This window comes from Streptomyces sp. CB02959 (genome assembly GCF_002803155.1).
Lineage (GTDB): Bacteria > Actinomycetota > Actinomycetes > Streptomycetales > Streptomycetaceae > Streptomyces.
Genome location: NZ_NNBP01000003.1, coordinates 400,789 through 458,459, shown reverse-complemented (window position 1 = coordinate 458,459; position 57,671 = coordinate 400,789). Strand labels below are relative to the sequence as shown.

The following is a 57,671-nucleotide window of genomic DNA, read 5'->3' as shown; positions in this document are numbered from 1 at the left end:
CCAGGGTGCGGCCTGGGTGGTGGCCGGCGGGCGCTCCCAGCGGACCTTGCCCGCACCGGTCGGCGACGGCGGCAGCACGAGGTAGCCGCCCTCACCGTGGAACCGCAGCGAACTGGGCACCCAGTCCTGGGAACTCAGCAGCTCCCCCAACTCCGGCAGGTCGTACGGCGATACCAGCAGCGACCAGCGGGTCGGGGTGGCCACCACGGGGCCGGTGCGGACGCCGAAGTGGTCCAGCGCGGCCAGCGCGCGGGCCCCCGCGACGGCCGGCAGGCTCACCGCGCAGGGCGCCCGGCCGCCGGTCGCCAGGACGACCGGCGCGTCCGGGCGGTTGGCCCACCACCAGCGCACCATCCGGGCATCGGTGGTGGCCGCCAGCAGTCCGGGGTCGAAGGGGTGCGCACCCGGCACCACGCAGTCGGGGTCGGGGCAGTTGCAGCGGCGGGGGGCCCGCTCGCCGAGGCCGAGCCGCCCGCCCGCCTGCTGCCGGCCGGCGGGCCGCAGTCCGACGCCCGGGAGGACGGGCCACTGCCATGCGGTGGCGCAGTGGAGCGCCGCGCCGAGCAGCGCCGACCTCCCGCTGCGCCGGAACAGGGGCTTGCGTCGCCTTCCGAGGATCTCGCGCATGAGCGCTCGTTCCTTTCCGTTACGCCGAGGGTTTGGTCCTTCGCACTGCATGCCGATGAGCTTGGACACCGTTGGTGCATGCCGTTCGCAACTGCGGTTGTGCTGCTCCGGGCCGGTACGGAGTGGTGCTTCGGCCCTGTCGTGCGGTTCGGCCGGCCGGCCTCGTTCTGCGACCCGGAGGTCGTTCGCGCTCTCTCTCACCACACGTGGCGATCCGGTCACCGCGTGTACGAGGCAGCGCATCACGCCGTACACCGGGCGTGGAACGTGGCGGAGGGTGGCGCGCGCATGGCGCTTGCGCTTCCGGTGGTGCCATCCCGCCACTTGGGAGTGCGTCGCGGTGGTCGCCGTATAGGACGCCGACGCCGTCCGGAGAGTTCCGATGCGGTCCCAACTGGCCCCGCACCTATCCGAGTACGTACCCGCCACGGTGGATATGACGCGCTGCTGATCGCCGCCAGCAGACCTCAAATTGACGCTCAGGGGGCTATTTTCAGGCCAATCTACAGACCTCGCTGACACCACAAACCCCAAGGGGACAGTGCTGGACATCACATCGCTGGTGCGTGTACATGTGGAGGCATTGATAGCGGAGCAGCATGACATGGGGGTTTGCGATGCTATTGAGGACATTGAGCGGACAGCAGTACCGCACAACATCACTCAACAAAAAGCCGCACTCCCTGTCACATTGCGGCCTGAGCTGGGGTTTTTTCGGGCGCGACGTGGGTTGTCGGCCATGAGCGCCCCTCACGTCCCGAAAGTGGCTGGAATCGAACCAGCTCTTCCCGCACCCGCGCACACTACCGACCCTCGTGTGACGGCCGCTTCCGCCGATCCCTCCTCCGGCACCTGCGCTGACGGCCCGTCCGGCGCCGCCGGCACGGATCAGGACGACGCCCGGCCCACCGCACCGGACGCCGCCGCCGGCCTCTCCACGGTGGACCGGATCGCCGCCGTCCAGGACCGGCTGGCGGGCTGGATCTCCGACCTCAGCACCCTGCACGACCTCACCGAACGGCTCGCCCGCACCCGCACCTTGGACGACGCGCTCCGCGAACTGCTGCGGGCCGGCGCCTTCCTCGTAGGGGCCCGGCGCGGACTGGTCGTACTGGCGCCGCAGGACGGGCTCGGCCCGGAGACCACCGTCGGACTGGGCCTGGGCCACGCCGAGATCGGTCACATCGAGACCGTGCCGCGCCGCGCCCTGTCGTACGCGCGGATACTGGACGGCCTCCCCGAGCCCGGCGCGGGCGACGACGCCGGGGCCGAGGCCCGTACCGAGATCGCCGAGCCGGACATCCCCGGCGAGAAGGACCTCGACCCCCGGCTGCGCGAGGTCGCCGCCCGCCTCGGCTACGCCGCCAGTTACGCCGTACCGCTCACCGCCGGCGCCGTGGGCCGGCTCGGCGCCGCGGTCTGGCTCTACGACGAACCGGCCGAGCCCGGTGAGCGGCGGCGCCACCTCGTCGGCCTCTACCGCGCGCACGCCGCCGAGCACCTCGCCCGGCTCCTCGAACTCCACCGCAGCCGGCAGGCCGCCCGGACCCTGCGCGAGGAACTGCTGCCCCGCAGGCTGCCGCGGATCCCCGGCGTCCGGCTCGCGGTGCGGCACGCCACCGGGCCGCGCGGCGGCGGCGACTGGTACGACGCACTGCCGCTGCCGGACGGCGCGCTGGGCCTGGCCGTGGGATCGGTCACCGGCTCCGGGCCGAGCGCGGTGGCCGCCATGGGGCGGCTGCGGGCCTCGCTGCGCGCCTACGCGGTCATGGAGGGCGAGGACCCGGTCGCGGTCCTCTCCGACCTCGAACTGCTGATGCGGCTGACCGAGCCGGCTCGGAGCGCCACCGCGCTGTTCGCCTTCACCGAGCCGCCGCCGGGCGTGCCGGGCGGGCCCCCGGTGCCGGCCGGGATCGGCGGCGCGGCGCCGCGCAAGATGCTGCTGGCCGGGGCCGGGCACTGTCCGCCGCTGGTCCTCGGCGACCTGCGGGCGGAGTTCGTGGAGACCTCGCTCTCCGCACCGCTGGGCATGCTGGCCTGCTGGGAGGCGCCGAGCGTGGAGATCGAGCCGGCCCCCGGCGAGACCGTGCTCCTCTACAGCGACGGGCTGCTGCACCGCACCGGCGAGCCGATGGACCGGGCGTTCGCCCGTCTGCACTCCGCGGCCGCCGGCATCCCCCGGGCCAGCCGGCACGACCCGGAGGCGGTGGTGGACCACGTCGTGCGGGTCATGCTGCCGCAGGGGCTGGACGACCCCGCCTCGGAGGAGGACGTGGTTCTGCTCGCGGCGTACTTCGAGGAGTAACGGCGTCACCGCAGGTCACAGGGGCGGACGCGACGGCGCCCGCCCTCTGGGACCGCTCTGCGGGGCAGGTCACCTCGTCCGACCCCTGGACCGGATTCCGCTCGCACTTACGATGGAATGCGGTTCAGTCTGAAAAGCCTTAAAAGGAGGCATGGTGACCGACGAGCTCACTCCGGAGACCCCGGACGAGGAAGAGCAGCCGATCAAGCAGCGCAAGAACGGCCTGTACCCGGGCGTATCGGATGAGCTCACCGAGAACATGAAGAGCGGCTGGGCCGACACCGAGCTGCGCGACCTGGAGCCGATCGCGCAGGCGGCGCACGCCGCCCGCCGCCGCGCCGCGCTCTCCGCGCGCTTCCCCGGCGAGCGCCTGGTGATCCCCGCGGGCGTCCTGAAGACCCGCTCCAACGACACCGAGTACCCCTTCCGGGCCTCGACCGAGTACGTCTACCTCACCGGCGACCAGACCGACGGCAGCGTGCTCGTCCTGGAACCGCGCGGCGACGGGGCCGACGGCCACGACGAGACGCTCTACCGCCTGCCCCGCTCCAACCGCGAGAACGGCGAGTTCTGGCTGAACGGCATGGGCGAGCTGTGGGTCGGCCGCCGCCACAGCCTCGACGAGTCCGCCGCGCTGCTCGGCGTCGGCTGCAAGGACGTCCGCGAGCTGGCCGACCTGCTCAAGGAGGCCGCCGGCCCGGTCCGGGTCGTCCGCGGCCACGACACCTCCATCGAGGGGGCGCTGCACGACAAGGTCACCGCGGAGCGGGACGAAGAGCTGCGGGTGTACCTCTCCGAGGCGCGCCTGGTGAAGGACGACTTCGAGATCGGCGAGCTGCAGAAGGCCGTCGACTCGACGGCGCGCGGCTTCGAGGACGTGGTCAAGGTCCTGCACAAGGCCGAGGCCACCAGCGAGCGCTACATCGAGGGCACCTTCTTCCTGCGCGCCCGGGTCGAGGGCAACGACGTCGGCTACGGCTCCATCTGCGCCGCCGGGCCGCACGCCACCACCCTGCACTGGGTCCGCAACGACGGCGCGGTCCGCTCCGGCGACTTGCTGCTGCTGGACGCCGGCGTGGAGACCACCACCCTCTACACCGCGGACGTCACCCGCACCCTGCCGATCAACGGCCGCTTCACCGACCTCCAGCGCAAGATCTACGACGCGGTCCACGAGGCGCAGGAGGCCGGCATCGCGGCGGTGAAGCCGGGCGCCGCCTTCCGGGACTTCCACGACGCCGCCCAGCGGGTGCTCGCCGAGAAGCTGGTGGAGTGGGGCCTGGTCGAGGGCCCGGTGGAGCGCGTCCTGGAGCTGGGCCTCCAGCGCCGCTGGACCCTGCACGGCACCGGCCACATGCTCGGCCTGGACGTCCACGACTGCGCCGCGGCCCGCACCGAGGGCTACGTCAACGGCACGCTGGAGCCCGGCATGGTGCTGACCGTCGAGCCCGGCCTGTACTTCCAGGCGGACGACCTGACGGTGCCCGAGGAGTACCGCGGCGTCGGCGTCCGGATCGAGGACGACATCCTGGTGACCGAGGACGGCAACCGCAACCTGTCGGCGGCGCTGCCGCGCCGGTCGGACGAGGTCGAGGCGTGGATGGCGGGCCTGCTCGGCAAGTAGGCCCCGCGCGCGCGTGAACGGCGCGCCGGGGCGGGAGGCTCAGTCCTCCCGCTCCGGCGCGCCGTCGTGTTCCCCGCCGCCGTGCTCCGCGCCGTCGTCCGGCCGGACGTCCCCGGTGGCGTACGCGCCCGCGCGGGCCGCGGCCCAGACGGCGGTGGCCGCGGAGTCGGCGAGGTCGGGCTCCACGGGGCGGCGGGCGATCAGGATCCGGTAGTAGAAGGGCGCACCGAGCGCCGCCATCACCGCCTTGGGGTCGGTGTCCGCGGGGAGTTCGCCGCGCTCGATGCCGCGCTGCACCATCACCCCGGCCAGCGCCAGCCGCTCGTCGAAGAAGTCCCGCAGTGCGGTGGCCGCCTGGGGGTCGCGGGCCGCGGCGGCGACCACCGCCTCGATCAGGCCGCGGGTCCGGGCGGATCCGTAGAACCGTGCTATCCCGCGGGCCAGCGCCCGCAGGTCGCCGGGCAGGGTGCCGGTGTCCGGCAGCGGCACCCCGCTGCTCATGTCGGTCAGCAGCTCGCAGACCAGCTTGTCCACGCTGCGCCAGCGGCGGTAGAGGGTCGCCAGGTGCACCCCGGAGCGCTGGGCCACCCGTTCCATGGTGAGCGCGGCGAAGCCGCCGTCACCCAACTCCTCGAAGACGGCGGTCAGTACGGCACGGCGGGTGCGCGCCGTGCGTCCTCCGGGTCGGGTCTCGCCCGGGGCCTGATGCGCGGTCGTCACAGCGGCTCCGTTACGGGGGTCGTGATACGGATCGCAGCGCGGATTGCAGTGCGGGTTCTGGCCAAGTATTGTCCAAGACGGATTAACGCGAGCAACTTCGCGTTAGTCGTGGTGCCGCGCTGGTCTCGCTGGGAAAGGGGACGCCGCGGGGGAGGTCCTCCTCCCGCGAGACCGCGCCGCTCCCTCTCACTCTTCAGTGATTTCCAGCCATTTTCCAGGCTTTTCCGCGATTCCCGGGTTGCCCGGTGCGGCCCGGTCCGTCAGGCCCGCCGGGCCCGTCCCGCTCAGCGCAGCCCGTGCCGCCGGGCCACCATCCGCTCCACCGCCGCGTCGGGCAGCAGCCGCCGCAGCAGGAAGACCGCGGGGGCGTTGCTGCCGACCGCGTAGTGCGGCCGGGGGCGGGCCGCCTCGATCGCCTTGAGGACGGTGGCGGCGACCTTCTCCGGCGGGATCCCGCGCGCCTCGTTGGCGTCGAGGGCGGCCAGCATCGTCCGGTACGCGTCCGCGAACGGCGAACCGTCCGCCACGTAGTGGGTGCGCCGGGCGCTGATGCCGGTGGCGATCGAGCCCGGCTCGACGGTGGTGAGCGCCACCCCGTAGGGCGCGACCTCCCGCCGGGCGGCGTCCGTGAAGCCCTTGAGCGCGGCCTTGGAGGCCACGTAGGAGGAGCGGTAGGCGAGCGGGAAGCTGGCGAGCATCGAGCCGATCATCACCACCCGGCCGTGGCCGCGCTCCCGCATCCCGGGCAGGACGAGCTGGGTGAGCCGCACGGCGCCGAAGACGTTCAGCTGGAAGAGCCGGCGGACCGCCGCCATCGGGAGCTCCTCGAACGGCCCGTTCTGGCTCTCGCCGGCGTTGTTGACCAGCACGTCGACCGGGCCCGCCGCGGCGGCGCACGCCTCGATGCCCGCCTCGTCCGCCAGGTCGAGCGGGAGGTAGCGGACGCCGGGCAGCGGGGCCGCGACCGTCGCGGGGTCGCGACTGGTCCCCAGGACGCGGTAGCCGCGGGCGACGAGCGCCGCGGCCACCGCGGCGCCGATGCCGGAGGAGGCCCCGGTCACCAGCGCGGTGCGCCCGCTCACGCCAGGCCGCGGGCCAGTGCCCGCCCCGCCGCGCGGCCGGAGAAGATGCAGCCGCCCAGGAAGGTGCCCTCCAGCGCGTTGTAGCCGTGCACCCCGCCGCCGCCGAAACCGGCGACCTCCCCGGCCGCGTACAGCCCGTCGAAGGGTGTGCCGTCCGGGTGGACCACCTGCGAGTCCAGGGTGGTCTCCAGGCCGCCCAGCGTCTTGCGGGTCAGCAGGTGCAGCCGGACCGCGATCAACGGGCCGTGCGCCGGGTCGAGCAGCCGGTGCGGCTTGGCGACCCGGGTCAGCTTGTCCGGCCAGTACTCGCGGGCGTTGCGCACCGCCATCAGCTGGAGGTCCTTGGAGTAGGGGTGCGCCACCGCCCGGTCCCGGGCCACCACTTCCCGCTCGACGGTCGCGTAGTCGAGGGGCGTCGACGGCTCGACGGCGTTCATCCCGGCGACCAGCTCGCGCAGGGTGCGCCGGACGACGAAGTCCTCGCCGCGGTCCAGGAACGCCTGGACCGGGCCGGGCGCGCCCTTCTTCACCCGGGCCAGCGCGAGCTTGAGATCCTTGCCGGTGATGTCCGGGTTCTGCTCGGAGCCGGAGAGCGCGAACTCCTTCTCCACGATGGAGCGGGTCAGGATGAACCAGGTGTGGTCGTGGCCGGTGTGCGTGATGTGGCGCAGGGTGGCCAGGGTGTCGTGGCCGGGGAAGAGCGGCGCGGGCAGCCGCCGGCCGGTGGCGTCCAGCCAGAGCGACGACGGGCCGGGGATGATCCGGATCGCGTGGTCGGGCCAGACCGGGTCCCAGTTCTTGATGCCCTCGGTGTAGTGCCACATCCGATCGCGGTTGACCAGGGAGCCGCCGGCCTCTTCGGTGATCTCCAGCATCCGCCCGTCCACGTAGGCGGGCACCCCGGTGATCATCGACTTGGGGGCCGGGCCGAGCCGGTCCACCGGCCAGTTCCTGCGGACCAGTTCGCGGTTGCCGCCGATGCCGCCGGAGGTCACCACCACCGCCTGCGCGCGGAACGCGAACTCTCCCGCCGCCTCGCGCCCGGAGGCCACCCCGCGCGGCAGGTCCGACGGCTCCAGCACGGTGCCGCGCACGCCGACCGCCGCGCCGTCCTCCACGATCAGCCCGTCGACCCGGTGCCGGTGCCGGAAGACCACCAGCCCGCGCTCGGCCGCGGCCCGCACCGGCTCGGCGAAGACCCGGACCACCTCCGGGCCGGTGCCCCAGGTGAGGTGGAAGCGGGGGACGGAGTTGCCGTGCCCGGTCGCGAGGCCGGCGCCGCGCTCGGCCCAGCCGACGGTGGGGGTCAGCCGCAGCCCGAGGTCGTGCAGGTAGCGGCGCTTCTCGCCCGCGGCGAAGTCCACGTACGCCTGCGCCCACTGCCGCGGCCAGTGGTCCTCGCGGTCCCGGTCGAAGGCCGCCGAGTCCAGCCAGTCGGACAGCGCCAGTTCGGGCGAGTCCTTGATGCCGGCCCGTCGCTGCTCGGGGCTGTCCACCAGGAACAGCCCGCCCAGTGACCAGAACGCCTGGCCGCCGAGGTTGGCCTCGCTCTCCTGGTCGACGACGAGCACCCGGCGCCCCGCCCGGGTGAGTTCGTAGGTGGCGACCAGACCGGCCAGCCCGGCTCCTACGACGATGACGTCGGCGTCGTCGCTCATACCGCCACCTCGTTGCGCTCGCTCATGGGGAGCTCCTCTACGGTTCCGCGGCGGCCGCCGACGCCCGGCCGACAACCTTGTCGCGTCCATGTCCGTAACAACCGATACAGGAACGTATCCGATGCGCCGGTGCCACAACAAGGACCACCGGGCGGGCACGGCGGTCGACAACGGCCGAACCGCTACCCCACCGCCCCAGGTCCGGCTTCTACTATGACCTTGACATCTGAGCGGACGTACTCCGTCGTCGTCACCGCCGGCAGCGGCCCGGCCGGGGCGGCCGGAGCGAACTGGGGGACCTGTCGTGGGCTTCATGGACCGCGTACGCGGCGAATTCATCGACATCATCGAGTGGACCGACGACAGTCGGGACACGATCGTCTGGCGCTTCCCGCGCTACGAGAACGAGATCAAGATGGGCGCCAAGCTCATCGTGCGCGAGTCGCAGGTCGCCGTCTTCGTCAACCAGGGCCGGATCGCGGACGTCTTCGCGCCGGGCATGCACGAGCTGCAGACCGGCAACCTGCCGATCCTGTCCACGCTCCAGGGCTGGAAGTACGGCTTCCACTCGCCGTTCAAGGCGGAGGTCTACTTCGTCACCACCCGGCAGTTCACGGACCTGAAGTGGGGCACGCAGAACCCGGTCACGGTGCGGGACCCGGAGTTCGGCATGGTGCGGCTGCGGGCGTTCGGCGGCTACGCGGCGCGGGTCTCCGACCCCGCCAAGCTGATCACCGAACTCGCCGGCACCGACCCGCAGTTCCGCACCGAAGAGGTCGAGGAGTACCTGCGGCAGCTGATCGTGGGGCGGCTCGGCACGCTGCTGGCCGGCTCGGGCATCCCCATGCTCGACCTCGCCGCGCGCCAGGCCGAACTCGGCGACCGGCTGGCCAAGGCGCTGACCGACGAGCTGGCGGCCTCGCACGGCCTGTCCATCCCGAAGTTCATCATCGAGAACATCTCGCTGCCGCCCGAGGTCGAGCAGGCCGTCGACGCCCGCAGCCGGATGGGCATCATCGGGAACGTCGACAACTACGCCCGCCTCCAGGCGGCGGACGCGATCCGGGACGCGGCGAACAACCCCGGCGGCGCCGGCGAGGGCGTGGGCCTGGGGCTCGGCATGGCCGCCGGCCAGCAGCTGGCGCAGGCGTTCGCGCCCCAGCAGGCCCAGCAGCAGCCCTACGCGCCCGCTGCCCCGGCCCCGGCGCCCGGCGGCGGTGCCGTCCCGCCGCCGCTGCCCGGTCAGCAGCAGTACCAGTGGTTCGTGGCCGTGGACGGGCAGCAGCAGGGCCCCTACGACCACGCGACGTTCACCGGGCACATCGGCTCGGGGGCGGTCCGGCCCGGGATGCTCGCCTGGCGCGAGGGCATGGCGGCGTGGCAGCCGGTGGAGAGCGTGCCCGAGCTCGCCCAGCACTTCCGCGCCACTCCGCCGCCGCTGCCGCCGCAGGCCTGACCTACCGCCAGGAGTCCGTGCCCCGATGAGCTACCAGCCCTATCAGCCGCAGCAGCCCTACCAGCCCCAACAGCCCTACCCGCAGCAGCAGCCGTACCCGCAGCAGGCGCCCCCGCAGCCCTACCAGCAGCAACCGCCGTATCAGCAGCCGCCGCAGCCGCCGTATCAGCAGCAGCCGCAACAGCCGTACCCGCAGCAGGCACCGCAGCAGGCACCGCAGCAGGCACCGCAGCAGCCTGAGCAGTACCAGCAACAGCAGCCGCCGCAGGTGCCCCAGCAGCCCGCGCAGCCGCAGCAGCAACAGCCGCAGTCCTACGCGTGCCCGAGCTGCGGTTCCACCGCCGAGTACGCCCCGGGAACGAACTCCCTGCGCTGCCCGAACTGCCGCTTCGAGCAGCCCATCGCCCCCCTCGACCGCGAGGTGCGGGAGCACGCCTGGGAAGAGCTGGCGACCCTGCCGACCAAGCCGACGGCGGCCGGCGGGCAGGTGCTCCAGTGCCCCGGCTGCGGTGCGGCCAACGAGACCAGCGCCCTCTCCGGCCGCTGCCAGTTCTGCGCCACGCCCATGGTCGCCTCGGCCGCCGCGGACCGGATCGTGCCCGAGGGCCTGGTGCCGTTCCGGGTGGACAAGCGGGACGTCCACGACAACCTGGGGAAATGGGCCAAGTCCCGCTGGTTCGCGCCGAACAGCCTGAAGAAGGTGAACTCCGCGGAGACCCTGCACGGGACGTACGTGCCGCACTGGACGTACGACGCCGCGACCGCGACCGCCTACAGCGGCGAGCGCGGCGAGGAGTACACCGTCGGAACCGGCGACAACAAGGAGACCAAGGTCCGCTGGTACCACGTCAACGGCACGGTCCAGCGCTTCTTCGACGACGTCCTCGTCCCCGGCGTCGGCCACGTCCCGCAGGACCGGCTCCAGGCCCTGGAGCCCTGGCCGCTGAAGCAGGCGGTGGCCTACCAGGAGGCGTACCTGGCGGGCTTCCGGACCCTGCGGTACGACCTGGAGCCGGAGGCCGGATTCCAGAACGCCCAGCAGAAGATGGCCAAGGTCATCGAGGCGGACTGCAAGCGGGACATCGGCGGCGACCGGCAGCGGCTGCACTCGGTCAACACCAACTACGGGTCGGTGACGTACAAGCTCCTGCTGCTCCCGGTGTGGTTCGCCTCCTACGTCTACAACGGCAAGCAGTGGCAGGTCATGGTCAACGCCGAGACCGGCGAGGTGAGCGGGGACCGCCCCTACAGCCCCTGGAAGATCGCCTTCGCGGTCATCCTCGCGGCGGTGGTGGCGACGACGCTCGCGCTCGTCTTCAACCGGCACCACTGACGGTCCGTCCGGTGCGTCGGGGCCGGACGGCCCTGACCGCCGGCGACCGGAACCGGGGACCGCGCGCCGCTCAGGACGCCATCGGCAGCGGCGCGCCCTCGCGCCACTTGAGGATCTTGTCGAAGCTGACCACCGCGCCGGTGCTGCCGGCGCGGTTGCGGTACTGGACGTGGTCGGTCAGCGCCTCGATCAAAAAGAGCCCCCGGCCGTCCTCGGCGTATCCGGGGGCCTGCGCGGGGGCGGGGGCGGGGACCGGCGGCAGCGCGCGGTCCGCGGCGGTATGCGGCGGGGTGGGACGGTCGAAGCCGGGGCCGGAGTCGGTGACCTCGATGCGGCAGGTCTCGCCGTCGATGTAGGCGGTGACGCGGTAGTCGTCGGTGGCGTCGCCGCCGTGCTCGACGGCGTTGGCGCAGGCCTCGGAGAGGGCGACCGAGAGGTCGTAACAGATGTCCGGGTCGACGCCGGCGGTCTCCATCGCGCCCAGCAACAGCCGCCGGGCCAGCGGCACACTCGCGGCCTCCCGCCGCAGATGGAGGGACCACCAGATGCTCATCGCTCCTGCCTCCTGGACGCGGCTCGACATACCGATACCTATTGCCGGGCCGCAAGGTCGGTAAGCGTCCCCGGAACGTGATACCGCTCATTCGGCGGATGCGAAAAGTGAGCGCACAGGTGTAGGCGTGGTGCCGGGTGCGCGCCTCCGCGCGCCTGTTGCGGGACTCCGGACGCCCCTGGCAGGCGCCCCGTGAGCCCGGCGTGCCGTAGTCGCTGAAACCCTGCCGTACACGGCGAACAGGGGCAGTGGGATGATGGCGGCCGCCATGACTGCCCCCTCCGTCCCCACAGCGCGGGCCGCCGCCGACCTGCGGCTGCTACGGGCCGCGGTGTTCACCGCGGCCTGCGTCACGCTGTCCGCGGCCGGGCACATGGCCGCCTCGCTGGCCACGGTGCCGCTGTGGACGCTGGGGCTCGCCGCGGTCGCGGTGTTCGCGGTGGCGGCCCCGCTGGCCGGCCGGGAGCGCTCGCTGCCCGGCATCGCGGCCGGACTGGCGGTCGGACAGCTGGCGCTGCACACGCTGTTCGCGATGGGGCAGCACCCGATGCCGGCGCTGTCCGGGCGGGCGTCCGGCCTCTCCGACCAGGCGGCGGTGGCGCTGGCCCGGCACCTGACGTGCGGGCTGGACGGCGTCCGCCTCGACGGCGGCACGGCGCGGCAGTTGCTCGGCCCCGGCGGGATGGACCTGGCCGGCAGCGCCGGGCTGGTCGACACCGGCGGGCACCCGATGGGCGGCGCCGACGTCCCGATGATGGCGCACTGCCTGGCGCCGTCGCTCCCCATGCTGCTCGGGCACCTGCTCGCCGCGCTCGGCCTCGGCCTGCTGATGCGGCGCGGCGAGGCCGCCCTGTGGCGGCTGGTGCGGCTGTCCGCCCCGGCGGCGCACGAGGTCGCGGCACGGGCGCTGGTCGGCGCGGTGCGCCGGTCGCTCGCGCTGGTCCGGGCGCTGCTCACGGCTCTCGGCACGGCGCAGGAGGAGGGCCGCCGCGCCCCCTCGGCGTACGGGGACGAGCCCGTTCCGCAGGATCCGGCGCTCCAGCACAGCGTCATACGGCGCGGCCCACCGGCGGTCGGTCGCCTGGCCCTCGCGGCCTGACGCCACGCGCGGCACGCTCCCGGAGAACCACGGGGACGGACGGCGGCGCGCGGCGGCAGTGCGCGCAGAGGTCGAGCGCCGCACCACGTCACCCCCGTAGTCGTTTTCCTCCCTTCTCCTCGTGGAGCGTCCACATGGTCAAGAAGTCCGGTATGTCAGAGATTTCGGTCGGCGCGTCGTCGTCGGCACCCTCAGCGTTCTCGGCGTTCTCGGCGCGGCGGCTGGTCCGCCGGCTGCCCGTCGTCGGCGGGATCGCGGCCGGCAGTGTCCTGCTGCTGGCCGGTCCGGCCTTCGCGCACGTCACCGTGCAGCCCGGCAGCGCCCCCAAGGGCGGCTTCGCCACCGTCGACATCAAGGTGCCCAACGAGCGCGACAACGCCTCGACGGTGAAGGTCGAGGTCTCCCTGCCGACCGACCACCCGCTGGCGTCCGTCATGGCGCAGCCGGTGCCCGGCTGGAAGGTGGACGTCACCAAGTCCAAGCTCGCCAAGCCCATCGAGATGGAGGGCGAGAAGATCGACGAGGCCCCCTCGAAGATCACTTGGACCGCGGAGGGCAAGGGCATCGAGCCCGGCCAGTTCCAGCAGTTCCCGCTCTCCGTCGGCCAGCTGCCCAGCGACACCGACCAGCTCGTCTTCAAGGCCCTCCAGACGTACGACAACAAGGACGTCGTGCGCTGGATCGAGCCGGCCAAGCCCGGCGGCCCGGAGCCGCAGAACCCGGCACCGGTGCTCAAGCTCACCGCGGCCGACGCCCAGGGCCCGGCCGACGGCAAGAGCGGCGCCAAGGGCGAGAACACGGCCGCCTCCGCGTCCACCAGTGACACCACGGCACGGGTGCTGGCCGTCGGCGGGATCGTCGTCGGCATCGTCGGCATCGCCTTCGGCGTGCTCGCCGGCCGCCGCCGCAACGCCTGACCCGCACCCCGCGACCGGGCCCGGCCGGACCGGCGCACCCCACGCGCCGGTCCGGCACCCTTCGACCGACCACCCCGACCGAGAACACCCCTGACACCCACCGGCTCAGCGCCATGGAAACACCGGGACAGATCCGTCATGCATAGAAGAAAACTGCTGGTCTCCGCCCTGGGGGCGGCCGCCGCCCTCGGCCTCACCCTGACCGCCTGCGGCTCCGGCGACGGCTCCGACCAGCCCGTCGCCCAGGTCTCCGGGGGGACGACGGCCAAGCCGATCGTCACCCTCGACACCCCGATGGAGAAGCCGGACCTCACCCTCACCGACTCCGACGGCAAGCCCTACGACCTGCTGGAGAAGACCAAGGGCCACCCGACCCTGATCTACTTCGGCTACACCAACTGCCCGGACGTCTGCCCGACGACGATGGCCAACATCGCGGTGGCGGTGAAGCAGCTGCCGCAGGCCGAACGCAGCGACCTGCGGGTGGTCTTCGTGACCTCCGACCCGGAGCGCGACACCCCGGCCCAGCTCAAGAAGTGGCTCGGCGGCATCAACAAGGACTTCATCGGGCTCACCGGCCCGTTCAACAAGATCCAGCAGGCCGCCCGCAGCGTGAACATCGGCATCGAGGCGCCGGTCAAGAAGAAGAACGGCGACGTGGTCTCCACCCACGGCGCCCAGGTCCTGCTCAGCTCCCCCAAGGACGACAAGGTCCACTGGATGGGAATGCAGGAGGCCACCTCCGACAACTACACCGCCGCACTTCCGAAGATCATCAAGGGACAGAACCCGTGACCCGCCGCACCGCCCCCCGCGCCCACCTCACCCCCGTCGGCCGCCGAATAGCCATCGGCTCCGCGCTCGCCCTCACCGCCGGTCTCGCCCTGTCGGGCTGCGGCGGCGGGGACGGCAAGCCCCAGCTCTCGGTCAGCGGCGCCTACATGCCGCAACCGGTCACCCAGGACATGGCCGGCGCCTACTTCGTGGTCAAGAACAGCGGCTCCACCGCCGACAAGCTGACCTCGGTCACCAGCGACCTGTCCAAGGACATCAGCATCCACAAGACCACCGGCAACAAGATGGAGCAGGTCGACTCCCTGCCGGTGCCCGCCAACGGGGAGCTCACGCTCAGCGCCGGCGGCAGCCACCTGATGTTCATGGGCCTGACCCACAAGCCCACCGCGGGCCAGAAGGTCACCGTCGAACTGCACTTCGCCACCGCCGACCCGGTCAAGGTCGAGGTGGAGGTGAAGCCCGCCGACTACCGGCCGGGCAAGTGACGGTCACCGCCGCACCGCGGACACCGTGAGACAAGGGCCCGGCAACGGGCCCGGTGAAGGAAACGGACACTCATGCCAACGGGAAGGGGAGCGCACACCATGGCCCTCACCGGCTTCCGCCCGCGACGGCTGCTGGTCGTCCTGGCGGTGCTCTTCGGCGCACTGGCCGCGGGGATCGCACCGGCCGCCGCGCACGCCGCGCTGACCGGCAGCGACCCCGCACAGGGCTCCGTGGTGGCGCACGCCCCCGAGCAGGTCGCGCTCACCTTCTCCGAGGGCGTGGCGATGGGCGACGACTCGCTGCGCGTCCTGGACCCGCAGGGCAAACGGGTGGACCGCGGCAAGCTGCGCAACCTGTGCAGCGGCAGCACCGTCAAATACGGGGCGGGGCTGCCGCCGGGGCTCCCCGACGGGACGTACACCGTCGCCTGGCAGGCGATCTCGGCGGACAGCCACCCGGTGTCCGGGGCCTTCACCTTCTCCATCGGGGCGCCGTCCAAGACCGCCGCCGCCGTGCCGCAACAGCAGGTCGGCGGCGGCCTGGTGGGCGCGCTCTACGAGATCGCCCGCTACCTCGCCTACGCCGGGTTCGTGCTGCTGGCCGGCGGCGCGGCGTTCGTGGTGGCGTGCCGGCCGGCCGCCGCCCGGGTGCGGTCCGTGCAGCGGCTGGTGGTGCGCGGCTGGGCGGTGCTGACCGGCGCCACGCTGGCGATGCTGCTGCTGCGCACCCCGTACACCGGCTCCGGGAAGCTCGCCGACGTCTTCGACTTCGGCGGGCTCCAGCAGGTGGTGCTCTCCAAGCCGGGGGCCGCGCTGCTCTCCCGGCTGCTGCTGCTCGCCGCGGCGGCGCTGTTCGTGGCGGTGCTCTTCGGGGCGTACGCCCGGGCCCACGCCCCGGACGGCGAGCGCACCGAGGCCGCCGAGCCCCCCGAGACTGCCGAGGCCGCCGCGGACGCCGCCAAGCGGCGCACGGACCTCACGTTCGGCCTCGCCCTCGGCGGGGCGGTGGTCGCCGCCGGGCTCGCCACCACCTGGGCGATCGCCGAGCACGCCTCGACCGGGCTCCAGCCCGCCGTCGCCGTGCCAGTCGACGTGCTGCACCTGCTCGCGGTGGCCGCCTGGCTCGGCGGGCTGGCGGCCCTGCTGGTCTCCCTCTACTGGGGCCCGCCGGTCGAGCGGACCGCGGTCCGCCGCTTCTCCCGGATGGCCTTCGGCGCCGTCCTGGTGCTGGTCGCCACCGGCACGTACCAGTCCTGGCGGCAGGTCGGCTCCTGGCGCGCGCTGACCGACACCTCCTACGGGCAGCTGCTGCTGGTCAAGGTGGGCCTGGTCGCGGTCATGGTGGCCGTCGCCGGGCTGTCCCGGCGCTGGACGGGCCGACTGACGGCGGCCGGGGAGCCGGCGGCCGGTACGGAACGGGGGACGGGCCCGGACGGTGCGGGCACGACGCCCGAGCCCGTGGCCACCTCCGCCTCCTCCCCCGTGGCAGCCGACGCGGAAACCGACGTAAAAGCCGACGAGGGCGCGGACGAGCACACCGGCCCGGCGGCGGCCGGCGCCCCCGCCGACCCGGCCCGGGTGGCCCAACTGGCCCGTCAGCAGGCCGCGTTGACCACCGCCCGGAAGAAGCGGATCCGGGACGCCGACCCGGTGCGGCGGGGGCTGCGGCGGTCCGTCCTGACCGAAGCCGCCATCGCGGTGGTGCTGCTCGCGGTGACCACCGCCCTGACCACCACCGAACCGGCCCGCACCGAGGAGGCCGTCAAGGCCGCGTCGGCCGGGCAGTCCCCCGACGCCAACCAGCCGCGGGTACTGACCGTCCCGTTCGACACCGGCGGCGCGGACGGCAAGGGCACCGCCCGCCTCGACCTCGACCCCGGGCGCAGCGGCGGCGGCAACGAGCTGCGGCTGCGGATCGCCGACCCGTCGGGCAAGGCCCGGGACGTCCCCGAGGTGAAGGTCTCCTTCACGCTCGGCGCCAAGAAGCTGGGGCCGCTCCCGGTCACGCTCCGGCACAGCGGCACCGGCCACTGGACCGCGAGCGGCGTCCAACTCCCGGTGCCGGGGCGGTGGCAGCTCTCGCTGCTCGTCCGGACCTCCGACTTCGACCAGGTGACCGAGACCAGGAACGTGACAATCAACTGATGAGCAAGCAGCAGGACGCCACGGACACCATGCAGGACGACGCCACCCGCACCGGGAGCGGATCGCCTGCTGCGGACGGCACCACTCTGGAACTGTCCCGCCGCCGCCTCCTGGGGACCGTCGGCGCGGCCGGCGCGGCCGGGCTGGTCGTCGGCGGGGCCGGCGGCGCCCTCGGCGCCTCGGCCGCGCAGGCCGACGCCCCGGAGGCGCTGAGCACGATCGGCGCGACCGAGGTCCCGTTCCGCACGAAGGGCGCCAAGCACCAGGCGGGCATCACCACGCCGTTGCAGGCCGCCGGCCACCTCGTCGCCTTCGACCTGGCGCCCGGCGCCGGCCGCAAGGAGGCCGCCGCGCTGGTGCGCCGCTGGTCGCGGACGGCAAAGGAGCTGATGGCCGGGCGCACCTCGCAGGACGACACCGGCGTGGCGCTGGACGCCGGCCCGTCCTCGCTGACCGTCACCTTCGGGCTGGGCCGCACCTTCTTCGACCGGACCGGGCTGACCGGACGCCGCCCGGTCCAGCTCGACCCGCTGCCCGCCTTCTCGGCCGACGCCCTCGACCCCCGGCGCAGCGAGGGCGATCTGTGGATCCAGATCGGCTCCGACGACGCGCTGGTCGCCTTCCACGCGCTGCGCGCGCTCCAGAAGGAGGCGGCGGGGACCGCCCGGCTGCGCTGGCAGATGAACGGCTTCAACCGCACGCCGGGCGCCACCACGCGCCCGATGACCGCCCGCAACCTGATGGGCCAGGTCGACGGCACCAACAACCCCAAGCCGTCCGAGCCGGACTTCGACCGGCGGATCTTCGTCGGCGCGGACGCCGCGCAGGAGTGGATGCGCGGCGGTTCGTACGCGGTGGTGCGCCGGATCCGGATGCTGCTCGACGACTGGGAGAAGCGTTCCCGCACCGAGCAGGAGCGGGTCATAGGGCGGCGCAAGGACAACGGCGCCCCGCTGACCGGCGGCACCGAGACCACCCCGATGCAACTGGACGCCACCGGCCCCGACGGGCTCCCGGTCATCCCGGCCAACGCCCACGCCCGGATCGCCGCCCCGGAGGCCAACCAGGGCGCGGCGCTGCTGCGCCGCCCGTTCTCGTACCACGACGGCTTCCGCGACGACGGCGCCCCGGACGCCGGTCTGCTCTTCGTCTGCTGGCAGGCCGACCCGCTGCGCGCCTTCACCCAGATCCAGCGGAAGCTGGACCGCGGCGACGCGCTGTCACCGTTCCTGCGGCACGAGGCCAGCGGCCTGTACGCGGTGCCGCCGGCGCCGTCGGACGGCGACTACGTGGCCCAGCCGCTGTTGGAGGGCTGATCGGGACCACTCTTCGAAACGCGTCCGCCCGGCACCGGGCGGCTCGGTATCGTGGCAGGGGCAGGGCGAAAGACGGCGGGGCGCTCCCGCAGGCACGTGAGGGAGTCCACGGCATGTCGGCCAGTCGCTATACGTATCTCGGTCCCGCGGGCACCTTCACCGAGGCCGCACTGCGCACCCTCCCCGAGGCGGCGACCCGGGAGCTGGTGCCGATGGTGTCGGTGCCGGCCGCGCTGGACGCCGTCCGGGCCGGGGAGGCCGCGGCGGCGCTGGTGCCGATCGAGAACTCCGTCGAGGGCGGTGTGACCACCACCCTCGACGAGCTGGCCTCCGGCGAACCTCTGATGATCTACCGCGAGGTGCTGCTGCCGATCGCCTTCGCGCTCCTGGTGCGCCCGGGGACGACGCTGACCGACGTGAAGACGGTGACCGGGCACCCGGTCGCCCAGCCGCAGGTCCGCAAGTGGCTGGCGGCCCAACTCCCGGACGCCGTCTGGGAGTCGGCGGCCTCCAACGCGGACGGTGCGCGACTGGTCCAGGAGGGCCGCTACGACGGCGCGTTCGCCGGTGAGTTCGCGGCCGCGACGTACGGCCTCACGCCGCTGGTCGCCGACATCCACGACGCGCAGAACGCCGCCACCCGCTTCGTCCTGGTCGGCCGCCCGGCCCGGCCGTCGGCGCCCACCGGGGCGGACAAGACCTCGGTGGTGCTGTGGCTGGCCGCCGACCACCCCGGTGCGCTGCTGGAGTTGCTCCAGGAGTACGCGGTCCGCGGGGTCAACATGATGCGGATCGAGTCCCGCCCGACCGGCGAGGGCATCGGCCGGTACTGCTTCTCGGTGGACTGCGAGGGCCATGTCACCGATCGCCGGGTGGGCGAGGTGCTGATGGGCCTCAAGCGGGTCTGCCGCGACGTGCGGTTCCTCGGCTCGTATCCGCGAGCGGACGAGGTGACCGCGACCGTGCGGCCGCAGGTGACCGATTCGGCGTTCACCGAGGCGTCGGACTGGCTGGGGCGCTGCCTGGACGGACGGGGCTGACCCGGCCGGTCCCCCCGTCCCTCGGGTTACGGGCTGTGACCTGCGCCTTCGGCGGGGCCGAAGGCGCCGTTCCGGAGCGCCCTCCGACGGCTTCCGCGACTGTCCACAAAGTTATCCACAGGCTCGCTTCTCGACCTGTGGGTAAGTCGACATCCGAGACGGACAGAGTCGACATATCCCCCTAGTGACCCCACATCCGTCCACAGTCACCCACAGTAGATCACCCCGGACATCGTCAGCACAATTCCTGCGACCAATCCTTTAGAGCGAGGTGATCCCACACGAAAGAGTGCGTGAACAGGGTTTGGACCAAGAAACCATAGGTGAGCATTTCGGACGCAGAATGATCAATTCCGGCTTCCACAGATCTCACACACAGGCTGTGGATAAGAATCTCCCCACCCCGCCCCCCTGTGGACAACCCGGTGGGCAAGCCGGGTGCAACCCCGGGACCGGCCGTCCGGCACCCGGAATCCACCGCCGCGAATGCCCTTTTCGCGGCAAGAACCAGGAATTCCGCAGGGCCTCACAATGCGTTACGACGACCGCCCGGGAAGGCTCGCGGACCCGATTCCCGGCCATGGAATAAATAACCGCAAAACGGGCAAATGGCCCCACCCGCGAATATCACGTCGAGTGCCGACCGGCGGCCCCGGTAGCCTGGTGGGGTGATTGACCTTCGCCTGCTTCGTGAGGACCCCGACCGTGTGCGCGCCTCCCAGCGCGCCCGTGGAGAGGACGTCGCGCTCGTCGACGCACTCCTCTCTGCCGACGAGCGGCGCAGGTCGTCCGGCGTCCGCTTCGACGAGCTGCGTTCCGAGCAGAAGGCGCTCGGCAAGCTCATCCCCAAGGCCGCCGGCGACGAGAAGGCCGAGCTGCTGAAGAAGGCCGGCGAGCTGGCCGCCGCGGTCAAGGCCGCCGACGCCGAGCAGGACGAGGCCAAGGAAGAGACCCAGGCCCTGCTGCGGAAGCTCGGCAACATCGTCCACCCCGACGTCCCGGTGGGCGGCGAGGAGGACTTCACGGTCCTGGAGACGCACGGCACCGCCCGCGACTTCGCCGCCGAGGGCTTCACGCCCAAGGACCACCTGGAGATCGGCGAACTGCTCGGCGCCATCGACGTCGAGCGCGGCGCCAAGGTCTCCGGCTCGCGCTTCTACTACCTCACCGGCGTCGGCGCCCTGCTGGAGCTGGCGCTGGTCAACGCCGCCATCGCGCAGGCCACCGAGGCCGGCTTCACGCCGATGCTGACCCCCGCCCTGGTGCGCCCGCGCGCCATGGAGGGCACCGGCTTCCTCGGCCAGGCCGCCGAGAACGTCTACCACCTGGAGCGCGACGACTTCTATCTGGTCGGCACCTCCGAGGTCCCGCTCGCCGCGTACCACATGGACGAGATCGTCGACGCCGAGCAGCTGCCGCTGCGCTACGCCGGCTTCTCGCCGTGCTTCCGCCGCGAGGCCGGCACGTACGGCAAGGACACCCGCGGCATCTTCCGGGTCCACCAGTTCGACAAGGTGGAGATGTTCTCCTACGTCGCGCCGGAGGACGCCGAGGCCGAGCACCGGCGGCTGCTGGAGTGGGAGAAGCAGTGGCTGACCGGCCTGGAGCTGCCGTTCCAGGTGATCGACGTCGCCACCGGCGACCTGGGCGCCTCCGCCTCCCGCAAGTTCGACTGCGAGGCGTGGATCCCGACCCAGGGCAAGTTCCGCGAGCTGACCTCGGCGTCCAACTGCGACGAGTTCCAGGCCCGCCGCCTGTCGGTCCGGATGCGCGAGACCACCGACGGCAAGCCGAAGGTCCGCCCGCTGGCGACGCTCAACGGCACTCTCTGCGCCGTCCCGCGGACCATCGTGGCGATCTTCGAGAACCACCAGCAGCCGGACGGTTCGGTCCGCGTCCCCGAGGTGCTCCGCCCGTACCTGGGCGGCCGTGAGGTCCTGGAGCCCGTCGCCAAGTGAGCCACTCAGCCCCGGCGGGGTCGCCGCTGCCGTACAAGCTCATCGCGACGGACCTCGACGGGACGCTGCTGCGCCACGACGAGACCGTCTCCGAACGCACCCGCCGGGCGCTCGCCGCGGCCACCGAGGCCGGTGCGGCGCACATCGTCGTCACCGGCCGGGCGGTGCCCTGGACCCGGCACATCCTCGACGCCCTGGACTACCAGGGCCTGGCGGTGTGCGGGCAGGGCGCGCAGGTCTACCACGCCGGCGAGCGGCGGCTGTTGACGTCGGTGACCCTGGACCGCCAGCTGGCCGGCCTCGCGCTGTCCAAGATCGAGGCCGAGGTCGGCCCGCTGCACCTGGCGGCGAGCCGGGACGGCCTGGCCGGCGAGGTGCTGGTCGGCCCGGGCTACCAGGTCCAGGAGGGCCCGCTGCCCAACGTCCTGATCGACGACCCGGCCGAGCTGTGGACCGCCCCGCTCAACAAGGTCTACATACAGCACCCGACGCTGGACGACGACGCGCTGGCCCGCGCCGCCCGCCAGGTCGCCGGGGACCTGGTCGGCGTCATGGTCGCCGGGCCCCGCATCGTCGAGCTGCTGCCGCTGGGCCTGACCAAGGCCACCGGGCTCTCGCTGGCCGCCCGCCGCCTGGGCATCACCGCCAAGGAGACCGTGGCGTTCGGCGACATGCCCAACGACATCCCGATGTTCGCCTGGGCCGCGCACGGCGTGGCGATGGCGGGCGCCCACGACGAACTCAAGGCCGTCGCCGACGAGATCACCGCCTCCAACGAGGACGACGGGGTCGCGGTGGTGCTGGAGCGGCTCTACTCCTGACGGTGCCCGGACGGGGGCGGCGGCTCCGCCCCGTCCCCGTCGTCGCCCCCCGCCACCACGTCGGACGGCCCCACGCGCGCCGCCGGGGTCAGCGGCCAGCACGCGAACCCCATGGTCAGCGCTATGGCGTGGCCGAAGTCGGTGAAGGTCGCGCCGGTCGCCAGCGGTACCCCGAAGAAGGCCAGCAGGCCGACGAGGTAGGCATAGCGCCAGGGCGACGGCAGCCGGTAGGTCAGCACGCCGGCCGCGGCGGCCAGCCCGTAGGAGACGCCGATGTCCACGACGTGGGTCATCGAGCGCGGCAGCTGGTGGCCCTCGATGGCGAGCAGCACCAGTTCCTGGCTGGCCAGGGTGGCCGCGACGTGCGCCGCGCCGACCGCCAGCAGCCAGCGCCAACTCCCCATCCACCGTTCGACGTTGGCGTGCACCAGCTCGAACATCACCGCGTAGAGCAGGAACGACCCCGGCCGCTCGATCCAGAAACCGCTGATCAGCAGCGAGGGCAGCGGATGCTCGTTCAGCTCGTGGATGTTGCTGCTGTTGCGGTGGAGGAGGAACTGCTCCAGCCCCTCGGAGGCCGAGGCGATCACCAGACTGGTGATGCCGATGATCAGCAGCCAGATGTGGGTGCCGGGTGTCGACCGCACCCAGTCCAGCACCCCGTCGCGGGCCCGGCGCGCCAGGACGCGGGGCGGTGGCGGTGTCATCGGCGGCCCCTCGGAGCGGCGGGGCCGGGCGTGAGGTACGGGCCGGGCCCCTTGAGGCGCCGGATCTGCGGCGTGCTCTCCATGGTCCGTACGCCCGGCAGTGCCGCGATCCGGGTCGTCAGGTAGGTGTAGAGCGCGCCGGTGTCCCGGCACAGGACGGAGGCGAAGAGGTTGTGCGGACCGGTGGTGGCGCCGGCGAAGGCGACCTCCGGGTGTTCCGCCAACGCCTCGCCGGAGGCGGCGAGTTCGGCGGGTGCGACGGACAGCCACAGGGCGACCATCACCCCGTATCCGAACAGCCGCAGATCGTAGTCGACGTCGTAGTACAGCACGCCGTCCGCGCGCAGCGCCTCCAGGCGGCGGCGGACGGTGGTGGGCGACCAGCCGGTGGCCGCGGCGAGTTCGGCGAGCGGGGCGCGGCCGTCCCGGCCGAGCGCCTCGAACAGCCGCCGGTCGGCGTCGGAGAGCACCACCGGGGAGCCGGGCGCCCCCTGCTCGAACCCGGTGGCGGGCCCGGGGGAGGGCGGCCGGGGCGCCGGCGGGCACAGCCGGGCGGCCTCCTCGGCGGTCAGCGCACCGGACTTGCTGACCATGCTCTGCGGGCCGCCGTAGAACTCGTGCAGCAGGCAGTGCGCGGTCACCCCGACCACGCTCGGGGTGCGCGGCAGCTTCTGGAGCAGCAGCGCGTCGCTGTGCTCGCTGCCCGCCGACCGGCAGACCGCGGCGATCTCGGTGCCGCCGGACATCAGGCTCACCCAGGAGGTGTCCGGGCGGCGGGCCAGCGCCTCGGCGATCGGCAGCGCGGCGTCCGGCGCGCACTCCACCCGCACCAGCCACTCCACCTCGCCCAGCGCCCGGGGCTCGGCCAGCCCCAGGACCCGGAACGCGCCGGCGCCGCGGTGCCGGGTGTAGCGCCGGGCGACCGTCTGGTCGGAGACCCCGAGGACCTCGGCGATCCGGCTGAAGGGGGCCCGGCCGTCGATCTGGAGGGCGTGGATCAGCCGGCGGTCGAGGTCGTCGAAGGGCGCGGGCCGGCCGGCGCTTCCGTCGGTTTTCACCGTTGGAGGCTAACCCGTGTCGAATTGCGTCGCCGGGAGCGCCGTGGCTGGGGGAACGGGCGGTGCGCATCGGAGAGTGGGCCCTCGGCCGGGCACCCTGCCCGGCCACGCACACAAGCGCACCACCCAACGGAGGACATGACCATGCGGTACGCACCCGGGAGCGCTCCCGACGGGGGCGGCGGCGGCCGGAGCGGGCCGGGCACCGGCCGCACCGGGAAGTGGTGGCCCCTGGTCGCCATCACCCTCGGCAATTTCATGCTGCTCGTCGACGTGACGATCGTGAACACCGCGCTGCCCCGGATAGCCGACGGCCTGGGCGCCTCCTTCGCCTCGCTGCAGTGGGTGATGGACAGCTACGCGCTGGCGCTGGCCGCGCTCCTGATGGTGGCCGGCTCGGCCGCCGACCTCTACGGCCGGCGCCGCCTCTACATAGGCGGGCTGGCGCTCTTCGCGCTCGCCTCGCTGGCCTGCGGACTGGCCCCCGGCGCGGAGCTGCTGGTCGCCGCCCGGGTCGTCCAGGGCATCGGCGCGGCGGCGATGTTCGCCACCAACACCCCGCTGCTGATGGCCGCCTACCAGGGCCGGGACCGCGGGGTGGCGTTCGGCGTCTGGGGCGGCACCAGCGGCGCGGCCGCCGCGGTCGGCCCGGTCCTGGGCGGGATGCTCACCGAGTGGACCGACTGGCGGGCGATCTTCCTGGTCAACCTGCCGCTGACCGCGATCGCCATCTGGCTGACCCTGCGGCACCTGGGCGAGTCCTACGGCGACCGCGGTGCCCGCATCGACTGGCCGGGGGCCGGGTCCTTCACGGTGTGCGCGGGCGCGCTGACCTACGGGCTGATGCGCGGCGGCGAGCACGGCTGGACGGAGACCGGGACGCTGGCCGCACTGGGCGTCGCCGTCCTCGCCCTGCTGGTGTTCGTGGTCGCCGAGCGGCGGACCGCCGGACCGCTGCTGGACCTCCGGCTGCTGCGCCGCCCGTCGTTCGCGGTGCTGATGGCGGCGGCGCTGCTGATGCAGGCGGCGGCCTTCCCGTACCTGACGTTCGTGGGGCTGTGGACGCAGAACGTCCTGGGGCTGAGCCCGATCCGGGCCGGCCTCGCGGTGACCCCGATGGCGCTGATGTCCCTGCTGGTGGGCGTGTTCGGCGGCCGGGCGCTCCAGCGGCTGGCACCTCAGCTCCCGCTCGGCATCGGCCTGTTGCTGATCGGCGCGGGCGGGCTGCTGCACGTCGCGCTGCTCGGCGCCGGGGCGGGCTGGCCGGCGCTGGTGCCCGGTCTGGCGGTCAGCGGACTCGGTATCGGGGCGGCGATGCCGGTGCTGGTGTCGGCGGCGCTCGGCGCGGCCCCGCCGCAGCGGGCCGGGATGGCGAGCGGGGCGGTGAACACCTTCCGGCAGCTGGGGTTCGCGTTCGGGATCGCGGTCCTGGGGACGGTGTTCGGCACCGCGCTGCGGGACGCCGGGGTCCCGGCCGGCGGCCGGGGCGCGCTCGCCGCGGGCTACCTCTCCGGGCTGCGGGACATCACGCTGCTCTCCGGGCTGGTGGCGCTCGCCACCGGTCTGCTGGTCCTCGCGGTGGTCCGGCGCGGCCCGCGGACGGACGGCGGACGGCCGGACGGCCCGCCCGCGGGCGCGGCGGCGACCGCGCCCGGCGCGGGGCACGACGACACCCGGCCGCGGTCAGGGGCGCCGGCGGGGGCGTGACACCGGCGGCCCGTACGGACGCGGCCGTACGGGCGGGTCGGCACCCGGAACCGTACGGCCGTCCACGGTTCCGGGTTGCCGCCCTGGGCCCTGTGACGATCGTCCCGGGGCGGCACATCCAAGTCAATCCTCGGGTTTCCTTTCAAACTCCTTAGCTCTGGCTTGGGTTGGTGACAGGCCCTAGCGTGGCCGGGTGACCCTCGACGATCTACGCGCCTTCGTGGCCGTCTGCGAGGCGGGCAGCCTCAGCGCCGTCGCCCGCGACCTCGGCTGCACCCAGTCCGCCGTCAGCCAGCGCGTCAAACGCCTCGAACGGGAGGCCGGCATCGGCCTGTTGGAGCGCCGGCCGCGCGGGGTGGCACCGACCCCCGCGGGCCGCATCCTGCACCGCGCCGCCACCGACGGCCTGGGCGGACTGGACCTGGCCCTGCGCCGGCTGGCCGACATGCGGCGGGGCGACGGCGGAACGGTCCGGGTCACCACCGGCGCGACCACCGTCCGGCACTTCATGTCCGACGCGGTGGTCGCCTTCCGGGAGCGGCACCCGCACGTCAACCTGGAGTTCCACACCGAGAGTTCCAGCCGCCGCTGCTTCGAGGCGGTCGCGGACGGCGACTCCGAACTCGCCTGGATCACCATCGGCCCGCCCGTACGGGGCATCGAGCAGCATCCGGTGACGGGCCTGCCGTGGGTGCTCGCGGTCCGCGCCGGGGACCCGCTCGCCGACCGCGACCACCTCACACCCGACGAGCTGGCCGGCCTCCGCCTCATCCGGCTCCCGGAGAACTCCACGTCCCGGATGCGCCTCGACGGACACCTCGGCCACCAGGACGGCGCCCCGGCACCGCATCCCGCGGTCCCCGGGCCCAGCACCACCAGCGTCGCCGACTGGGACACCGCACTGCTGCTCGCCGAGCTCGGTGTCGGCCCCGCCGTCGTCCCCCGCCTCCCCGGCCACCGGGCCACCGCCGGCCATCCGGGCCTGCGGCTGGTGCCGATCCCGGCGCTGCCGCCGCTGACGACCGGGTGGGCGGTACGGCAGTGGGCGGCGCTCAGCCCGGCGGCGGTGGAGTTCGCCGAGACGGTGAACCGGTGCCTGTTGGACGGGACTTCGTCCGCCGGGCACCGGTCTCCGGCCGCCACGGCCGCCGCCACCGCCACGGCCGCCGGCGCCGTCCCCGGGCCCCGCCCCGGCCTCAGGCCCGGACGACCGGTTCCTGAATCTCGGTGACCCACTCCTCCTTGTCGTCCGGGCACTCCAGGTACAGCTCGCGGGCGTACCCGGCCGAGCGGTAGCCGTTGCCGTCGATCCAGTGCGCGAGGTGCTGCGCGGTCGGCACGATCCGGCTCATCGGGCCGCGGTGGACGACGGTCGCGGCCAGGTCGAGCCCCGGCAGCGTGACGGCGTCGAACCCGAGCCCGGCGGCCGGCGCGCCCAAGGACGCGGAGGCGGCGGATCCAGCCCCCGCCCCCTTCCGGCGCACGGCCTTCGCCAGCTCCTCCTGGCTGATCGCGACCCCCGCGTGCACCAGGACCGCGTCCGCCGCGCCCCCGTCCTCCGGGCCGGCGTCCTCCGGCGCGGCCTCGTAGTACGCCAGTCCGGGCCCGGTCGGGGTCACCCCCGCGGCGGCCAGCCGGCGGAACAGCTCCTCGTAGAGCGGTGTGATGACCGGGCCGATGTCCTCGGGGCCGTAACTGGCGGCGATACCGCTGAGCTCCGCGAGCAGGACCGGTTCCGTGCGCTTGAGCACCACGTCGTCGGCGGACATGTGTCCCTCACTCTCGATCGTCCGGAGTCGCGCCTCGACCTGCCCCAGCCGCGCCTCGGCCGCTTCCCGCGCGGCCGCCAGCTCCGCCTGCCGCAGCCGCAGCATGCCGCGCAGCTCCGCCACGTCCACCTGCTCGTCCAGGATCGCCGCCACCTGCTGGAGGCTGAATCCGAGGTCCTTGAGCGCGATGACGCGGTTGAGCCGGGCGAGCTGGGCCGCCGCGTAGAAGCGGTAGCCGGTGACGGGGTCGGTACGGGCCGGCCGCAGCAGCCCGATCGCGTCGTAGTGACGCAGCATCCGGGCCGAGACCCGGCCGTACCTGGCGAAATCTCCGATGCTGAACATGACGCCTTCCAGTGGAGTGGTTTCCACAGTGTCAAGGTCAAGGACGTCCGCAACCCCACGGGAGGCGTAGGGGACGGGGTCACGGTCCGTTGCCTCTCCGGAACCGCTCCGCGATCGGAACGCGCCACTGTGCGACGAGCCTCGGCCAGCAGCGGCAGCATCGCGTCAAGTCCGGTCCGCAAACCGTCAACGAAGCGTCATGGAGCGGCAAGGAGCCCCCTGCACCGGGCATAGCGTCTGTGCCGAGCCCCGGCGCACGCGTAGTCCACCGGTCCGGGGCAGCCGTCCCGTCGAGGAGCAACGCCGTGTCCCACCATCTCCACGCGGAAGACCCCGAGCCTGCTGATCGTGTCCCGGCCGGGCCTCTGTTCGTCCCCGTCCGGCCGGGACCCGCGGGCTTCACCGCCCGCCTGTTCCGCACCCCGCTCGGCGGCCGCACCGCCGTCGGCTTCACGTCACCGCAGCGGCTGGCCGAGGTTCTCGGCGGCGGGCAGCCCTGGGTGCGGCTCTCCGAGCCCGCGCTGCGCGCCCTGGCCGAACCCATCGGCGCCACCACCGTGACCGTCGATCCGCGCTTCACCCCCGACGCCGCCCGTGCGCCCCGGTTCACCCCGGACGCCGCCCGTGACCCGCGGTTCGCCCGCGACGTTCCCCGGGACCCGCGCTTCACCCCCGACGTCCTGCGCGAACCACGCTTCGGCCCGGGAATCCCCCGGGTTTCCCGGAGCAGCCGGCTACGGGCCGTTTGAGAAGGGGCACCCCCACCATGAGCCACACGACCCTGCCCCGGACCACCCGGACCCCGCAGCCCGCGACGCCGCCCGCACCGCACCCGACAGCCACCCGCCCGGCCCCGCCGCCCGCCCGCGACCACGATGCGGACCACGACGACCCGGAGCGGCTCGCCATCTGGCCCGCGTCCACCGTGCCGCTCCCCGAAGACGACCTCGCCATCGGCGGCGTCCCGCTGACCGAAGTCGCCGACCACTTCGGCACCCCCGCCTACGTCCTGGACGAGGACGAGGTGCGCCGCCGCTGCCGCACCTACCTCCGCGCCTTCCCCGACACCGACGTCTACTACGCGGCCAAGGCGTTCCTGTGCCGCGCCATGGCGCACTGGGTCGCCGAGGAGGGCCTGGGGCTGGACGTCTGCTCCGCCGGTGAACTGGAACTCGCCGTCACCACCGGCTTCCCGCCGGAGCGGATCGTGCTGCACGGCAACGCCAAGAGCCCGACCGACCTGCGGACCGCGCTACGGCTCGGCGTCGGCCGGATCGTCATCGACAGCACCTCCGAGATCGCCCGGCTGGCCGCCGCGGTCCCGGCGGGCAGCCGTCAGAAGGTACTGGTCCGGGTCGTCCCGGGGATCGCCGCCGGCGGCCATGCCAAGATCCGCACCGGCACCGACGACCAGAAGTTCGGACTGTCCCTCGCCGACGGTTCCGCGCAGCACGCGATCACCCGCGTCCTGGGCCAACCGCGCCTCGAACTCGTCGGCCTGCACTGCCACTTGGGCTCCCAGATCACCACCGTCAAGCCGTATCTCTCGGCCGTGCGGCGCCTGGTCGGCCTGCTGGCCCGGATCCACGAGCAGCACGGCGTCACCCTCCCCGAACTGGACCTGGGCGGCGGCCACGGCGTCGCGTACCGGCCCGGCGAGCCCGCGCTCGACATCGCCGGACTCGCCGCCAAGATCCGCGCGGAACTGGCCGGCAGCTGCGCGGCGGCCGGCCTCCCGGTGCCGCGGCTGGCCGTCGAACCGGGCCGCGCCATCGCCGGCCCGTCGGGCGTCGTGCTCTACCGGGTGCTCTCCGTCAAACGCACCGGCGCCCACACCTTCGTCGCGGTGGACGGCGGGATGAGCGACAACCCGCGGCCCGCGCTGTACGGGGTGCGCTACGCGCCACGGCTGGTCGGGCGCCGCTCGGCGGTCGCCACCGAGCCGGTGACCGTCGTCGGCCGGCACTGCGAGGCGGGCGACATACTCGCCTCCGACGTCCACCTGCCCGGCGACATCCGCCCCGGCGACCTGCTCGCCGTCCCCGTGGCCGGCGCGTACCACCTGTCCATGGCCTCCGGCTACAACCTCGTCGGCCGTCCCCCGGTCGTCGCGGTCACCTCGGGCCACGCCCGGCTCCTGGTCCGCCGGGAGTCCCTGGCGGACATCCAGGAACGCGACATCGGTCTCTGACGGGGCCGACTGCCGGTCTCCGGCAGGTCCGGCTGTCGGTCTCCGGGCAGGCAGCCCCGTGGGCCCCGCAGGCCCCCGGGCCCGGATCCGCCCCGCGCCGCCCCCGTGCTCGGGGTCGACCGGGCCCGGGAACGCCCCCGGTGGTGGTGCTCGCTCACGACTCCACCACCGGGGGCTCCAGCATGGGAGGGGGTGCCGGGTCCAGCGCGGATCGCTTCCCCGCACCACCCCGCGGCTGGATCTAGCTGCGGCTAGCTCCATCTGGTTGCATTTCCGGACCTAGCTGCATCATGCAACAATCAGTTGTAGGATGACTGGGCAACCGGGCAAGCGTGCGAGATGACGGGTACGGGATCAGGGCGATGGCACTCAAGGCAGCAGGACGGCAATCCCTCGTCGACACCGTCGTCGAGGCCCTCCGCTCCCAACTGGCCGCCGGTGAGTGGCAGGTCGGCACCCGCATCCCCACCGAGCACGCCCTCGCCGAACAGCTCCAGGTCGGCCGCAACACCGTCCGCGAGGCGGTACGCGTCCTCGTACACGCCGGGATGCTGCGCTCACGCCAGGGCGAGGGCACCTTCGTCGTCTCCACCGCGGACCCGGCCGAGATCATGCGCGGCATCCAGCGGGCCGGCATCCGGGACGTCCTGGAGCTGCGCATCGCCCTGGAGGCGGAGGCCGCACGGCTGGCCGCGCTCCGCCACGAACCCGCCGACCTGGAACGGATGCGGGCGGCCCTGGATGCCCAGGTCGAACTGGAGGACGCCGAGGGCCGACCGCACTCCGGCAGCCTGGAGCTCTACGCCGACCACGACATCGCCTTCCACAAGGCCGTCGTGGAGGCCGCGCACAACACCGCGCTGACGGCGACCTACGGCTGGTTCAGCAGCTCCGTACGGGAGGCGCTGGTCACCGCCCTCGACGACCAGGCGATGCCGAAGGTCGTGCACGGCGATCACCGCGCCGTCCTGGACGCCATCGCGCACGGCGACCCGGACGCCGCCGAACGCGCCACCCGCGCACTCCTGGAGAAGCCCAAACGGGCCGTGGAGGCCCTCCTCGCCGGCGAATGACGCCCGGCTTGCGACTTCCTTTCGCCTCCCGCCTCCCGCCTCCCACATCCCCCTTGTCTCTCCCACCTCTCCCTTCTCCCCCTGCTCTCCCCAGTACGAGTTGCACGATTGGCCAGGTACGCACGCATGTCAGGGACCGACTCGACTGCCCAGGTCGACCTCATCGACGCCGAGGAAGACCTGATCCCGGCCCCACCGGTGGCCACCGCACGACGCCGGCTGCGGACCCACCCCGCCCTCCTCCTCACCGGCATCGTGCTCGCCGCGGTGAACATGCGCGCGGCGCTCGCCGGGGTCTCGCCACTGCTCAACGAGATGGCGCACCACTTCCACCTGGCCGCCACCACCAGCAGCCTGGTGACCACCATCCCGCTGGTCTTCATGGGCCTGGGATCGGTCATCGCGCCGCGGCTGGCGCGCCGTTGGGGCACCGAGGCGGCACTGTGCGGTGCGCTGGTCGCGCTGTGCGGCGGCATCGTGCTGCGCATCGCGCCGCCGGTCGCCGCGCTGTTCGCCGGCTGTGCGGTGGTGGGCGGGTCCATAGCCCTGCTCAACGTGCTGATGCCGGGCCTGATCAAGCGGGACTTCCCGGAGCGGGCGGCGGGCATGACGGCGCTCTACTCGACCGCGATGATCCTCGGCGCGACCGTCTCGGCCGCCTCGGCCGTCCCCTTGGAGAACGCGCTCGGCAGCTGGCAGGGCTCCCTGGTCTCCTGGGCGCTCCTCGCCGCCGTCGCCGCCCTCGTCTGGCTCCCGCAGGCCGTGATCGCCCGCCGGGGCACGCACCACGGCGAGGCCGCGGCACGGCCCGCCCACACCACCGGACAGGGCCCGAAGCTGACCCGCTCACCGCTCGCGTGGCAGGTGACGCTCTTCATGGGTTCGCAGTCGCTGATCGCGTACGTGATCATCGCCTGGATGCCGACGATCTTCACCGACCACGGCATGGGCAAGAGCGAGGCGGGGCTGGTCTTCGCCTTCAGCACGCTGCTGCAGATGGCCGGTTCGTTCGTGGTCCCGACGCTCGCCGGCCGGATGCGCCGCCAGCGGCTGCTGGGTGTGGTGGTCTCCGCCCTGATGGCCTGCGGTGTCACGGGGCTGCTGATCGCGCCGGTGGCCGGCGCGTGGCTGTGGGCGGCGGTGCTCGGCGTCGGCCAGGGCGGCGCCCTCGGCCTGGCCCTGACGATGATGGTGCTGCGGTCCGGCGACGCGCACACCGCCGCCCGGCTCTCCGGCATGTCCCAGACCGGCGGCTACCTCCTCGCCGCCGTCGGCCCCTTGGCGCTGGGCGCCGTCCACCAGGCCACCGCCGGCTGGACCGTCCCGCTCGTCCTGCTGCTCGCCGTCTGCGCCGGCCTCGCCCTGCTGGGCCTGGGCGCGGGCCGCGACCGCCGCATCGGGGAGAACGCCGCGGGGTGAGCCCGCGGCGGGGAGGACGTCGCGGGGGTGAGGGTCGAGGGCCGGGGCGGGGCCGTCCGCGCCGCCGCCCCCTCTCCGCCCCCACCAACGGTCCAGCGGCGGGCGGCGGCCCCGGGCAGCCCCGCGCGGGCGCCGGTGCCCGGCCGGCGCACGGTCGACGCCCGGCCCCGTCCCGTCATCAGCCGCAATCCGGTGTGACGGGACGGGGCCACATCACAGCCGGCTGCCCTACCGTGCCCCCATGAGCGATGTGCAGCACACCGGCCATCGGCCCGGACCGCGGCTCTCCCGCACCGGCTGGCTCGTCCTTGTCGCGGTTCTGTGTCTCGTGGCCGTCCTCGCCGTGCTGCTCGTGCCGCGGCTGCTGCGCGAGCGGCAGTACGGGCAGCTGACGGTTCCGGAGGGGCAGCGGGCCTCCCAGATCTACGCGGCCGCCGACCACGCCCTGAACGTTCCCGAAGGCACCACCGCGCAGGCCGCCAAGACGGCGCGCCTGGACCTGCCCGCCGAAGCGAAGGGCAACCCGGAGGGCTACCTCTTCCCGGCGACCTATCCGCTCCGCAAGGACACCACCCCGGCGTCGCTGCTCTCGTACATGGTCAAAACCGCCGATCAGCGGCTCGCCGCCGACCGCATCACCGCGTACCGGACCGTGGTGATCGCCAGCATCGTGCAGGCCGAGGCGGACCGCCCGGCCGACATGGGGAAGGTCGCCCGGGTCGTCGACAACCGGCTCGCCAGGAACATGCCGCTGCAGATGGACTCGACGATCAACTACGCACTCGGCCGCAGCACGCTCCGCACCAGCCACGCCGACACCCGCACCAACAGCCCGTACAACACCTACAAGTTCGCGGGCCTGCCGCCCACCCCGATCGACAATCCGGGTGCCGACGCGCTGAAGGCGGCGGCCGCGCCGCCCGCGGGTGACTGGCTCTACTTCGTCACCGTCAAACCGGGCGACACCCGCTTCACCGCCAGCTACCAGGAACACCTGCGGAACGTGCGGGAGTTCAACGACGCGCAGAAGGACACCGCCGCCGGCAACGCCACCGGCGGGTAGTCCTCCGCCACCGGCCCTCCCCGGCCGACCGGGCCGCACCGGGCTGCACCGGGACAACACCTGCCCGGCCCGCCGCATCGCCCCGGCCTGCGGTCGCGGCGCCCGGCTTGTCGGCCGGGCGCCGCGACCGCACACCTCAGCTCGGTGAGGTGCCCGCTCGGCCGAAGTGCCGGGCGAAGAACCGGACCGCGCTGTTGGCCTCGAACCGGGGCAGTTCCTTGTGCTTGCCCGCGTTGGCGTGCAGCGTCTTCTCCTGCGAGGCGAAGGCGTCGAACAGCGCGAGACCGGCCTCGCGCGGAATGTGCTCGTCGTCCCACTGCATCGCGAACTCGATCGGGATCGTGATCCGCTTCGCCTGCTCGGCCAGCACCTCGGGCCAGTGCTGGCCGAAGACCGCAGCCGTGATCCTGGGTTCGTCCGCCACGAACGGCACCCCGATCGCGGTGCCCATGTTGATGCCGAAGTAGCCGACCGGCCCATCGGCGCCGATCTCCGGAAGCTCCTGAAGGGCGTCCAGGGTCGCCCGCCACTCGGGCACGGCGAGCTCCGCCAGATGCGCGTTGTAGCGCACGACGATCGGGCCCTCCGGCTCGCCCGCCGCCCTGGCCGCGAACAGCGCGGCGATCTCCCGCTCGTCGTGCGCGGTGCGCGGCCGGTCGCCGTGGCCGGGCGCGTCGATGACGGCGACGTGGAAGCCGCAGCCGGACACGAGGCGCTGCGCCCGGCCCGCCATCGCCGGATGCTTCTTGTGGTTGCCCCCGCCGTGGCCCATCAGGATCAGGGGCGCGCGATCGGCGCCGGAGGCTGGCGACCAGAGGACTCCGGGGACATCGCCCACGGTGAAGTCGCGTTCGCGCATGCCGTTCGACGACGAATCGGCGGTGATGTGGAGAGAGTGCACAGGTGTGGCCTTTCGGAAGTGCCTTGTTGTCGAGGCGCTCCCGGCGACACCTACGTCAATCGCCCGACCGTGACGAAAGGGGGAGCACCCACATGGATACGGCGTTCATGGGGTCTCACCTCCTCGGACGGTGTCGCGGTCGACTGGACACTAACCGTCGACCGCGATCCCGACCAGCCTTTTTCCTACGTGAGCACCACTCCGGACGAACCCTGGATGCTGCCCGGTGGGCCGCTCACTCCTCCCCGGCCAGCGTCAGCGCCTTCAGCCGGCGCGCCGCGTACCAGGTCGAGGCGGCGGTGACGGCCACCAGCAGGCAGACCGCGAGCGGGAGTTGGACCGCGGAGCTGAGGGCCCCCTCGGCGGCGACCTTCTGCCCGACCGCGAGCGCCCACTGCTGGACGCTGAGGGTCCGCGCCCCGGGGACGACGTTCCCCACGAACGCCTCCCAGACCAGGGCGTAGACCAGCCCGAAGACCACGGCGTGCCGGGTGATGGTGCCGAACAGCAGGAACAGGGCGCTGTACGCGACCGAGGCGACGGCCGCCGCCACCGCGTACGCCACGGCTATCTGCTGGCTGTTGCCGTTGAGGACGAATCCGGCCACCAGGACGGGTACCGCCGAGAACACGGCGGTCACACCGATCGCGACCAGCAGTTTGGTGATGATGATCGTCGAACGGCGGACCGGCTTGGCCAGGAGGTAGACCACCGAGCCGTCGTCGATCTCCGGCCCGATCGCGCCCGTCCCGGCGATCACGCCGATCAGCGGGACCATCGTGCCCAGCGCGAAACCGCCCAGGATCCCGCCGGCCGTGGCGTCGTCGGCGCCGGTCAGCGCCCGGACGGCCACGGCGATCACCACCAGGAGGGCGGGCAGTGCGAAGAGGATCAGCGCGCGGCGCCGGCCGAGCAGCGCCCGGTAGGTGAGCCGGGCGACGGTCGGGTGGAAGAGCGCGGCCTTGGGCCCGGCGGCGGACGCCGGCGGGGCCACGGGAGAGGTCGTGGACATAACTGCCTCAGGGCTCCTTTCTGGCCTCAGGCCGCTACGAGGTAGGAGAAGACGGATTCCAGCGACTCGTCGGAGGGTGAGACGGTCAGCAGGCGGATGCCGTGGTCGCGGGCGACCCGTGGCAGGAGTTCGGTGAACCGGCCGAAGTCGACGGCCTGGATGCGCAGTGCGCCCTCGACGACGTCCACCTCGATACCGGCCGTCGAGGGGTCGGTGATCAGCGCCCCGGCCAGCGCCCGGTCGTCGTCGGACCGGACGAGGTAGCGGTGCGGGCGGTCGGTCATCAGCCGGCGGATCTTGCGGAAGTCGCCGGAGGCGGCATGCCGGCCGGCCACCACCACCTCGATGTGCGAGGCCAGTTGCTCGACCTCTTCGAGGATGTGCGAGGAGAACAGGACCGTACGGCCCTCGTCGCCCATCTGCCGCAGCAACTCCATCAGCTGCATCCGCTGCCGCGGGTCCATGCCGTTGAACGGCTCGTCGAGCAGCAGCACCGACGGGTCGTGGACCAGCGCGGAGGCCATCTTCACCCGCTGCCGCATGCCCTTGCTGTACGTCGAGATCTTGCGGTCCTGGGCGTACTCCATCTCGACCGTGGCCAGCGCCCGGGCCGCCGCGGCCCGGCCGAGGCCGTGCAACTCGGCGTTGGCGAGCACGAATTCACGGCCGGTGAGGAAGTCGTACATCGCCTCGCGCTCCGGTACGAGGCCGATGTGGCGGTAGCTTGCCGCGTTCCGCCAGATCGTCGTCCCATCGAGGGTGACGGTGCCGTTGGAGGGGGCGAGGAAGCCGCCCATCATGTTGATGAGGGTGGACTTCCCGGCGCCGTTGGGACCGAGCAGACCGGTGACACCCGGGGCGATGGTCATGGTGATGTCGTTGACGGCGACGACGTTCCCGAACCAGCGCGAGACGTGGTCGATACGAAGAGTGCTCATGGGCGCGGCCCATTCCTTGAGGGGTGGCGGTCGGGCGACGGGTGGGAGGTCCGGGAGGTCACAGTCCGGCCTTCCGGTAGCGGCGCATCAGCAGGCCGTAGCAGCCGGCTATGAGGAGCAGCGAGACGAGGAGGTAGACGGCCCCGGCGCCGGTGGACGGCTTCAGCCCGTTGGGGAAGGAACTGGTGCCACCCAGGAACGTGGACTGCACCCCGTCGATGAGCGTGATCGGCGAGAACAGCCCCAGCCAGCCGACGGCGGCTTCGCTCCCCTGGAAGGAGGCGATGCCCTGGACGGCGCTGACCGCGCCGTACGGAATGGTGAGCACGGCGATCACCGCGGCGACCCCGAAGCCGCGGCGCGGGGTGAGCGCCGAGACGACCAGCCCGATCCCGGCGAACAGCAGCGAGAGCAGCGCGACGCAGAGCAGCCCCTGCCCGAACCCCTTGGTCTGGTCGACGAAGTCCAGCTTCCCCAGCAGCGCCCCGACGTAGAGGATCACCAGGGGGGCGGCGGTGAGGATGAACAGCGCGCTCGCCATCGCCGCGAACTTCGCCATGACGTAGTCGGCCCGCTCGATGGGCCGGGAGAAGTACAGCGGGGTGGTCTTGAACCGCAGGTCGCGGGAGACGGACTGCGGGGCCTGGGCCGCCAGATAGAGGCCGATGACGGCCTGGAGGAAGATGGCGTACCGGGTGTAGCCGACCGGGAGGCTGGCGGCCTTGGTGAACATCGTCACCGCGACCATGATCCCGGCGGGCAGGCACATCACTCCGAAGAGCAGCATCGGCAGCACCTTGCTCTTCGCCGACCGCCCGAGCCCGTACGCACCGCGCAGGCTCTGCGAGAACAGCGACCGCCGAGCATAGGCACGGCCCAACCGGGGGCCGTCGTAGTGCCGGTAGCCGATGTTGTGGATGTAAGCGCCGCCCGGCGTGGTTTCCGTACTCATCCTGCGTCTCCTCCGCCCACGATGGTGGGCCGTCCGGTGCCCTGACCCGCCGCCGCGTTCCGCTCCGTCGGTGCGGCGCCGGCCGGTGCCGGCGCGGCGGCCGCCGCCTGTGCGTCCGCGTCGCGGAACACCTCGGCGATCTGGTGCCGTCGCTGCTCCATCCGCACCAGGCCGAGCCCCAGCCCGGCGACGGTGTCGCGCACCAGGTCGTACGTCTCGTCCCCGGACGCCTCGACGAGGAGGACGTGGCCGGGGGAGGCCAGCCCCTCGGCTCCGGGTGCGCCGGTGGTCACCGCGGCGCCGGCCGCGGCCAGGGCCGCGCGCAGCGCTCCGGTGCCGTCCGGATGGGCGTCGGTGTCCGTGACCTCCACCGCCAGCGAGGTGGTGACCTTGGTGAACTCCGTGGTGGAGGACGAGCGCAGCAGTTTGCCGCCGTCGATGACGACGACGTGGTCGCAGGTGCGCTCCAGCTCCCCCAGGAGGTGGGAGGTGACCAGGACCGAGATCCCGAAGTCGGTGTGGACGCGGCGGATCAGGCCGAGCATCTCGTCCCGGCCGACCGGGTCGAGGCCGTTGGTGGGCTCGTCCAGGAACACCAGCTGCGGGTCGTGCACCAGCGCCTGGGCCAGCTTCACGCGCTGCTTCATGCCCGTGGAGTAGCCGCCGATGGGGCGGTACCGCTCCTCGTAGAGCCCGACGTGGCGCAGGGTGTCGGCGGTGCGCTCCCGGGCCGCGGTCGGCGGCAGGCCGGACATCCGGGCCATGTGCACCACGAACTCGGTGGCGGAGACGTCCGGCGGCAGGCAGTCGTGCTCGGGCATGTAGCCGACCCGCTCACGGATGGTGCCGCCGTCCTTGGTCACGTCCAGTCCGAGGACGTGGGCGGTCCCCTCGGTGGCCGGAGCCAGCCCGAGCAGGATCTTGATCAGGGTCGACTTGCCGGCACCGTTGGCACCCACCAGGCCCGTTACGCCGGGGGCGATGTCCACGGAGAGCCGGTCCAGCGCGGTCACCCTCGGGTACCGCTTGGTAAGGCTTTCGGTCACGATCACAGTCACGGGTTCGACGGTAGTGGCGCCCGCCGAACCCGTCGTCAACCCCAGCGGTGGTCTTCGTGTACCCCTCGGGTACGACATGCCCGTAGGGGTTCTCCTGCTTCAGCGGCACAGGGGCCGGGGTCGTGCCGTGGCGTTGGCCTCGTCGGCCGCACACCCCTTGACGCAGCCGCCAGTCATTGTCACATTCATCAGTGTCAAGTTACGGGCACGTACCGCGATGAACCGCTTACGGACGGACGGTTGGCGATGGCCTCAGTCACCTCAGCGATCTCAGCAGCAACGGGAGAACTCACCGCCGGGCTCAGGGGATTCCGGGAGGTACAGCGGCTCGCCTACGCCTGCGCGGAAGCGGTGGCCGCCCAGCTCAAGCCCGGGATCACCGAGCGCGCGGCGGCGCGGATGCAGCGCGAGTGGCTGCGCGAGCGCGGCGTACGGGACTGGTTCCACCTGCCGTTCGCGTGGTTCGGCGACCGCACCGCGTTCGCCGGCTTCCGGGTGCCGCTGCAGTTCTTCCCCACCAACCGCGAACTGGAGCCGGGGATGCCGTTCATCCTCGACATGGCACCGGTCCACAACGGCTACACCGCCGACATCGGCTACTCCGGCTGCCTGGGCCTCAACCCCGTGCACGACCGGCTGCTGGCCGACCTCGAAGCCCACCGCGAGCTGATCCTGTGCGAGGTCCGCGAACGCCGCCCGCTGCGCGAGATCTACCAGGACGTCGACCGGTTGATGGTGCGGCAGGGGTACGCCAACCGCCACCGCGCCTATCCCTTCGGCGTCATCGCGCACAAGGTCGACCGGGTCCGGCAGCGCCGCTGGTCCCCCACCCTCTTCGGGTTCGGCACCCAGTCCCTCAAGGGCCTCGCCGCCGACGCGCTGCACGGCCACCGGGAGGGCTGGTCCCCGCTGTGGAGTCCGTACACCTTCTCCGACCACCCGCCGCAGCCCGGGCTGTGGGCGGTCGAACCCCACCTCGGTTTCCGTGGCACGGGGGCGAAGTTCGAGGAGATCCTGGTCGTCACGGACTCCAAGGACCCGCAGGAAAGCGCCTTTTGGCTGGACGACGATCTGCCGCATGTGCGGCGCTGGCAGGAGGAGAAGGCCGCGTGAAGACGGGACGTGGACGGGACGAGCACCAGGCCCGGGGACGGGGCACCGGGCGGCCGGCGGCAGCCGGAACCGGGCTCCCGGAGGCCCGGGAGCGCTGGGTGCGCACCGGCGGGATCGAGCTGTGCGTCGCCGAGCTCGGCGATCCGGACCGGCCGACGGTGATGCTGGTGCACGGCTATCCGGACAGCAAGGAGGTCTGGTCCGAGGTCGCCCGCGGCCTCGCCGAACGCTTCCACGTGGTGCTCTACGACGTCCGGGGCTGCGGCCGCTCCACCGCGCCGCGGCCGCTGCGCGGCGGCTTCACCCTGGAGAAGCTGACCGACGACTTCCTGGCCGTCGCGGACGCGGTCAACCCCGACCGGCCGGTCCACCTCGTGGGCCACGACTGGGGCTCCGTCCAGTCCTGGGAGTTCGCCACCGTGCGGCGCACGGAGGGCCGGATCGCCTCCTTCACCTCCATGTCCGGACCGTCCCTCGACCACTTCGGCCACTGGATCAAGAAGCGGCTGGCGCGCCCCACCCCCGGACGGGCCGCCCAGCTCCTCAGCCAGGGCGCCAAGTCCTGGTACGTCTACCTGCTGCACACTCCCGCGCTGCCCGAACTGGCCTGGAAGGGCCCGCTCGGCAAACGGTGGCCGGGAATCCTCCAGCGGGTGGAGAAGGTGCCCGACGGCGACTACCCCACCGCCTCGCTGCCCACCGACGCGGCCCACGGCGCCTGGCTCTACCGCGACAACGTCCGCGCCCGGCTGCGCCGCCCCCGCCCGGACCCCTACGCGCACTGCCCGGTCCAACTCATCACCCCGACCGGTGACGCGTTCCTCTCCCAGCGGCTCTACGACGACCTCGACCAGTGGGCGCCCCAGCTCGTGCGCCGCACGCTCCCGGCCAAGCACTGGGTGCCGCGCACCCGTCCCGATCAACTGATCTCCTGGATCGGCGAGTTCATCACCGCCAAGGAGGAGGGCGACCCGGCGAAGGACGTCGTGGCCTCCGGACCGTACGCCGACCGCTTCGGCGGCCAGCTGGTGCTGGTGACCGGCGCGGCCAGCGGGATCGGCCGGGCCACCGCGTTCGCGTTCGCGGAGGCCGGCGCGCGGATCGTCGCCGTCGACCGGGACGCCGAGGGCGCCGCCCGCACCGCCGACATGGCCCGGCTGATCGGCGCGCCGGAGGCTTGGGGCGAGGCCGTCGACGTCTCGGACGAGGCCGCGATGGAGAAGCTCGCCGACAAGGTCGACGCCGAGTACGGCACCGTCGACGTACTGGTCAACAACGCCGGCATCGGCCTCTCCGGCTCCTTCATGGACACCACCACCGAGGACTGGAAGAAGGTCCTGGACGTCAACCTGTGGGGCGTCATCCACGGCTGCCGGATCTTCGGCAAGCGGATGACGGACCGCGGCCAGGGCGGCCACATCGTCAACACCGCCTCGGCCGCCGCCTTCCAGCCGTCCCGGATACTGCCCGCCTACAGCGCGTCCAAGGCGGCCGTCCTCATGCTCAGTGAGTGCCTCCGCGCCGAGCTGGCCGGGCAGGGCATCGGCGTCACCGCCATCTGCCCCGGGCTCGTCAACACCGGCATCACCGGAACCGCCCGCTTCACCGGCGTCTCCGCCGAGGAGGAGAAGCGCCGCCAGGCCAAGGCCGCGCGGATGTACGGGATGCGCAACTACCCGCCGGAGAAGGTCGCCGACGCCATCCTGCGCGCGGTGGTCCGCAACCAGGCGGTGGTACCGGTCACCCCCGAGGCACGTGGCGCCCACCTGCTGTCCCGCTTCACCCCGCGGGCACTGCGCGCCCTCGCCCGTATCGAGCCACCCGTGTAACCGGCCCGCGCCCTCGCCCCGCAGCCCGCACCCGGCGGTGGCCGGGCCGGACACCTCCGGCCCGGCCACCGCCCTCCCCCGAGATCAGGAGAACCACGCGCGTCAGGAGCAGCCGATGAGCGCACCACGCCCCCAGGAACACCACCCCATCGCACCCCGCCGGGTCGCCTTCGACTGGCACGGGACCCCGCTGCACTGGATACCGGACGTGCTGGGGGACCGTCCCCCCTTCCGCGTCCCGATCCCCGAAGGGGAGTGGCTGCGCTTCCGGCTGGCCCTGATCGCCGCCATCGAGCAGTTCACCGCGGTACTCGGTAACTGGGTCCTGGCCGCCGGCGGTCTGGACCGCGCCGGCCCCGACCCGGTGATGCTCGACCTGCTCCGCTGGCACGGCGCCGAAGAGGTCGAGCACCGCGCGGTCGCCTTCGACGTGTACCAGCACACCGGCGGTGAGGAACCCGCCCGCTATGCCCGCCGTGTCCTGGCCATGGGTGTGACGGCTCCCGTCCTGCTCTACCTCTGGACCTGGGGCGCGGCCTACCTCCTCCGCCACGACCCCCAACCGGCCGCCCCCGCCCGCTACTCGCTGCGGGCGCACCACCGCGCCGTCCGCAAGGGGCTGCTGCCCACCTGGCGGGAACTGGGCGCGGCGATACCCCGCTATGTGCGGCGCTCCTACCACCCCTCCCAGGAAGGCTCGCTCCGTACCGCCCTCGCCTACCTGGCCGCCTCCCCGGCCGCCCGCGCCGCGGCCGGCGCGTTGAGCCGCTCGGCACTCCGGTAGCGGCCGTCCCACGAGGTGGTCACCCCGCCCGGCCGCCCCGCAGAGCGGCCGTATCGTGGCACCGCCGCACCCGGCCCATGGCAAGGCGACGGTGGCGCGGCCGAGGTCCACGGCACGCCCGGCCTCGGCGCTGCCGCCCCGCAGGCAACCGCCATGGAGTCAGCCGTCCCGTGATGGCTGACCGGCACAACGGCCTCCTCGATGAGGCGGCCGCCCCGTAAGGAGCACCGCAGTGACGACCGAGCAGCCGCCGACGGCCGAGTACCGCATCGAGGACCTGGCCCATCTCAGTGGCGCCACGGTCCGCACCATCCGCGCCTACCAGGACCGGGGTCTGCTCCCCCGTCCCGAGCGCCGCGGCCGCGCCAACGTGTACGGCGACACCCACCTGGCGCGGCTGCGCCAGATCGCCGATCTGCTCGACCGCGGCTACACCCTCGCCAGCATCAAGGAACTCCTCGACGCCTGGGACGCCGGGCGCGGCCTGGGTGGCGTCCTGGGCCTGGTCGCCGAGATCGACGGGCCGTGGACGGACGAGCAGCCGACCCGCATCAGCCGCGCCGACCTCGACTCCGCCTTCGGCGGCACCCCCAACGAACAGGCGGTGGCCGAAGCCGTCGAGCTCGGTGTCCTGGTACGCGTCCCCGGCCGGGACGGCGAGTTCCTGGTCCCCAGTCCGCAGGAACTCGCCGTCGCCGCCGAACTTCACTCGGCGGGTGTCCCGCTCCTGGCGATCTCCGAGCATCTGCGAGAGGTGCGCGGCCAGGTCGAGCACATCGCCTCCCGTTTCCTGGACTTCACCACCGAGCACGTCTTCCGGACGTTCCTCAACCATCCCCCCACCGAGGCCGCGACGGCGGAGGCCACCGCGCTGGTACGCCGGCTCCGGCCGCTGGCCCAGCAGACCATCGACGCCGAACTCGCCCGCGCCATGCGGACACTGGCCACCCGGTACATCCGTCACCACCTCACCGAGGCCCTGCCGTCCGACCGGCCGGAGCCCGGCTCCGGTGCGGCAGGCGGACCGGGCACCGACGCATCCGCGCCGGACGGGCGGGGCGACGACGGGCAGCCCGTCGGGTGGGCCGAGGCCGGACCGGTGCGGCGGCCGCTCTCCGCCACCGGGCCGAAGGCCCCGTCGGCGTCAGCGGTCGCTCCGGGGCCGGAGGGCACCGCCGAGTCGGAGAACACCGCCGAGTCGATGGGCACCGCCGAGTCGATGGCCGTCCCGGTGCCGGTAGCCGTGCCGGTGCCGGTAGCCGTGCCGGTGCCGGGCCCCGGCCCCGGGGCGGCGGTGGGCTCCGGATCCGTCGCGGACCCCTGTCCCTCGACCGGCGCGGAGGCAGTGCTGTTGCCCGCCGAGGCCGTTCAGGCCGTACGCGACCTGGTGGGGCCGGAGCGCACGGCCGCCTTCATCACCGCCGCCGCACGGCGCGAGGTGCAGGCCCGCGCCATGGACGCCCTGACCGCGGCGGCCCGTGCACCCCGGCCCGCCGAGGAAGGCACCCCCGGGCGCTGAACGGCCCGCAGGCGCCCCGGGCGGCCTCCCCGCGCCCGGCCCCGCATACCTCCTTCCCCATACCTGTCCTTCTCGGGGGCCTTCTCCGGCCTTCTCCGGGCCGCCTCAGCTTGCTGCCCTCTCCAGTTGTCAAAGATCGAGCCGGACGTCCGCCGCCCGGCCACCCCTTCGGGTTGTGTCACTCAGCCGGATCCGGGAGCCAGTTGCCGTGGAATCCGTAGGGGACCCGGCTCGGCAGGGAGACCGTCGCGACCGGGCCGGCGGCGATGTCCTCCGCATCGAGGATCACCAGATCGCTGGTGTCGGTGGCCGCGTCGTAGACGTAGGTGATCAGCCAGCCCGGCCCGCCGGGACGGTCGTCCGCCGGGGCGAACGCCGCCTCACTCGGGGTGCGTCCCGAACCGAAGCCGTACCGGGCCACCGCACCGGTCTGCAGGTCGTAGCGGAGCAGGGCGCCGGGTATCGCGCCGGTGCCCGGTCCCTCGGCGGCTGTGACATGGCCGAAGCGGGCGGGCTGCCCTGCGAGCCGGTCGTCCATCCGGGGGAACTCGCCCAGGTGGTCGTCGATTTGCTCCTCGGCCACGGTGCCGGAGGCGAGATCGATCGTCCAGCGCCACAGGTAGGGCGTCGCGCGGCCGTCCAGTGCGGCGTAGCGGGATACGTAGAGGACGATCCGGTGCTCGCCGTCGTCATGGGCGTTCAGCGAGTGGAAGACGTAGCAGGGGTCGATGGCCAGCCAGCGGACCTCGCCATGGGGATCGTCGCGGCGCAGCACACCCAGGCGGGCCCCGTGCTCCGGATCCCAGCCGTAGGGCATACCGGCGCGGTTGCGGTCGTGGACCATCGGCAGGTCCATGAAGATGACATGGCGGGCCGTCAGGTGGAAGTCGTGCATCATCGTGGCGGCGGGAACATCGAGGGGGCGACTGATCACCAACTCCCCTGCCGCGTCGGCCCGGTGATAGGTCAGATAGGGCGGCTCGGAGCCCCCGTAGCCGAAGAAGTGCAGCTCACCGGTGGTGGGGCAGGTTTTGGGGTGGGCGGTCATGTTGGTGGTGAGTCGTCCGCCGAAGTCATGGGGACCGACGGTCTCCAGCTCGTGCCCGGGTCGGCAGTCGATCTCGTAGGGGAAGGACGACTCGACGAGCGCCAGCGTGCGACCGGCGTGCCGGACGATATGGGTGTTGGCGACGCCGGCGGCCAGATTGCGGCGGCCCTGCGCGTCGACGCCCCGGATGCCGTCGACGAAGGTCGAGGTGCGGATCCAGCGGTTGCGGTAGGAGCGGGCCCGGCCGCCCTCCAGACGCACGCCGTGGACCATGCCGTCCCCGAAGAACCAGTGGGGGCTGTCGGCGTCCTGCGGGTTGGGACCGTTGCGCACGTACCAGCCGGTGAGCTCGGGCGGAACGGTGCCGGTGACCGGGAGGTCGTAGGCGGTCAGTTCGTCGGTGACCGGGGCGAAGTTGCCGGCCAGGTGCGGTGGCGGAGCGGAGGATTCGGATACCGCGGTGGACGGGGTGGTGGTCATGAGGTCAGGCCCTCCTGGACGTCGAGCCGCTGACCGGACTGCCTCAGGAAACGGGCGCGGGCCCGGTCCGGATAGGCGGCGGTGAACCGGACGGGAAGAACGAATCCGGCGATCTGGACGAGGATCGAGAAGACGGTGTCGAGGCCGTAGGCGGCTATGGCGGCCTGGGCGATCGCGGTCAGGGTGAAGGACAGGGCCCAGGCCGCGGTGATGACGACATTGATGCGCCGGAACAGCGGGGTGTGCCAGACCTCGGGCGGGGCCATCCGCCGGGCGATCGTCATGGTGAAGGGGCGCTGGACGGCGATCGACACCCAGGCGATGAGGGCCAGCCAGCCCATCGACAGTGCGCTGCCGTAGTCCTTGAGGCCGCTGTCGGGATGGGTGAAGGCCACGGCGGAGAGACCGGCGAAGTAGACGATGGTGCCGTACTCCAACAGGCGCGATTCCAGCGAGAGCCCCGCGGCACGGTCCGCCATCAGCAGCGCCACCGAGACCACCAGCCCGGCGAGCGCCCCCCACTGCCAGCCGACCGCGGACACCGCCGCGTAGACCAGCCATGGAATGAAGCTCCGCAGGTAATTCATGATCCCCCCCATTTCGGTCGCGTCCGATGACCACGGACGACTGCTCGACGACGTGCCGGGCCGACGAGCTCGGCAGCAGCGTGCGACCTGGGCTCGGGGCTCCCCTCGCCCGGCGACGTTCCAACTCTGACATGTCTAAGTTGGAAAGTCCAGCTTTGATATGTCAGTTGTGGAAGGTAATGTGCGAGTCATGAGCCTGAGACATGCGGTGCTGGGCCTGCTCTCGGAATCCCCGGCGAGCGGCTACGACCTGATGAAGCTGTTCAACGCCTCGCTCACCAGCGTCTGGCCGGCGACCCAGAGCCAGGTGTACGGCGAACTCAACAAGCTCACGACCGCCGGCCTGGTCGAGGTCTCCGCCCACGGCCCGCGCGGCCGCAAGGAATACGTGATCACCGACGACGGCCTGGCCGAGCTGCGCCACTGGCTCACCGATGTCGCACCCAGCGGCCAGCAGCGCCACGACGGCCTGCTGCGGGTGTTCTTCCTCGGCATCCTGACGCCGCTGGAGGCCCGTACCTACCTCCTCACGCAGGCCGAGTCCGCCGCCCACGCGCACACCGCCTACGAGCAGATCGACGAAACCTCCGAGTGGGACGACGAGATGATCTCTGTCTACGGGCGGATCGCGCTGGAGTACGGTCTGCGGCTGTCCGCGACGATGGAGGAGTGGGCTCGCTGGGCCGCCGACGAAGTGACCAGCGCCAAGGCCAGGAAGGCCAGTGAGCTGGCCCGCGCACAGCACGCCGCGGAGCAGACGGAGCAGGACGAGCACCCGGCCCCGCAGCAGCCCGGCGAGGCGTGAGACCCGCGCCGGACACCCACCGCTGACGGCGGCCGCTCACCGGACCCCCGAGCGCCCGCCCCCGAATCTCGGATGCCGCGGCGACTGCGCCGCGGCATGCTGAAGGCATGAACCACCAGCGCTCCGTGCGCATTTCGAAATACCTGGCGAAACACCTTCGCCATGAACCGGAACGGATCGGCATCACCCTCGACGCCCAGGGCTGGGTGCCGGTGGCGGAACTGATCGAAGCCGCCGCGCGGCACGGCTTCCCCTTCTCCCCGGCGGAGTTGGAGGCCGTGGTCGCCGACAACGACAAGCAGCGCTACACCCTGGACGACGGCCGAATCCGCGCCAATCAGGGCCACTCGGTGCGCGTCGAGCTCGCGCTGCCGCCGGCCGTACCGCCGGGTTTCCTCTTCCACGGCACGGTGGCACGGAGCGTCGCCGCCATACGGGCCGAGGGGCTGCGGCCGATGTCCCGGCATGCCGTGCATCTCTCGCCGGACCGCGAGACCGCGGTCCGAGTGGGCGCCCGGCGCGGCAAACCGGTCGTGTTGACGGTCGACGCGGGCGCGATGCACCGGGCCGGCCATGTCTTCCACGTCAGTGCCAACGGAGTCTGGCTGACCGGCCGCGTGCCGCCGGAATTCCTCCGCTTCCCCGGCTGACCTCCTCCTCAGGAGGCACGCAGGTCAGAGCCCGGGTGCTCCCCACACCGGGAACCACCGGGAAAGATCCTTCTCGACCGTCAGATCGTCCCCGAGCATCGCCCGGACCTGGAGTTCGAGCGGGTTGTCGCGCTTCTCGTCATCACCGGGACGCGGCGCGAAGGGATAGAACGTGCCGCGCTTGTAGAGGTAGACCAGCGCCAACGACCGCTGTCGATCATCGCGGAACCCGAGCAGCGAGCAGAGCAGCTGCGGACCGAACCCCGCCTCTTCCAGGGAGGTGTTGACCGCGTGCAGATCGTTGACCAGGCCCGCCACGTCCTCCGGGGCGTGCCGCACCAGCAGCCACGTATAGCCGTACGCGTCCTGGGTGAACTCCACCGAACCGTCCAGCAGCGCCCGCGCCTCCTCCTGGATGCGCGAGAACGTGCCGCCCTCGACGCTCGCGAAACACACCGACCCCAGCCCGGTGGGGGTGAATCCGGCCGCGGCCTGCAAGGTGACCGCGGCGGACGGCAGCGCGAAGAGCTGGTCCAGATCGGGGCGTACCGGCTTGCTGCGGCCGAGGATGGCGTCCAGAAATCCCATGCGCGGCTTACTCCTTGATCCTTTGCTCCGGTGACGCGCCGGCATGTTTCACGGGAAACATCGCCACGCGTCGGTCACTGCCGTCCGGCCGGTTGCCGCCGTTCACGGCCGCCCCAGCTGTGCCGCTATCCGTCCCAGCTGGTCGAGCCGCTGCTCCAACGTGGGGTGCGAGGACAGCAGCTGGTTGAAGCTCTCCTTGTTGAACGCCGGGGCGAAGTAGAACGCGTTGAACGGCTGGGCCTTGCGGAGGTCCTCGGTCGGGATCCGCGCGATCTGGCCGGTGACCTTCGTCAGGGCGGACGCCAGCGCGGAGGGGCGGCCGGTCAGTATCGCGGCGGCCCGGTCCGCGGACAGTTCGCGGTAGCGCGAGAGCAGCCTGGTGAGCAGGAAGCTGATGGCGTAGACGACGACGCTGACGGCGGTGACGACCAGCACGGCGATGGCGGCGTTCTGATCACGGTTGTTGCGCCCGACGCCGCTCCACAGGGCGGCGCGGGTGATGATGCCGGCCAGGACGCCGAGGAACGAAGCGATGGTCATCACCGCGACGTCCCGGTGGGCAACGTGGGAGAGCTCGTGGGCCAGCACGCCCTCCAGCTCCTCCGGCTCCAGCCGCCTGAGCAGCCCCGTCGTGGCGCAGACCATGGAGTTCTTCTGGTTGCGGCCGGTGGCGAAGGCGTTCGGCACATCCGACTCGGCGATCGCGACCCTCGGCTTGGGCATGTCGGCCAGCGCGCAGAGCCGGTCCACCGCACCGTGCAGCTCGGGCGCCTGCTCCGGCGTGACCTCGTGCGCCCCCATGCTGAAGGCCGCGATCCGGTCGCTGAACCAGAACTGCGCGACGAACATGCCCCCCGCGATCAGCAGCACCACCACCCAGGCGCCCTTGAGCAGCACCACCAGCGCACTGACGACCACGACGTACAGCAGCCCGATGAAGAACATCGTCATGACCATGCGCGAGGTCAGCCCCCGGTCCGGGGCGAATCGGGTCTGTGCCATGGCTCCTCCACAACGCACCGCACTTCGCGCAGTGCCGCGGCCCGGTCGCACGCCGGGCCCCGCACACTGCGCCGCTGCCCCAATTCTCCCTCTTGATGGCTATATACCGGGTAAAGCCCCGGCCGGATGCCGGGGTAAACCAGGACGTACGGCCCGACGCCGCGGATGCGCCGCTATGCGCCGAGCTGCGCCAGCCCTTCGGTGGCGATCCGCTCGAAGACCGCAGGGTCGGCCGCGAAGACCGAATCCGCGATCGGCCAGTGGATGACCAGCTCGTCGATGCCCAGCTCGGCATGGCGGCCGGCGAAGTCCACGAAGGCGTCCACGGAGTCCAGCGGCTGGTCCGGGGTGAAGCCGGTCAGCATGATCTTCTGGAGTTCGCCGGGGTCCCGGCCCTGGTCGGCGCACGCCTTGGCCAGCCCCTCGATCTGCCTACGGATGGCCTCCCGCGACTCGGCCGGGGTACCGCCCGCGTTCGACACCTTGGGGTCACCGGTGGTCACCCATGCCTGGCCGTAGCGGGCCGCCAGCTTCAGCCCGCGCGGGCCGGTGGCCGCCACCGCGAACGGCAGCCGCGGCCGCTGCACGCAGCCGGGGATGTTGCGCGCCTCGTCCGCGGAGTAGTGGGTGCCCTCGTGCGAGACGGCGTCCTGGGTCAGCAGCCGGTGCAGCAGCGCCGTGAACTCGGCGAAGCGGTCGGCCCGTTCGCGCGGCGACCAGGGCTCCTGACCGAGCGCCGTGGCGTCGAAACCGTTGCCGCCGGCGCCGATACCCAGCGTGACACGGCCCTCACTGATGTCGTCGAGCGAGATCAGTTCCTTGGCGAGGGTGACCGGGTGCCGGAAGTTCGGCGAGGTGACGAGGGTGCCCAGGCGTATCCGGGACGTCGCGGCGGCGGCCGCGGTCAGCGTCGGGAGGGCGCCGAACCAGGTCAGGTCGCGGAAAGTCCGCCACGACAGGTGGTCGTAGGTGTACGCGGCGTGGAGGCCCAGCTCCTCGGCGCGCTGCCACGCCTCCTTCCCGCCTTCGGACCAGCGGCGGACGGGCAGGATCACAGTGCTCAGTCGCATATCCCCGAGCGTACGGCGACGCCGCGGAAACCCCGTCCGGCCGCTGCCCCACCGGGCACCTGTGCGCCACCCACCGCACGCCTGTACGTGCCGGTACGCGAAGATGGCCCCGTGACTGATGCCTCCGCCACGCCGCCCCGGCCCACCCGGCTGATCGCCACCGACCTCGACGGCACCCTGCTGCACGACGACAAGACGGTCTCCGACCGGACGATCGCCGCGCTCGCCGCCGCGGAGGAGGCGGGCATCGAGGTGTTCTTCGTCACCGGGCGCCCGGCCCGCTGGATGGACGTGGTCAGCGACCACGTGCACGGCCACGGCCTGGCGATCTGCGCGAACGGCGCGGCCGTCGTCGATCTGCACCGGGGGAACCGGTTCGTCGAGGTCAGCCCCCTGGACCACACGGTCGCGCTCGACGTCGTCCACGCCCTGCGCGACGCGGCCCCCGGCACCACCTTCGCCGTCGAGCGCACCAGTGGTATCCACTACGAGCCGCAGTACCCGCCCTTCCTCCTCGACCCGGCCGCGGTGATCGCACCCGCCGAGAAGCTCCTCGCCGAGGGCTTCGCCGCACCGTCGAACCCCGGTCCGGCCGACGACGCCGGCACCGACGGCCCGTATGCGGCCGACCCCGGTCCGGCCGCACCGGGCACCGCGGACGCCACCCCCGTGAGCGGCGGTGACATCGCCTCCGAGCAGCCCGTGCTCAAGCTGCTCGCGCACCACCCCGAGCTGGACCCCGACGCCTTCCTCACGCTCGCCCGGGCCACCGCGGGCCACCTGGCGTCCTTCACCCGGTCCAGCCCCACGGCCCTCCTGGAGATCAGCGGCCTGGGCGTCAGCAAGGCCGACACCCTCGCCCACTGCTGCGCGGAACGCGGCATCTCACCGGACGAGGTCGTCGCCTTCGGGGACATGCCGAACGACATCGAGATGCTCACCTGGGCCGGCACCTCGTACGCCATGGCCAACGCACACCCGGACGTGCTGGCGGCCACCACGCACCGTACGGAATCCAACAACGACGACGGCGTGGCCGCCGTGATCGAACGGATCCTTCAGCAGCGCTGAGCACCGCCGGGAGCATGAGACCGGCGGGAGCGTGGCGCGGCCACGCGCGGTGAGGCTGCTCCGGGGACGACAGGAGCGCATCGACTGACACGGCTCCGTGGTTTCACGTGAAACCACGGACGCTGTCCGGCCCGGACCGTTTCACGTGAAACAGTCCACGCCGTTCGGACGCACATGTTTCACGTGAAACACGTCAACTCCCGCAAGAGGACGGCTGTTTCACGTGAAACAGCCCGCCTGCGGCGGAAGGCCGCCCGCCGGCCCCGCTCCCCCTACAGCGGCGCCTCCCACATCACCGTCGTCCCCCCGTCCGCCTCGCCCAGCCCAGGGCCGTAGGTGCTGGATCCGCCCAGCGACTCCGCCCGCTTGGCGAGGTTCTTGAGGCCGCTCCGGCGACCGCCCCGCGCAATGCCCACACCGTCGTCGGCGACGGTCAACCGGACCCCGGGGGTACCGTCCGGCAAGCTGACCGTCGCGTCGACCACCACCTCGATCCGGGATGCCTCGGCGTGCCGGAAGGCGTTCGACAGCGCCTCCCGCAGCGCGGCGATCAGGTTCTTGCCTGCCAGTTCCCCGACCCGGGAGTCCACCGGACCGACGAACCGCGCCGACGGTTGGAATCCGAGCGGCACGGCGGCGGTACCGATCTCCCGCAGGACCCGGGTCCGAAGCCCCGACGGCGCCTCGGCCGGACTCTGCTGAAGAGCGAAGATCGCGGTCCTGATCTCCTGGATGGTGACGTCGAGTTCGTCGATGGCCTTGCCGACGCGCCGGGCCACCTCCGGCACCACGGTCCTGCGCTGCGCGCTCTCCAGGATCATCCCCGTCGCGAACAGCCGCTGGATCACGAGATCGTGCAGGTCCCGGGCGATCCGGTCACGGTCCTCGTAGACCGCCAGCCGCTCCCGGTCGCGTTGCGCATCGGCCAGTACCAGCGCCAGCGCGGCCTGCGCGGCGAACTGGGTGGCCAGGGTCCGCTCGGCGGCGGAGAACGCCCGGGCGCCACGGCCCCGCGGCGTGGCGAGGGTGCCGAGCACCCGGCCGCCGCTCTTGAGCGGCAGCATCATGCTCGGTCCGTACCGCGGCGCGAGGTGGGTGACCATGCGCGGATCACTCGCCGAGTCGTCCACGAACACCGGCTCACCGGCGAGGAGTTGCTCGGCCACCGGACTGTCGCGCGGGATCTGGGTCCCCATGATCCCGGTCGGGTCGTCGGCGGACACCGCGACGATCTCCAGTCCGCCGTCCTCGTCCGGCAGCAGCACGATGCCGGCCGCCGAATCCGCCAGCTTCCGGGCCTGCTCGGCGACGACCGCGAGCGCGTCATCGACATCGCTGCCGGCGAGGAGCTCGGTGGTCACCGCCACCGAACCGTCGATCCACCGCTCCCGCTGCCGGGTCGCCGCGTACAGCCGGGCGTTGCCGATCGCGATCCCGGCCTCGGTGGCCAGCACCCGCACCATGTGCAGGTCCTCTTCGCTGAACTCCCCGCCGCGCTTCTCGGTCAGATAGAGATTGCCGAAGATCTCGCCCTGGACACGGATCGGCACCCCCAGGAACGACCGCATCGGCGGGTGCCCCGGCGGGAAGCCGGCCGAGCGGGGGTCCTTGGTGAGGTCGGCCAGCCGCACCGGCTTCGGATCGTGGATCAGTGCGCCGAGCAGACCCTTGTGGCCGTCGGGCAGCGCGCCGATGCGCTCGTGCTGCGCACCGGTCACGCCGTAGGTCACGAAGTCCGACAGCCCCTCGCGGGCGTCGTCGATGATCCCGATCGCCGCATAGCGCGCATCGGCGAGTTCGGCGGCGGTCTCCACGATCCGGTCCAGGGTGATGTGCAGGTCCAGCCCGGCGCCGACCGTACGCATCGCCTCCAGCAGCTGCGGCACCCGCGCGGTCAGCTCGGACGACAGCCCCTGGAGGCTGCGGGTGGCCTCGGTGGCGGCGTCCATGGGGTCCGGGCGTCCACCGGCGCGTGCGGTGTCCGCGGGGTCTGGGGGCGATCCTGCCGTGGCTGCCATGTCCCGAGCCTAATAAGGGCCCATTTCCGGGGAAAGCGCAGCTATCCGGCGAAGCCCGGACCCGCGGGGGACGACCGGGCCGCGCTCACCTGTGCCGTGCGCCGAGAGACCGGCCCGCCCCCGTGGCGAAGGGCCGCCCGGCACGTCATGCCGGCAATACCGGCGCTCCGGCAGGCACCCCCGCAGGTTCCCGGCCGGTGTCCTCCGCCGCGTCCCCGCCCCCGGCGGTCACCATCCGCGGATACGCCGCATCCACCGCCCGCTCACGCTCCAGCATCCGCCGGAACGGGCCGTCGACCGCGGCCAACTCCGCGTAACCACCGCGCTGCGCCACCCGGCCGCGGTCCAGGACCAGCACCTCGTCGACCGCGTCCAGCCCGGCGAGCCGGTGCGTGATCAGCAGTGTCGTCCGGCCCTCGGTGGCGGCCAGCAGATCGGCGGTCAGCGCGTCGGCGGTGGCCAGGTCGAGGTGCTCGGCGGGCTCGTCCAGCACGAGCACCGGGAAGTCCGCGAGCAGCGCACGCGCCAGGGCCAGCCGCTGCCGCTGGCCACCGGACAGCCGGGCGCCGTGCTCCCCGACCATGGTGTCCAGGCCGTCGGGCAGCCCGCGCACCCAGTCCGCCAGCCGCGCCCGGCCGAGCACGTCCCACAGGTCCTGGTCATCGGTGCCGCCACTACCGTCCCGCCGGGCGAGCCGGAGGTTCTCCCGCAGCGAGCTGTCGAAGAGGTGCGCGTCCTGCGCACACAGCCCGACCAGCCGCCGGACCGCGTCGCCGGCCATCGCCTGGGCGTCCGTCCCGGCCAGCGTGTACGCGCCCGCCTCCCGGTCCAGGAAGCGCAGCAGCACCTGTGCGAGCGTGGTCTTGCCGGATCCGGACGGGCCGACGACGGCGAGCCGGCGGCCCGGTTCCAGAGTGAAGCCGACACCGTCCAGCGCCGGGCGGTCCTGCCCGGCGTGACGCGCGGTCAGGTCGCGTACCGCCAGGGGGAACGGCGCGTCGGGCGCGGGCGCGGGGGCCTCCGGCTCACGGACCGGCGCCGGGGCGTCCAACACCTCGAAGACCCGCTCGGCGGCGTGCCGGGTGCGGCGGCGGTACTGCGCGGCCAGCGGCAGCCCGGCCACCCCCTCGAACGCGGCGAGCGGGGTGAGCACGACGACGGCCAGTTCCACACCGGCCAGCCGCCCCGTGTGCACCGCCTGGATGCCCACCACCGCGGCGGCGGCCACGGTCAGCCCGCACAGCAGCGCCGACAGACCGGCCCCGGCGCCGGCCGCGCCGGCCGAGCGCGACGCGATCCGGGTCAGATCCCGGTCCGCGCGCCGCACCTCTTCCGTACGGGCCCCGAGGGCCCCGGCGACCGTCAACTCGGCGGTACCGGTGAGGAGATCGACGACCCGGGTCGAGAGCGTCCCGCGGGCCGGCGCCAGCCGGCGCTCCGCGCGCCGGGCCAGCGCGCTCGACAGCACCGGCACCCCGACACCGGCGAGCAGCAGCCCGACCGCGAGGACCACACCGGCCTCCGGCAGCAGCCAACCGGTGAAGGCGACGGTGCCCACACCGACCAGCAGCGCCGACCCGACCGGCAGCAACCAGCGCAGGAAGTAGTCCTGCACCGCGTCGACGTCCGCGACCAGCCGCGACAGCAGATCGCCGCGGCGCCGCTCCTTGAGCCCGGCCGGGGCCAACCGCTCCAGCCGCCGGAAGACGGCCACCCGGACATCGGCGAGCATCCGGAACACCGCGTCGTGCGCGACCAGCCGCTCGGCGTACCGGAAGACCGCCCGCCCGATGCCGAACGCCCTGGTCGCGGTCACCGCCACCATCAGATACAGCACCGGCGGCTCCTGCGAGGCCCGCGAGATCAGCCAGCCGGAGGTCGCCATCAGGCCCACCGCGCTGCCCAGCGCGAGGCTGCCGAGCAGCAGCGCGAGCGCCAACCGCGCCCGCCGGGCACGGGCCAGTCCGCGCAGCCGCCCCAGCGCGGAGCGCGCGGAGCCGGGAACGGCGTCGCCGCTCTGGTCCGGCCCGGCAACCACCGCCAGGGGCGGCCCGGCAGGCGAGACCGCACCGGCGTCCGGACCCGGCACGGCGGCCGCCCCGTCCACCGGCTCCGCCGGCTCGGCGGACACCTCGGGCGCCGCCAGCCGCACCGTCCGGTCGGCCACCGCCAGCAGCGCCGGCCGGTGGACGACCAACAGGACCGTGCGCCCGGCCGCGAGCCGACCCACCGCCTCGACCAGGGCCTCCTCGGTCTCACCGTCCAGATTGGCGGTGGGCTCGTCGAGCAGCACGATCGGGCGGTCGGCGAGGAACGCGCGGGCGAGCGCGATGCGCTGCCGCTGACCGGCGGAGAGCCCGGCACCGGATTCCCCGAGCCGGGTCGCCGGACCGTCGGGCAGCGCGTCGACGAAGTCCAGCGCCCCCGCCTCGCCCAGCGCCGCGCGGACCGCCGCGTCATCGGCGTCCGGCCGCACCAGCCGGACGTTCTCGGCGATGGAGCCGGCGAACAGGTGCGGATGCTGCGGCACCCACGCGATCCGGCTGCGCCAGTCGTCGGGGGAGAGGCCCGCGAGGTCCTCGCCGTCGACCAGGACCCGCCCCTCGGACGGCTCGGTGAAGCCGAGCACCACACTCAGCAGCGTCGACTTGCCGGCACCGGAGGGGCCGACCAGCGCAACGGTTTCCCCGGGCCGGACCTCGAACGAGGTCGCCGGAAGCGAGGCGGCGGTGCGTCCGGGATGGCGGACCACCAGCCCCTCGACGGTGAGCCCGGTGCCGTCCGGCGCGGGCGCGGTACCGGGAGTCTGCGGCCGGGTCTCCAGCACGGCGAAGATCTCCTCCGCCGCCGAGAGCCCCTCGGCCGCGGCGTGGTACTGCGCCCCCACCTGCCGCAGCGGCAGATACGCCTCGGGCGCCAGCACCAGCACCATCAGCCCCGTATAGAGGTCGAGTTCGCCGTGCACCAGGCGCATGCCGATACCGACCGCGACCAGCGCCACCGAGATGGTGGCGAGGAGTTCGAGCGCGAACGAGGAGAGGAAGGCGATCCGCAGAGTGCGGAGGGTGGCCCGGCGGTACTCGCTGGTGATCGCGCGGATGGAGGCGGCCTGGGCCTTGGCCCGGCCGAAGACCTTGAGGGTCGGCAGCCCCTCGACGACATCGAGGAAGTGCCCGGACAACCGGGAGAGCAGCCGCCACTGGCGGTCCATCCGCGACTGGGTGGTCCAGCCGATAAGGACCATGAAGAGCGGGATCAGCGGCAGGGTGACGACGATCGTCAGCGCGGAGATCCAGTCCCCGACGACGATCCGGGCCAGCACCGCGACCGGCACCACGACCGCCAGCCCCAACTGCGGCAGATAGCGGGCGAAGTAGTCGTCGAGGGCGTCGATGCCGCGGGTGGCCAGGGTCGTCAGCTCCCCGGTCCGCAGCTCCAGCGTGCCGGCGCCCGCGGCCCCCGCCGCACGGTGGACCGCCGCGCCGGGCCCGAGAGCCGCCGCCCGCTCGATCAGCCGCATCCGCAGTTCGGACTTGACCGCCGCACTGGCGAGGTGCGCGGCCAGTTCGGTGAGCCAGGAGACCAGCCCCCGGCCGACGGAGACCGCGGCGAGCAGCGCCACCGGCGTGACCAGCGCAGCGAGGGGGCGGCCGTGTTGGAAGGCGCCGACCACGATCTCCGCGATCAGCATGGCCTGACCGATGACCAGGCCCGCCCCGGCAAGCCCGAGCACCACCACCGCGACGAGGAATCCGCGGGTGGCACGGGCGTATTGGAGCAGGCGCGGGTCGACCGGTTTCACGTGAAACCTTCCGTTCTCCCGAGCCCCGCCCTGGCCGGGCGGGGCGGGGCGGGACTCAGCTAGTGGGCTTCGGCGAGGTGCTGGGTGCCGATCCGCTTGCGGAACACCCAATAGGTCCACCCTTGGTAGAGCATCACGAGCGGCGCGGCGATCCCGGCGCACCACGTCATGATCTTCAGGGTGTAGGGGGTGGACGAGGCGTTGGTGACCGTGAGGCTCCAGCTCTCGTTCAGCGTGGACGGCATGACGTTCGGGAAGAGCGTCAGGAACAGCATGGCGACCGCCGCCGCGATGGTGATCCCGGAGAAGGCGAACGCCCAGCCCTCGCGCCCGAGCTTGTTGGCCCAGAGCGCGGCGACCAGCGCCACCACCGCCACGATCATGGCGACCAGGCTGCCGGTGTCTCCCTTGTCGGCCTGGGTCCACCCCAGGAAGCCGACCGCGAGCACGGCGGTGACCAGCCCGAGGACGCCCGCCATCCTGCGCGCCCGCTCCCGGATGTCACCCACGGTCTTCAGCGAGGCGAACACCGCACCGTGGAAGGTGAACAGCGTCAGCGTGACCAGGCCGCCGAGGATCGCATACGGGTTGAGCAGGTCGAGCAGACCGCCGACGTACTCCTTGTGGGCATCGATCTTCACGCCGTGGACGATGTTGCCGAAGGCCACCCCCCACAGCAGCGCGGGCAGCAGCGAGGTCCAGAAGATCGCGTGCTCCCAGTTGCGCTGCCAGCGCTCCTCGGGCCGCTTGACGCGGTACTCGAACGCGACACCGCGGACGATCAGGCAGACCAGGATCAGCAGCAGCGGCAGGTAGAACCCGGAGAAGAGGGTCGCGTACCAGTCCGGGAAGGCGGCGAACGTCGCGCCGCCCGCGCTGAGCAGCCAGACCTCGTTGCCGTCCCAGACGGGTCCGATGGTGTTGATCAGCACCCGCTTCTCGCTCCGGTCCCGGGCGAGCAGCTTGGTGAGCACACCGATGCCGAAGTCGAAGCCTTCCAGGAAGAAGTACCCGGTCCAGAGGAAGGCGATGATGACGAACCAGACGTCGTGGAGTTGCATGGTCGCCTCCTAGTACGAGAAGGCCATCGGCCGGTCGGCGTCGGTGGGGTCGCCACCGATCTTGGTGGGCGGGTTGAGGTCGGAGTCGGTGAGCTCCTGGGGTCCGGCCTTGATGTA

At 72.8% G+C, this 57,671-nt stretch carries 49 protein-coding genes (2 of these 49 only partly in view); 27 read left to right on the top strand and 22 right to left on the bottom strand.

The genetic code is table 11. The features are described from left to right. A protein-coding gene (locus CG747_RS07775; RefSeq protein WP_100600875.1) for a bifunctional DNA primase/polymerase crosses the window boundary here: on the bottom strand, positions 1 to 627 show its 5' portion. The gene continues 84 nt to the left of window position 1, outside the view; only the first 627 of its 711 coding nucleotides appear in the window; it begins with the start codon at positions 625 to 627; its stop codon lies off the left edge, out of view. A gap of 739 nt (positions 628 to 1,366) precedes the next feature. Between CG747_RS07775 and CG747_RS07770 the strand changes: the two genes are divergently transcribed. Continuing rightward, positions 1,367 to 2,932 (top strand): PP2C family protein-serine/threonine phosphatase, encoded by a 1,566-nt coding sequence (locus CG747_RS07770; protein ID WP_100600874.1) that lies wholly within the window; start codon positions 1,367 to 1,369, stop codon positions 2,930 to 2,932. 154 nt (positions 2,933 to 3,086) lie between these two features. After that, complete coding sequence (locus CG747_RS07765) at positions 3,087 to 4,556, top strand: aminopeptidase P family protein (RefSeq protein ID WP_100600931.1); 1,470 nt, start codon at positions 3,087 to 3,089, stop codon at positions 4,554 to 4,556. A 39-nt stretch (positions 4,557 to 4,595) separates the two neighbouring features. Here CG747_RS07765 and CG747_RS07760 read toward each other — a convergent pair whose 3' ends face one another. From CG747_RS07760 to CG747_RS07750, 3 genes are all read right to left on the bottom strand, one after another. Then, complete coding sequence (locus CG747_RS07760) at positions 4,596 to 5,276, bottom strand: TetR/AcrR family transcriptional regulator (protein ID WP_100600873.1); 681 nt, start codon at positions 5,274 to 5,276, stop codon at positions 4,596 to 4,598. Positions 5,277 to 5,560: 284 nt separating this feature from the next. Then, positions 5,561 to 6,358, bottom strand: a complete 798-nt coding sequence (locus CG747_RS07755; RefSeq protein WP_100600872.1) for an SDR family oxidoreductase — start codon at positions 6,356 to 6,358, stop codon at positions 5,561 to 5,563. Continuing rightward, a complete protein-coding gene (locus CG747_RS07750) occupies positions 6,355 to 8,016 on the bottom strand; it encodes an FAD-binding dehydrogenase (RefSeq protein ID WP_100600871.1) in 1,662 nt (553 codons plus the stop codon). The genes CG747_RS07755 and CG747_RS07750 overlap by 4 nt, the downstream gene beginning before the upstream one ends. A gap of 304 nt (positions 8,017 to 8,320) precedes the next feature. Here CG747_RS07750 and CG747_RS07745 point away from each other — a divergent pair, with 304 nt between their 5' ends. Together CG747_RS07745 and CG747_RS07735 are read left to right on the top strand one after the other, a co-directional pair. After that, positions 8,321 to 9,472 carry an SPFH domain-containing protein gene (locus CG747_RS07745; RefSeq protein ID WP_100600870.1) on the top strand — a complete coding sequence of 384 codons (1,152 nt, stop codon included), beginning with the start codon at positions 8,321 to 8,323 and terminating at the stop codon, positions 9,470 to 9,472. A 25-nt stretch (positions 9,473 to 9,497) separates the two neighbouring features. Then, positions 9,498 to 10,805: a hypothetical protein gene (locus CG747_RS07735; RefSeq protein ID WP_257980277.1), complete on the top strand. Its 1,308-nt coding sequence runs from the start codon at positions 9,498 to 9,500 to the stop codon at positions 10,803 to 10,805. 70 nt (positions 10,806 to 10,875) lie between these two features. On the opposite strand, the gene CG747_RS07730 is transcribed toward CG747_RS07735, so the two are convergent. Continuing rightward, positions 10,876 to 11,358, bottom strand: coding sequence for an ATP-binding protein (locus CG747_RS07730; RefSeq protein WP_100600867.1), 483 nt, complete (start codon positions 11,356 to 11,358; stop codon positions 10,876 to 10,878). Between the two features lie 268 nt (positions 11,359 to 11,626). Between CG747_RS07730 and CG747_RS07725 the strand changes: the two genes are divergently transcribed. The 9 genes from CG747_RS07725 (at position 11,627) to CG747_RS07685 (ending at position 21,934) form a co-directional block, all read left to right on the top strand. Then, positions 11,627 to 12,457 carry a hypothetical protein gene (locus tag CG747_RS07725; protein WP_180985431.1) on the top strand — a complete coding sequence of 277 codons (831 nt, stop codon included), beginning with the start codon at positions 11,627 to 11,629 and terminating at the stop codon, positions 12,455 to 12,457. Positions 12,458 to 12,609: 152 nt separating this feature from the next. Continuing rightward, positions 12,610 to 13,374: a YcnI family protein gene (locus CG747_RS07720; RefSeq protein ID WP_257980276.1), complete on the top strand. Its 765-nt coding sequence runs from the start codon at positions 12,610 to 12,612 to the stop codon at positions 13,372 to 13,374. 138 nt (positions 13,375 to 13,512) lie between these two features. Further along, on the top strand, positions 13,513 to 14,169 hold the full coding sequence (locus CG747_RS07715; RefSeq protein WP_100600865.1) for an SCO family protein: 657 nt from the start codon (positions 13,513 to 13,515) through the stop codon (positions 14,167 to 14,169). Continuing rightward, positions 14,166 to 14,654 carry a copper chaperone PCu(A)C gene (locus CG747_RS07710; RefSeq protein ID WP_100600864.1) on the top strand — a complete coding sequence of 163 codons (489 nt, stop codon included), beginning with the start codon at positions 14,166 to 14,168 and terminating at the stop codon, positions 14,652 to 14,654. Before CG747_RS07715 ends, CG747_RS07710 begins: the two co-directional genes overlap by 4 nt. A 99-nt stretch (positions 14,655 to 14,753) precedes the next feature. Then, on the top strand, positions 14,754 to 16,799 hold the full coding sequence (locus CG747_RS07705) for a copper resistance protein CopC (RefSeq protein WP_100600863.1): 2,046 nt from the start codon (positions 14,754 to 14,756) through the stop codon (positions 16,797 to 16,799). Then, entirely contained in the window at positions 16,799 to 18,115 is a 1,317-nt protein-coding gene (gene efeB, locus CG747_RS07700; protein ID WP_257980275.1) for an iron uptake transporter deferrochelatase/peroxidase subunit, read from the top strand. The genes CG747_RS07705 and efeB overlap by 1 nt, the downstream gene beginning before the upstream one ends. 113 nt (positions 18,116 to 18,228) lie before the next feature. Continuing rightward, positions 18,229 to 19,155, top strand: coding sequence for a prephenate dehydratase (gene pheA, locus CG747_RS07695; protein WP_100600862.1), 927 nt, complete (start codon positions 18,229 to 18,231; stop codon positions 19,153 to 19,155). A 668-nt stretch (positions 19,156 to 19,823) separates the two neighbouring features. Continuing rightward, complete coding sequence (serS, locus tag CG747_RS07690) at positions 19,824 to 21,113, top strand: serine--tRNA ligase (protein ID WP_100600861.1); 1,290 nt, start codon at positions 19,824 to 19,826, stop codon at positions 21,111 to 21,113. Next, a complete protein-coding gene (locus CG747_RS07685; protein WP_100600860.1) occupies positions 21,110 to 21,934 on the top strand; it encodes an HAD family hydrolase in 825 nt (274 codons plus the stop codon). Before serS ends, CG747_RS07685 begins: the two co-directional genes overlap by 4 nt. On the opposite strand, the gene CG747_RS07680 is transcribed toward CG747_RS07685, so the two are convergent. Together CG747_RS07680 and CG747_RS07675 are read right to left on the bottom strand one after the other, a co-directional pair. Further along, positions 21,925 to 22,641, bottom strand: coding sequence for a rhomboid-like protein (locus tag CG747_RS07680; RefSeq protein WP_100600859.1), 717 nt, complete (start codon positions 22,639 to 22,641; stop codon positions 21,925 to 21,927). The genes CG747_RS07685 and CG747_RS07680 overlap by 10 nt on opposite strands. Next, the gene (locus CG747_RS07675; RefSeq protein WP_100600858.1) at positions 22,638 to 23,699 is read right to left on the bottom strand and encodes an Lrp/AsnC family transcriptional regulator; all 1,062 of its coding nucleotides are present in this window, start codon (positions 23,697 to 23,699) and stop codon (positions 22,638 to 22,640) included. The genes CG747_RS07680 and CG747_RS07675 overlap by 4 nt, the downstream gene beginning before the upstream one ends. 144 nt (positions 23,700 to 23,843) lie before the next feature. Between CG747_RS07675 and CG747_RS07670 the strand changes: the two genes are divergently transcribed. Further along, entirely contained in the window at positions 23,844 to 25,406 is a 1,563-nt protein-coding gene (locus CG747_RS07670; protein ID WP_100600928.1) for an MFS transporter, read from the top strand. Between the two features lie 193 nt (positions 25,407 to 25,599). Next, positions 25,600 to 26,637 (top strand): LysR family transcriptional regulator, encoded by a 1,038-nt coding sequence (locus CG747_RS07665; RefSeq protein ID WP_257980274.1) that lies wholly within the window; start codon positions 25,600 to 25,602, stop codon positions 26,635 to 26,637. Here CG747_RS07665 and CG747_RS07660 read toward each other — a convergent pair. Further along, positions 26,603 to 27,520: a MerR family transcriptional regulator gene (locus CG747_RS07660; protein ID WP_100600857.1), complete on the bottom strand. Its 918-nt coding sequence runs from the start codon at positions 27,518 to 27,520 to the stop codon at positions 26,603 to 26,605. The two genes, CG747_RS07665 and CG747_RS07660, sit on opposite strands and share 35 nt — an antisense overlap. A 305-nt stretch (positions 27,521 to 27,825) precedes the next feature. Between CG747_RS07660 and CG747_RS07655 the strand changes: the two genes are divergently transcribed. From CG747_RS07655 to mltG, 5 genes are all read left to right on the top strand, one after another. Continuing rightward, positions 27,826 to 28,269 (top strand): SAV_915 family protein, encoded by a 444-nt coding sequence (locus tag CG747_RS07655; RefSeq protein ID WP_100600856.1) that lies wholly within the window; start codon positions 27,826 to 27,828, stop codon positions 28,267 to 28,269. A gap of 17 nt (positions 28,270 to 28,286) precedes the next feature. After that, positions 28,287 to 29,711, top strand: coding sequence for a diaminopimelate decarboxylase (lysA, locus tag CG747_RS07650; protein ID WP_257980273.1), 1,425 nt, complete (start codon positions 28,287 to 28,289; stop codon positions 29,709 to 29,711). Positions 29,712 to 30,073: 362 nt separating this feature from the next. Continuing rightward, a complete protein-coding gene (locus CG747_RS07645; RefSeq protein WP_100600855.1) occupies positions 30,074 to 30,784 on the top strand; it encodes a FadR/GntR family transcriptional regulator in 711 nt (236 codons plus the stop codon). A 126-nt stretch (positions 30,785 to 30,910) separates the two neighbouring features. Further along, positions 30,911 to 32,203 carry an MFS transporter gene (locus tag CG747_RS07640; RefSeq protein ID WP_100600854.1) on the top strand — a complete coding sequence of 431 codons (1,293 nt, stop codon included), beginning with the start codon at positions 30,911 to 30,913 and terminating at the stop codon, positions 32,201 to 32,203. Between the two features lie 241 nt (positions 32,204 to 32,444). Beyond that, positions 32,445 to 33,266 carry an endolytic transglycosylase MltG gene (gene mltG / locus CG747_RS07635; RefSeq protein ID WP_100600853.1) on the top strand — a complete coding sequence of 274 codons (822 nt, stop codon included), beginning with the start codon at positions 32,445 to 32,447 and terminating at the stop codon, positions 33,264 to 33,266. A gap of 136 nt (positions 33,267 to 33,402) precedes the next feature. Here mltG and CG747_RS07630 read toward each other — a convergent pair whose 3' ends face one another. The 5 genes from CG747_RS07630 to CG747_RS07610 all read right to left on the bottom strand — a co-directional run bounded on the left by CG747_RS07630 (position 33,403) and on the right by CG747_RS07610 (position 38,205). Then, the gene (locus CG747_RS07630; RefSeq protein ID WP_100600852.1) at positions 33,403 to 34,167 is read right to left on the bottom strand and encodes an alpha/beta hydrolase; all 765 of its coding nucleotides are present in this window, start codon (positions 34,165 to 34,167) and stop codon (positions 33,403 to 33,405) included. A gap of 235 nt (positions 34,168 to 34,402) precedes the next feature. After that, positions 34,403 to 35,179, bottom strand: a complete 777-nt coding sequence (locus tag CG747_RS07625) for an ABC transporter permease (RefSeq protein ID WP_100600851.1) — start codon at positions 35,177 to 35,179, stop codon at positions 34,403 to 34,405. A 26-nt stretch (positions 35,180 to 35,205) separates the two neighbouring features. Continuing rightward, a complete protein-coding gene (locus CG747_RS07620; protein WP_100600850.1) occupies positions 35,206 to 36,117 on the bottom strand; it encodes an ABC transporter ATP-binding protein in 912 nt (303 codons plus the stop codon). A 58-nt stretch (positions 36,118 to 36,175) separates the two neighbouring features. Continuing rightward, a complete protein-coding gene (locus tag CG747_RS07615; protein WP_100600849.1) occupies positions 36,176 to 37,069 on the bottom strand; it encodes an ABC transporter permease subunit in 894 nt (297 codons plus the stop codon). Continuing rightward, positions 37,066 to 38,205, bottom strand: a complete 1,140-nt coding sequence (locus CG747_RS07610; RefSeq protein ID WP_100600848.1) for an ABC transporter ATP-binding protein — start codon at positions 38,203 to 38,205, stop codon at positions 37,066 to 37,068. Before CG747_RS07610 ends, CG747_RS07615 begins: the two co-directional genes overlap by 4 nt. A 168-nt stretch (positions 38,206 to 38,373) precedes the next feature. Between CG747_RS07610 and CG747_RS07605 the strand changes: the two genes are divergently transcribed. From CG747_RS07605 to CG747_RS07590, 4 genes are all read left to right on the top strand, one after another. Next, positions 38,374 to 39,240 carry a M24 family metallopeptidase gene (locus CG747_RS07605; RefSeq protein WP_100600847.1) on the top strand — a complete coding sequence of 289 codons (867 nt, stop codon included), beginning with the start codon at positions 38,374 to 38,376 and terminating at the stop codon, positions 39,238 to 39,240. Between the two features lie 98 nt (positions 39,241 to 39,338). Continuing rightward, positions 39,339 to 41,069 (top strand): SDR family oxidoreductase, encoded by a 1,731-nt coding sequence (locus CG747_RS07600; RefSeq protein ID WP_100600926.1) that lies wholly within the window; start codon positions 39,339 to 39,341, stop codon positions 41,067 to 41,069. A 115-nt stretch (positions 41,070 to 41,184) separates the two neighbouring features. Beyond that, positions 41,185 to 41,853 (top strand): metal-dependent hydrolase, encoded by a 669-nt coding sequence (locus CG747_RS07595; RefSeq protein WP_100600846.1) that lies wholly within the window; start codon positions 41,185 to 41,187, stop codon positions 41,851 to 41,853. A 232-nt stretch (positions 41,854 to 42,085) separates the two neighbouring features. After that, a complete protein-coding gene (locus CG747_RS07590) occupies positions 42,086 to 43,372 on the top strand; it encodes a MerR family transcriptional regulator (RefSeq protein WP_100600845.1) in 1,287 nt (428 codons plus the stop codon). Positions 43,373 to 43,550: 178 nt separating this feature from the next. Here CG747_RS07590 and CG747_RS07585 read toward each other — a convergent pair whose 3' ends face one another. Next, positions 43,551 to 44,900 carry a carotenoid oxygenase family protein gene (locus CG747_RS07585; protein WP_100600844.1) on the bottom strand — a complete coding sequence of 450 codons (1,350 nt, stop codon included), beginning with the start codon at positions 44,898 to 44,900 and terminating at the stop codon, positions 43,551 to 43,553. Beyond that, positions 44,897 to 45,487, bottom strand: a complete 591-nt coding sequence (locus tag CG747_RS07580) for a hypothetical protein (RefSeq protein ID WP_100600843.1) — start codon at positions 45,485 to 45,487, stop codon at positions 44,897 to 44,899. Before CG747_RS07580 ends, CG747_RS07585 begins: the two co-directional genes overlap by 4 nt. 190 nt (positions 45,488 to 45,677) lie before the next feature. Between CG747_RS07580 and CG747_RS07575 the strand changes: the two genes are divergently transcribed. Both CG747_RS07575 and CG747_RS07570 read left to right on the top strand, forming a co-directional pair. Next, entirely contained in the window at positions 45,678 to 46,292 is a 615-nt protein-coding gene (locus CG747_RS07575) for a PadR family transcriptional regulator (protein ID WP_100600842.1), read from the top strand. Between the two features lie 107 nt (positions 46,293 to 46,399). Further along, positions 46,400 to 46,942, top strand: a complete 543-nt coding sequence (locus CG747_RS07570; RefSeq protein ID WP_100600841.1) for an RNA 2'-phosphotransferase — start codon at positions 46,400 to 46,402, stop codon at positions 46,940 to 46,942. A 24-nt stretch (positions 46,943 to 46,966) separates the two neighbouring features. On the opposite strand, the gene CG747_RS07565 is transcribed toward CG747_RS07570, so the two are convergent. From CG747_RS07565 to CG747_RS07555, 3 genes are all read right to left on the bottom strand, one after another. Continuing rightward, positions 46,967 to 47,530: a hypothetical protein gene (locus tag CG747_RS07565; RefSeq protein WP_100600840.1), complete on the bottom strand. Its 564-nt coding sequence runs from the start codon at positions 47,528 to 47,530 to the stop codon at positions 46,967 to 46,969. A 102-nt stretch (positions 47,531 to 47,632) separates the two neighbouring features. After that, positions 47,633 to 48,532 carry a zinc metalloprotease HtpX gene (htpX, locus tag CG747_RS07560; RefSeq protein ID WP_100600839.1) on the bottom strand — a complete coding sequence of 300 codons (900 nt, stop codon included), beginning with the start codon at positions 48,530 to 48,532 and terminating at the stop codon, positions 47,633 to 47,635. Between the two features lie 173 nt (positions 48,533 to 48,705). Further along, the gene (locus CG747_RS07555) at positions 48,706 to 49,602 is read right to left on the bottom strand and encodes an LLM class flavin-dependent oxidoreductase (RefSeq protein WP_100600838.1); all 897 of its coding nucleotides are present in this window, start codon (positions 49,600 to 49,602) and stop codon (positions 48,706 to 48,708) included. A 111-nt stretch (positions 49,603 to 49,713) separates the two neighbouring features. Here CG747_RS07555 and CG747_RS07550 point away from each other — a divergent pair, with 111 nt between their 5' ends. Next, a complete protein-coding gene (locus CG747_RS07550) occupies positions 49,714 to 50,673 on the top strand; it encodes an HAD-IIB family hydrolase (protein ID WP_100600837.1) in 960 nt (319 codons plus the stop codon). Positions 50,674 to 50,945: 272 nt separating this feature from the next. On the opposite strand, the gene CG747_RS07545 is transcribed toward CG747_RS07550, so the two are convergent. The 4 genes from CG747_RS07545 to CG747_RS07530 all read right to left on the bottom strand — a co-directional run. After that, positions 50,946 to 52,622: a GAF domain-containing protein gene (locus tag CG747_RS07545; RefSeq protein WP_100600836.1), complete on the bottom strand. Its 1,677-nt coding sequence runs from the start codon at positions 52,620 to 52,622 to the stop codon at positions 50,946 to 50,948. Between the two features lie 214 nt (positions 52,623 to 52,836). Further along, entirely contained in the window at positions 52,837 to 56,493 is a 3,657-nt protein-coding gene (gene cydD, locus CG747_RS07540) for a thiol reductant ABC exporter subunit CydD (protein ID WP_257980270.1), read from the bottom strand. A 59-nt stretch (positions 56,494 to 56,552) separates the two neighbouring features. Next, on the bottom strand, positions 56,553 to 57,554 hold the full coding sequence (gene cydB / locus CG747_RS07535) for a cytochrome d ubiquinol oxidase subunit II (RefSeq protein WP_100600835.1): 1,002 nt from the start codon (positions 57,552 to 57,554) through the stop codon (positions 56,553 to 56,555). Positions 57,555 to 57,563: 9 nt separating this feature from the next. Next, positions 57,564 to 57,671 carry the 3' portion of a cytochrome ubiquinol oxidase subunit I gene (locus CG747_RS07530; protein ID WP_100600834.1) on the bottom strand. The gene runs 1,401 nt beyond the window's last position, so only the last 108 of its 1,509 coding nucleotides appear in the window; its start codon lies off the right edge, out of view; it ends in the stop codon at positions 57,564 to 57,566.

Bases quoted from the DNA above. Each gene is read 5' to 3' on its own strand.
- CG747_RS07770 (WP_100600874.1), top strand. From the start codon at position 1,367: ATGAGCGCCCCTCACGTCCCGAAAGTGGCTGGAATCGAACCAGCTCTT.
- CG747_RS07750 (WP_100600871.1), bottom strand. From the start codon at position 8,016: ATGAGCGACGACGCCGACGTCATCGTCGTAGGAGCCGGGCTGGCCGGT.
- CG747_RS07735 (WP_257980277.1), top strand. From the start codon at position 9,498: ATGAGCTACCAGCCCTATCAGCCGCAGCAGCCCTACCAGCCCCAACAG.
- CG747_RS07730 (WP_100600867.1), bottom strand. From the start codon at position 11,358: ATGAGCATCTGGTGGTCCCTCCATCTGCGGCGGGAGGCCGCGAGTGTG.
- CG747_RS07725 (WP_180985431.1), top strand. From the start codon at position 11,627: ATGACTGCCCCCTCCGTCCCCACAGCGCGGGCCGCCGCCGACCTGCGG.
- CG747_RS07720 (WP_257980276.1), top strand. From the start codon at position 12,610: ATGTCAGAGATTTCGGTCGGCGCGTCGTCGTCGGCACCCTCAGCGTTC.
- CG747_RS07715 (WP_100600865.1), top strand. From the start codon at position 13,513: ATGCATAGAAGAAAACTGCTGGTCTCCGCCCTGGGGGCGGCCGCCGCC.
- CG747_RS07705 (WP_100600863.1), top strand. From the start codon at position 14,754: ATGGCCCTCACCGGCTTCCGCCCGCGACGGCTGCTGGTCGTCCTGGCG.
- efeB (WP_257980275.1), top strand. From the start codon at position 16,799: ATGAGCAAGCAGCAGGACGCCACGGACACCATGCAGGACGACGCCACC.
- pheA (WP_100600862.1), top strand. From the start codon at position 18,229: ATGTCGGCCAGTCGCTATACGTATCTCGGTCCCGCGGGCACCTTCACC.
- CG747_RS07680 (WP_100600859.1), bottom strand. From the start codon at position 22,641: ATGACACCGCCACCGCCCCGCGTCCTGGCGCGCCGGGCCCGCGACGGG.
- CG747_RS07670 (WP_100600928.1), top strand. From the start codon at position 23,844: ATGCGGTACGCACCCGGGAGCGCTCCCGACGGGGGCGGCGGCGGCCGG.
- CG747_RS07660 (WP_100600857.1), bottom strand. From the start codon at position 27,520: ATGTTCAGCATCGGAGATTTCGCCAGGTACGGCCGGGTCTCGGCCCGG.
- lysA (WP_257980273.1), top strand. From the start codon at position 28,287: ATGAGCCACACGACCCTGCCCCGGACCACCCGGACCCCGCAGCCCGCG.
- CG747_RS07645 (WP_100600855.1), top strand. From the start codon at position 30,074: ATGGCACTCAAGGCAGCAGGACGGCAATCCCTCGTCGACACCGTCGTC.
- CG747_RS07640 (WP_100600854.1), top strand. From the start codon at position 30,911: ATGTCAGGGACCGACTCGACTGCCCAGGTCGACCTCATCGACGCCGAG.
- mltG (WP_100600853.1), top strand. From the start codon at position 32,445: ATGAGCGATGTGCAGCACACCGGCCATCGGCCCGGACCGCGGCTCTCC.
- CG747_RS07625 (WP_100600851.1), bottom strand. From the start codon at position 35,179: ATGTCCACGACCTCTCCCGTGGCCCCGCCGGCGTCCGCCGCCGGGCCC.
- CG747_RS07620 (WP_100600850.1), bottom strand. From the start codon at position 36,117: ATGAGCACTCTTCGTATCGACCACGTCTCGCGCTGGTTCGGGAACGTC.
- CG747_RS07615 (WP_100600849.1), bottom strand. From the start codon at position 37,069: ATGAGTACGGAAACCACGCCGGGCGGCGCTTACATCCACAACATCGGC.
- CG747_RS07610 (WP_100600848.1), bottom strand. From the start codon at position 38,205: ATGTCGTACCCGAGGGGTACACGAAGACCACCGCTGGGGTTGACGACG.
- CG747_RS07605 (WP_100600847.1), top strand. From the start codon at position 38,374: ATGGCCTCAGTCACCTCAGCGATCTCAGCAGCAACGGGAGAACTCACC.
- CG747_RS07595 (WP_100600846.1), top strand. From the start codon at position 41,185: ATGAGCGCACCACGCCCCCAGGAACACCACCCCATCGCACCCCGCCGG.
- CG747_RS07585 (WP_100600844.1), bottom strand. From the start codon at position 44,900: ATGACCACCACCCCGTCCACCGCGGTATCCGAATCCTCCGCTCCGCCA.
- CG747_RS07580 (WP_100600843.1), bottom strand. From the start codon at position 45,487: ATGAATTACCTGCGGAGCTTCATTCCATGGCTGGTCTACGCGGCGGTG.
- CG747_RS07575 (WP_100600842.1), top strand. From the start codon at position 45,678: ATGAGCCTGAGACATGCGGTGCTGGGCCTGCTCTCGGAATCCCCGGCG.
- CG747_RS07570 (WP_100600841.1), top strand. From the start codon at position 46,400: ATGAACCACCAGCGCTCCGTGCGCATTTCGAAATACCTGGCGAAACAC.
- CG747_RS07565 (WP_100600840.1), bottom strand. From the start codon at position 47,530: ATGGGATTTCTGGACGCCATCCTCGGCCGCAGCAAGCCGGTACGCCCC.
- htpX (WP_100600839.1), bottom strand. From the start codon at position 48,532: ATGGCACAGACCCGATTCGCCCCGGACCGGGGGCTGACCTCGCGCATG.
- CG747_RS07555 (WP_100600838.1), bottom strand. From the start codon at position 49,602: ATGCGACTGAGCACTGTGATCCTGCCCGTCCGCCGCTGGTCCGAAGGC.
- CG747_RS07545 (WP_100600836.1), bottom strand. From the start codon at position 52,622: ATGGACGCCGCCACCGAGGCCACCCGCAGCCTCCAGGGGCTGTCGTCC.
- cydB (WP_100600835.1), bottom strand. From the start codon at position 57,554: ATGCAACTCCACGACGTCTGGTTCGTCATCATCGCCTTCCTCTGGACC.